The following is a 57671-nucleotide window of genomic DNA, read 5'->3' as shown; positions in this document are numbered from 1 at the left end:
TAGTTTGCCCATTTGCTAAGGGTGGTAAAGTTGGTTTATTCGGTGGTGCTGGTGTTGGTAAAACCGTTAACATGATGGAACTTATTCGTAACATCGCGATCGAGCATAGCGGCTACTCAGTATTTGCTGGTGTAGGTGAGCGTACTCGTGAAGGTAACGATTTCTACCATGAAATGAACGATTCAAATGTACTTGATAAAGTATCACTTGTTTACGGTCAAATGAACGAGCCTCCAGGAAACCGTTTACGTGTTGCCTTTACTGGTTTGACAATGGCTGAAAAATTCCGTGATGAAGGTCGTGACGTATTATTCTTTGTTGATAATATTTACCGTTACACCTTAGCTGGTACTGAAGTATCTGCACTTCTTGGTCGTATGCCATCAGCAGTTGGTTATCAACCAACACTTGCTGAAGAAATGGGTGTACTTCAAGAACGTATTACTTCAACGAAGAAAGGTTCAATCACTTCAATCCAAGCGGTATACGTACCAGCAGATGATTTGACCGATCCTTCTCCAGCTACTACTTTTGCTCACTTAGATGCAACAGTTGTATTGAGTCGTGATATCGCTTCGCAAGGTATTTACCCTGCCATTGACCCACTAGATTCTACTTCTCGTCAACTTGATCCATTAGTGGTCGGTGTCGAGCATTATGAAACTGCCCGTGGTGTTCAATCGACATTACAACGTTACAAAGAACTTAAAGACATTATCGCCATACTTGGTATGGATGAGTTGTCTGAAGAAGATAAATTATCGGTGAATCGTGCACGTAAGATTCAACGTTTCTTATCTCAACCGTTCTTCGTTGCTGAAGTATTCACAGGTTCTCCTGGTAAGTACGTTTCACTTAAAGACACTATCAGTGGCTTTAAAGGATTACTTGCAGGTGAATATGATGATTTACCTGAGCAAGCTTTCTACATGGTTGGTTCTATTGAAGAAGCAGCTGAAAAAGCGAAAAACATGTAATGACGGCTGGTGACTATTTACTGAATAAGTAGATTAGTCACCAATTAGGAGGTCAAAATGGCAATACCAACTGTAAATCTTAATGTTGTAAGTGCAGAAGAGGAATTATTCTCTGGTAGCATTGAATCATTACAGATAACAGGTAGTGAAGGTGAACTAGGCATTATGCCAGGGCATGCTCCTTTACTGACCTCACTAAAACCTGGTATGGCAAGAATCGTTAAGCAAGATGGCGTAGAAGAAATTATCTATCTTTCTGGCGGTATGCTCGAAGTACAACCAAACAATGTGACCGTTTTAGCCGATGTTGCTATACGTGTTGCTGATTTGGATGAACAAAAAGCACTAGAAGCAAAAGAGCGAGCAGAGAAGCACTTAAATGATCATGGCGGTGACGTCGATTATGCTGAAGCTGCTTCTGAATTAGCTCGCGCTGTCGCACAATTACGTGTCATACAGGCTTCAAGCAAAAACTAGCTAACACTAAGTTTTAGTGATCAAAAAAAGCGACTTTTACTTCGGTAACAGTCGCTTTTTTATTGTGCTTAATTTTTAAAATATTCAATCACTTTTTGTTCAACACCTACTGGATTTTCGGGACACTTTTGGAAATAACAATAATCCGTAGGCTAGTAAAAGGCGCTAATAATAATAAGTGACGGGAAGGTAATAAAATAGAGCCGCATTAAAAATCGTAAATTTTTATTTGCTTGCTTTAGTTCCATAAAATGATCGATAACAGTAAAACCTTTGTACGTTACCGTAAGGGCAATTAGGCAATTGACTAAAGTGGTTGATGCAAATTGTTCACCCAAAAAAGTATTAAATAGTGTGATAGCAATCAGCGCAGTTAAATAAATTTCGAGTTTTCCAAAAACTTTCATTAATTGTCCTATCTGAGTACGTATAATAATGGAAAAATGAGTATCCACATTAAATCTATCATGTGCCAATAGACGGCTAATGCTTCTAGTCCTGAATTTTCTTTAGCACAATATGCGCCGTTTCTTAATCGATATATTACCCATAAAATCGCGCAAGATGCCCATCCAACATGTAAAAAGTGATTAAATGTCATATAGTAGTAAACAGTAAAAAATTCACTGGTATTACTAGTAAATCCTTGCAGGTCGTTCCAATGGAATTCCCATGTTTTTATCAATAAATACAAACATCCACAACTTAAAGCAAGCCACAAATAGCGTTCGCATTTTGCTTTATTATCAACACGAATAAAGCACATGGCCTTGGCCATAAAATAACTACTAAATAATAATATGACGGTATTTGTCACCCCTAAAGCAGTGTTGAGACTTTGTTGTCCTGAAATAAATTCATTAGGGTAATAAAATTTTGCAATAAAATATGCAACGAAAAAAATCCCAAACTCAGTGAGCTCTGACAGTATGCCCACCCAAATTGGGATATTGCCTGGCACTCGTCCTGCGCTTTCTTCACTCCAAGACTTTGGAAAAATATTAAGAGAACTAGTTAAGTGTTGATTTTTCATATTATTGGTTAGGTATCGTGCGCTAGGGTTAGAAGTATAACAACCACATAATGACTGCTTATTAAGCGTTTTTTTTACATCATTTATAGCAAAAAAATATAAAGCATTAAATGAAGAAGGTTTGTTTAACTATTAATAATAGACTCTACTACTTCTTTGATGCTGTTGTTTGATACACATCAATATTACTAATATTAACTGCATGTATATTATGTTTAGTGGAACTATCATTGACTAAAAGTAGCGGCAATTAATACTTCAAATGAAAGTAAGCGTTATTTATTTTCTATTGGATACTTTAATTAACCTCCTAACATTAGGCGCTTTTAAAGAAAAAAAGGTTAAATAAACATGAATATTAAAAATATAAGTACATCGCTATTGATTGTTGGCTGTTTGATTGGTCTTTCAATTTCTACGCAAGCAAAAGCACAAACAGATATCAGTAAATTACCTCGAGTGACGCAAAAATTAGTTAACCCACCGATGTTACCAGAGCATGATCAAGTGTCAAAAGGACAGAAAGTTGTTCAAGTTCGTATGGTCGTGGAAGAAAAGAAAATGGTTATCGATGACCAAGGGACTGAGATCTGGGCATTTACCTATAATGGCAGTATGCCAGGTCCCATGATTGTAGCCCACCAAGACGACTACATAGAGCTTACCCTAGTTAATGCAACAAGTAGTTCTATGCCACACAATATTGACTTTCATGCGGCAACTGGTGCGTTAGGTGGCGGAGCATTAACGGACGTAGCCCCAGGTGAAGAAGTTGTACTTAGGTTTAAAGCGACAAAACCTGGTGTCTTTGTGTATCACTGTGCTCCTGGTGGCATTATGATCCCTTGGCATGTGGTGCACGGCATGAATGGTGCCATTATGGTATTACCAAAAGAAGGCTTATCTGACGGTAAAGGCAAAAAATTAACTTATGACCGTTCATATTATGTTGGAGAACAAGACTTCTACATCCCACAAGATGAAAACGGTCAATACAAAAAATATTCTTCACCAGCGGCTGGCATGGCAGATGAATTAGAAGTGATGAAAGGCTTAATCCCAACACACATTGTCTTCAACGGTAAGGTTGGCGCACTGACAGGTGAAAATGCGATGAAGGCAAACGTAGGCGAGACCGTGCTTATCGTTCACTCTCAAGCTAATTATGATACTAGACCTCATTTAATTGGCGGCCATGGCGATTATGTATGGGAGAGAGGATCATTTAATAATCCACCACAACTAGATTTAGAAACTTGGTTTATTGCAGGCGGCAGCGCTGGAGCAGCACTCTATACATTCAAGCAGCCAGGCACCTATGCCTATGTGAACCATAATTTAATTGAAGCGGTATTAAAAGGCGCTACTGCTCACTTTAAAGTGCAAGGTGAATGGGATAATGATCTGATGGAGCAATTAGTAAAACCTCGTCCGATTCAGAAATAGCCGATGGGCTTTAAAAAAGCAATTACTTTTTTAATCGCGCTATTTATGGCGTTACACACATCCGTGTCTAACGCCACGTTAGCAGATAAAAGCGCTGCACCAATGCTCTATCAAACTATTAAAGTGCCTAAAGGGCGCTATACCTTGTACATTCCAGATAATAACTTTTTCAAACTAGGATATTATGAAAAGGAAGTCGTATTTGAGTCAGCAGTTTATATTGGTAAATTCGAAGTCAGCAACAGTCTTTGGAACCTATGTTTCACATTGAAAGGCTGCAATAGGCCTGCAACAATCCGCGCGGGAGAAACACTTGATTCGCCTGTTGTTAGAGTTAATTGGCATGATGCTTATCAATTTTCTAAATGGTATTCATCATATACCGGAAAAGCTTATCGGCTGCCTACAGAAGAAGAGTGGGTTTATGCGGCATATATGGGTAAAGATCATCGTAATTTAGAAATTCTATATGATTACTCATCGCTAGAAAAAATACGTAGAATTTCTAAAAAGACTATGCCATTAGGTTCATTTAAGGAAAATTATTGGGGCCTTGCTGACTTTCAAGGTAATGTCTGGGAATGGACATTAACTTGTTGGTATGCATCAAAAGCGAATAAATTAAAACCTCAGACTGTAGCGGCGATAAATTCTCCTGATGCGTGTACAACAAGAATAGTGCAAGGTGAAAACAGAGCACATATTCCTGATTTTATTAATGATACCTACAATGGCGGGTGTGCAACGTTACAGCCAGCTGCAAATTTAGGTTTTAGGCTGGTACTGGAAGAGAAAAAATGAAGTCAATTTGTTTAATCCTGTGTTTCGTATATTCAATGTCTGCTGTAGCTGTCGTTTTCGATGGAACTGAAACTACTGGCGGATCGCTTATCGGTGGCAATTTTAATCTAATAGATCATCGCGGCAATGCGGTCACTGAAAAAAACTATCTAGGGAAATATTCATTAGTGTTTTTTGGTTTTACCCATTGCCCGAATGTTTGCCCTTTAGGTTTACAAAGAATGATTGCTGCGCTTCAAAAGATTGATAACTTTGAGTTGAAAATAACGCCTATATTTATTAGCGTGGATCCTGAGCGAGATTCGCCACAGAGGTTGCAGACTTATCTGCAAAACTTTCACCCTAGTATCGTCGGGCTAACAGGAACAGAGCTTCAGCTTGAAAATGTTGCTCGCGCCTATAGAGCATATTTTAGTAAATCAACAGACCCTAATTCAGAAAACTACACCTACGACCATAGTGCCGTTATTTATTTGATGGATGCGCAGAGTAAATATGTTACCCACTTTTCTGACACCACCCCAATAGATGAAATGGCGGCATTGATCGCTATTAATTTAAATAAAAAGTAATTCATACTCTCGTTTAGTCAAATGTCAGTGAATCGCTTTTAATTTCGCAAAAAAAGTATACAGAGGATAATAATATAAATACTCAACGCACAAAATTACCGCTGTTTTATCAAGAGCAATCGAATGAAACTTCACTATTTGAATACGCTTTTGAGCATAAACTACCTGTACTTATTAAGGGGCCTACAGGGTGTGGTAAAACACGTTTTGTTGCTCATATGGCTGAAAAGTTAAATAAACCCTTATATACAGTGGCTTGCCATGATGATTTAACAGCAGCAGATCTTGTTGGTCGGCACTTAATTGGGCCTGAGGGTACTTATTGGCAAGATGGCCCGCTGACAAAAGCGGTTAGAGAAGGTGGTATATGCTATTTAGATGAAGTCGTTGAAGCTCGTAAAGACACCACGGTTGTTTTGCACCCATTAGCAGATGACCGCAGAGTGCTACCTTTAGAGCGAACAGGCGAAATTATTGAGGCGGCACCAGGATTTATGTTAGTCGTTTCGTACAATCCAGGTTATCAAAATTTATTAAAAGGAATGAAACCAAGTACCCGTCAGCGTTTTGTTGCATTAAGGTTTGGCTACCCAACAGCGGAGTTAGAACAAGAAATTTTAATAAAAGAAGCTGGGGTCGACCCTCACTTAGCCTTTAAGTTGATTGAATTAGCGCAATCTTTACGTCGATTAGAAAAAAATGATTTAGATGAGGTGGTATCAACACGTTTACTTATTTATGCGGCAAAAATGATGACAAGTGGCATGAATCCGATTGATGTATGTCGTTGTTGTTTAGCAGAGCCATTATCTGATGATCCTGATACGGTTAAAGCATTAATGGATGTTGCAAAAATATATTTTGATGAATGATTAATGTCTAACTTATCGTTGGTGGTTAGCCCTAAAAGTATCAATAAAAGACTGCCTGGCGACTTAGCCATGTGGTTTTTTATTTTGGCTGAGCTGACTGTATTTTCACTGTTTTTTATCGCTTTTGCCGTTACTGAACAATTCAATGGTGAAATGTTTCACGCAGGTAAGAGTATGCTTCATACGGTTGCCGGCTTGATCAACACACTAGCATTGATCACCAGTAGCTTTTTGGTTGTTTTGTCTTTGAAATTTGTTTCTTTAGGGAAAAATCAGCTGACAGTATACTTACTGATATTAAGTATAGTAGCCGCATGCGTGTATATGGCCACTAAGCTATGGGAATATAACCAGTTGTTTGTTATGGGGATTGATATTGAAACCAATACATTTTTTACTTTGTATTTTCTTATTACCGGGTTTCATTTTCTGCACGTAATATTGGGTATCGTTATACTGATATGTATTGCTGTTAACGTTAAAAAAGGTGGCTATAAAGAGTCTATTACGGGGTTTGAAGCTGGAGCAAGTTATTGGCATATGGTTGATTTGGTCTGGATTATTTTATTTCCCTTAATCTATATTCTTTAATTTACGTTAAGCAATTTTAAGAAAAACCATGATTACAATAAAAAAAATCACCTTAAGTTGGTTGTTACTAATAAGTTTAACACTTGTATCTATACGCATATCAAGTGTGATTGATGAACCTAGGTTACTTACTTTTATCGCGTTGTTTATTGTTTTTCTAAAAGCCCAGCAAATTATAGATAACTTTATGGAGCTTAAACATGCACCTCGTAAGTGGCGTTTTATATTATTGAGTTATATATTTTTTACCCCGGGTATTATCTTTTTAATTTATATTATTTAGTCAGAAACTTTCGGCTAAACAAATAGATAGATATTTGTTAATAAGGAGATTTAATAGTGAATAAGCACAAGTTGCATCAGCGATCTGCCATTTTTTATCAGTCACTATATTTAATGAATTTACTGCTATTACCGGGCCTTGCTTTTATTATCTTACTTTGGTTCTTTTACAAAAATAGTAAGAAACTTGGTTGGCAACGAATACACCTATATCGTGCCACACAATTATCACTTCTAGCGGGTTTATTAGTCATAATAATTCCTTTAATCATTATTTTTACAGCAAAACAATATGAAGCATATCTACTTGCGATGATTCTCTATTGTATATCAGTACATACTGCGTTTGTAATGATTGGAATGTTAAATATTGCAAGAGCAATGGCGAGGAAAGTCCCTTTCTTTTGATCTGAAACAATATATTAATTTCGCAAGGCTATATTATATTGCGACTTAAACAAGTAACAGCTAGCTCTCTATTGAAATTTGGTTAAGTAAGTATGATACATCACAGCCAATTTTTATTTCTTAATAAGGGAAAACATTATGTCTGAGAGTTTTACCAAAGGGATGGCTCGAAATATTTATTATGGCGGAAGTGTTTTCTTCTTCCTGATATTTTTAGCATTAACCTTTCATACAACCAAAGTCATGCCCGAAAGGGATCACCGTGAAAACTTGACAGAGGCAGTCGCGCGAGGAAAAGCACTTTGGGAAGAAAATAACTGCATTGGTTGTCATTCATTAATTGGTGAAGGAGCTTATTTTGCCCCAGAGCTTGGTAATGTATACCAACGTCGTGGCGGAGATGCAGGCTTTAAAGGTTTTTTTAATGGCTGGATGAAGGCTCAGCCTTTAAATATCCCAGGTCGTCGTCAAATGCCTAACTTTCATCTTAACGATGAAGAAATTGATGATTTAGCTGAGTTTTTGAAGTGGACTTCAGAAATGGATACTAATGCTTGGCCACCAAACATTGAAGGGTAGTGCAATGAATACATTAAAATATCAATCACAAGCGGTCGCAAAACCCTATTTCGTTTTCGCAATGATTCTTTTCGCAGGTCAAATTCTATTTGGCTTATTAATGGGCTTACAGTATGTTGTTGGTGATTTTTTAGCTGGCCCTATACCATTCAATGTTGCTCGTATGGTCCACACTAACCTACTTATTGTATGGTTATTGTTTGGCTTTATGGGGGCTGCATATTACTTGGTGCCCGAAGAAGCCGAAACCGAGCTTTATAGCCCTAAATTAGCCATCGTACTATTTTGGGTTTTTGCTGCAGCGGGTACATTAACCATTTTAGGTTATTTATTTGTTCCATATTCTACATTGGCCCATATTACGGGTAATGACATTTTACCTACCATGGGGCGAGAGTTTTTAGAACAACCAACAATCACAAAAATAGGGATTGTTTTGGTTTGTTTAGGTTTTCTATTTAACTTAGGTATGACCATCCTTAAAGGTCGTAAAACAGTTATTAACTTAGTATTAATAACGGGATTAATCGGTCTTGCTGTATTCTTTTTATTCGCTTTTTACAACCCAACAAATTTAGCGTTAGATAAATATTTTTGGTGGTTTGTTGTACATTTATGGGTAGAAGGTGTTTGGGAATTGATCATGGGCGCAATTCTAGCTTATGTATTAATTAAAATTACCGGCGTTGACCGTGAAGTAATAGAGAAATGGTTATATGTCATTATTGCTATGGCGTTAATTACCGGTATCTTAGGCACGGGTCATCATTTTTACTGGTTAACTACACCGGTATACTGGCAATGGGTAGGTTCAATATTCTCAGCTTTAGAACCACTGCCTTTCTTTGCGATGGTGTTATACGCGTTTAATATGGTCAACCGTCGTCGCCGTGAACATCCTAATAAAGCCGCGACATTGTGGGCATTAGGCACGTCGGTTATGGCATTTTTAGGCGCGGGTGTTTGGGGGTTTTTACATACTTTAGCGCCAGTGAATTACTATACACATGGTACTCAAATTACGGCGGCTCATGGGCATATGGCGTTCTATGGTGCTTATGCCATGATTGTAATGACAATGATTTCATATTGTATGCCTAAAATTCGTGGTATTGGCGAAGCTAACTGTAACCGCGCTCAAGTATGGGAAATGTGGGGCTTTTGGTTAATGACGGTGGCTATGGTCTTTATCACCTTATTCTTGACCGGGGCTGGCATACTACAAGTTTGGCTGCAGCGTTTACCAGAATCAGGTGAAGCACTGAGCTTTATGGCAACACAAGATAAACTATCAATTTTCTACTGGTTACGTGAAATCGCTGGTGTATTCTTCTTTATAGGATTAATAGCGTATTTTAGGAGTTTTTTCATTAAAGAAAAAGTTGAAGCACAAACCTAGTTAAATTTAATTCAGTTAAAAAAGCCCCAATAAAGCCGTGATAGTGATATCTCGGCTTTTATTTAACGAATAAAAGGATAAAAAATATTGGATTCAGACAATGAAATAATGCCAAGAAAAGAAGGTCCCAAGCGGCTATTACAAAAAATAGCGAAAGTAATTAGTATTATTTCGATATTTTTAGGTGTGGTAAGTGCGATATATCTTCTGACAATAAATAGCGAAGATGAAAAAGTATTGAAAGCTAGCATGGGAGCAGTGGCTTTTTTCTGTTTTACCTTGGGCATAGTATTAAATGCTATCGCCAATACTAACTTACCCGATTTACGAATTAACAAAAATAACAAAACTAAGTAGTTTAACTGAAATTACAAAACTATAGTCGCTTGGATTATTGGCATGTCAATATTAATCATTAGCGTTTAATCGTCTTTATGTATGCAACTTAAAATTAGTCATTAAAAATGGAAGAGTGGATTGGTGGGATCTGGCACAAGTACATTATACGTAAAGCCAGTAGAAACTTTGAAGAGGCAAAAGTTGATTTTACTGACATAAGTAAATCGGTGGGTATTGTTTATCGAGCCCTTGGTGGTGATGCAGCAAAACGCATGGAGTCAGCCAGTGTCCGTGATTACTTGATCCGAAAATCTTTTTTGCAAAAAATTGCAGCAGACAACACCCCAATAAGTTTGGCATGGCAAGATGAAGAAAGCTTACGTTTACCTGAAAGTCTTGCGGTATTTCCATCTATTGAACTTAATCGCGATTTATATATTTGGTTGGCAATATTAGCTGCTCATCATCAAGGTTCGTTCAGACACTGGGCGATAGATAATCAACAAATAGTTGTTGATGTACTGAAAAAACACCCATCCTTAAGGCCTAGATATAAAAAGCTTGCCACAGCATTTATTGAAACTAGGGTTGATCAAACCAAACGGCCTGTAAATGAACAATTAATGGAAAAAGCTATTTGCCAAGCAATTTTATCGCCTGGGACTGTTAATGAGTTTCCTGCAGTGAATTATGCTCCGCAAGCCGTATATTTATGGCTATATCCGTCTGCACATCTAGATCCTCAATTACTCCCTGAATATGGCGACTTTGAAGAAACAGATAGCCAAAAAAGCAAGAATAAGACCAAGAAAAGTCAAAGTAGTCGCAAAAAAGCGGAACGTGTTGATACGGGCGATGGTAAAGACGGCATGATGATCTTTCGGCTGGAAAGTATGTTCTCATGGAGTGAGTTTATTAAATTAGATCGCGGCAGTGATGATACCGATGAGGATGATGAAGAAAATCAACGAGTCATTGAAGATTTAGATACTATTACTTTGTCACAACAGCAAGAGCAAAAAAGTGCACGGGTAAAAATAGATTTAGATTTACCTTCAGCATCTGAAGACGATATTCCCATTGGGGAAGGCATTAAACTACCTGAATGGCACTATAAAAAACAGTTGTTAGAGGCAGACCGTTGTATCTTACAGCCTATGCTGCCTAAAGACAGCTCTGCTAAAAAGTTGCCGCTGAAATTACAAAAAACGGCGAAAGTTATTCAAGCACAGTTCGAACAGCTGCGAAGTGCAAAGTATTGGCTTAAATCACAACCTCAAGGTGAAGAAATTGACTTAGCTGCATGGCTGGACTTTCATGTGGAAAGTAAGATATCGCCCACGCAAGAAAAAGGCCTATTTAAAAGTTTCCGGGGTAATAATCGTGATATTTCCACCTTATTATTGGCGGACCTTTCTATGTCTACAGACTCATATCTAGATAGTAACAATCGTGTGATAGATGTTGTTCAAGACAGTATGATGTTGTTTGGTGAAGCATTAAATAGCGTGGGCGATAATTTTGCCATGTACGGGTTTTCGTCAGTAAAGCGCACCAATGTGCGCTTTACTATGTTGAAGAATTTCAATGAACCATATACCGATCATGTGAGGGGACGTATTCAGTCCCTTCGTCCGGGATTTTATACGCGAATGGGTGCTGCCATTAGACAGGCAACTAAGGTGTTGTCAGAGCAAAAAAATAGCCAAAAATTACTACTTATCTTAACGGACGGTAAGCCAAATGATATTGATCATTATGAAGGCCGTTTTGGTATTGAAGACACTCATCAAGCGATTATTGAAGCTGTTAATTTAGGCATAAAACCATTCTGTATTACCATAGATCAGGAAGCTGAGGAGTATCTTCCTTATTTATTTGGCAGCGACGGTTACACGGTTATATTGCGTCCATCTCAGCTGCCCATGCGCTTACCGCAACTATATCATCAATTGACGAGCCATTAATCATGTCTGTAGAAAAGGTAAAATGTCTGTATTGCCAAACAGAAAATAAGACTACGGAACAGTCTTGTATAAATTGTGGAATGCCGGTGTCAAAAAAACCACCTGAAGGCGCTAACAGTCGCAGAATATTTTTCAAAAAATGGTTTTGGATGGTATTTATATTTTGTATTTTCATGATGTATTATTTACCTCGGTAATGTTAATAAAAATGGTAAAATTATGATTTAAATTAAAATAGATTTTTACCGAAACGAAGCGAAGATTTTTTATTTACCTAGGGCAATACAGCTTATTTGATTTATTGGACAGTGCAAATGAAGTACAAGTTGGTCGTATTTTAATATAAGAAGTGTTAATAGCTTTAGTTCACGGTAGACCATAAGATTCGAAGCCGTTTTTACCTGTATTTTAGTGTTTTATTCGCATAAATAAGGTCTTATACAAAAGGTATGATATAAAAAATATAACTCAGATACTGGCCTACATTTGGCAAATTTAAATTCACTTTACCGGACGGTCACAGCTCATTTATTATAAGCTTTAAATAAACGATTTTTAAGTGACAAATTTCCTGCTCAAACGCTGAAAACTCATGGTGTAAATCGTATTTTTATCTCATTAAGATGACAGCTATTTAGCACAATTACTACAAGTATCGATATAAGGTAATATGCGTAAGCGATCGGGGTTTATCGCTTGATTACATTGGCTACAAAAACCGTATTCACTATTTTCATTACGCGTTATTGCTTGTTCGACAAGCGTAAGCTCAAGCTTTGCCTGATGATAAATCTCATTAAGCACTTCATTATTTTCATTTTCACTAGTTTGTTCTGAAAAGTCTTGAGAGCGACCTTTTCTAAAATCATCTTCGACAGCACTGATACGTTGTTGTAGTTCAATTCTTTTATTAAATAAATTGTTTAGATTTTCTTTGTTCATTAGCATCACTCCTTAAGTAATATAACGATTCTATGCCTTTAATTGATAAATGTTTTGATCTAGCGCAATAATTTTTTCAAGTTTTGCTTATTTTCTCACTACCTAAACTTACGTGAGATAATTGCGACCAGCTTCAGTGATTTTTAACTAATGACTAGGTATATCGTAAGTGAGTCGCTACACTAAATAAAACTGTCATCATTAAGAGATAAAATGATACGCAATAAATTATTGTGGAAAAACAATCCTCAACAATATGGCATACTGAGTAAATTGCTCCACTGGCTTTCAGCATTAGCGATATTTGCATTATTTGCTTCAGGTTATTGGATGGTGGATTTAGATTACAGTAGCCGATGGTATCAGCTTGTACCTCATTGGCATGAAAGCGTTGGTATACTTTTATTAGGGTTTACGCTTTTTAGGTTATTTTGGCGTCGTATTGCTGGTTCTCCTTCGGGGATCGTAAGTCATAGTGCTATTGAGAAAAAAGCATCAGCTTCAATGATATTTATATTGTACGTTACGCTATTCATTGTTTTGATTTCAGGCTTTTTAATCACCAGTGCAAATGAAAAAACCATTGCTGTTTTTGACTGGTTTAACGTGACACCCGTTGTACTAGCGATAAAAAATCAAGAGGATATTGCTGGTGAAGTGCACTATTACGTAGCATACGCTATGATTATTTTCGCATTGGTGCATGCCCTAGCTGCCTTGAAACATCACTTTTTTGACAAAGATAACACCCTCAAACGAATGACTAAGACATAGTATTTAGATAAATAAACCTTTAAAGGAATAGATATGAAAAAATTATTACTGGCTAGCGCTCTATTAACTTCTACAGTATTAATACCAGTATCAGCAGCAGATTATATTATTGATACTAAGGGCGCACATGCCTCTATTAATTTTGAAGCAAGCCATCTAGGCTTTAGTGTACTTGCTGGCCGATTCAATGAATTTTCAGGTAACTTTTCTTATGACAAAGATAATATATCAGCGTCTAAAGTTAACGTAACGATTGATACCTCAAGTTTTGACTCAAATCATGCTAAACGTGATAAACATGTACGTTCAGATGACTTTCTGGATGTCAGTAAATTTGCAGAAGCAACATTCGTTAGTAACAAAGTTGAAGATAAAGGTGAAGGTAAGCTGACCATTACAGGAACGTTTACCATGCATGGAGTTACTAAATCTTTGGTAATCGACGCTATAACAATAGGTGAAGGTAAAGACCCTTGGGGCGGTTACCGTGCAGGCTTTAGCGGCACATCAACTATAACCATGGGTGAGTTTGGCTTTAAAAAAGATTTTGGCAAAGTAGATTTGATATTACATATTGAAGGCATTCGCCAATAGAAAATCATCAGTATTATAAAAAGGGCTTTATGTCCTTTTTTTATGTCTAACAATAGATCATAAGTTATGTATGAAGAAGTATTGTATTAATGTATCAATATATTGATTTATAGGTATTTTATTTGTATTATGCTTTGGCTTAAAGAGTCTCTTTTATAATAAAATATGGATATAACGTGAATAAAATAAAAATATTAATTAGTTCTGTAACTTTAGCTGTTTGTGCATCTTCTTTAAATGTATCTGCCTTTGATAAAACTCCAGGTTCTGGTCCAAATCCATTTTCCGATTGTGGCATTGGTGCGGCTTTATTTAAAGATACTAAATGGGCTGCAGTTACTTCTAATGTAATTTGGGATATTGGTACTACTGCGGTTACATCTGCTACAGCTAGTCCTCAAACATGTACAGGCGCAAACATTATAGCTGCGAAATTTATAATTGATAATTATGATAATATCGTAGAAGAAATTGCAGAAGGTACAGGTGATCACTTAGCTTCTATGTATGGTGTACTTGGTTGTGACAACAATGTACAAACTGAAATTACTGCTAATATCCGTAACGATATGGTACAAGTTATCAGCCAAGCTAATTATCAAGATCAAAGTTTAGTACAAAAATCATCAACTCTATACACCATGGTTAACAACTCTTCTGTTGTTGGAAACTGCGCAGCAATTTAATTCAATTTTGCTCTCAATAAATAGCTGCTTATTAAGTAGCTATTTTTATATCTGACTAAAAATCCTATGCAACTAAGACTTTTATTACTAGTAGTTACTAGCTTTTTATATATTTTTAAATCTTATGCTCATGTAATAGAGGATATACCCTATTCCAACGAACTTATTACGGCGGTTTCAAAATCAATAAAATGGCAAAAGTTAATTAAATTAAAACAAAGTCCAGTCAGTCAAAACGGAACTTTTGCTATTCATTCTCAGCGTTTTTATTTTAGTGAAATATCAACACTAACCGCTAAGGAAGAGTTAATTAACACCCTAGGCGCTTTTATGTCTACTGAGCGCGTTAGTAATATTGCAGAAAACCCACAATGTAGATTCCCTGCAAGATATCATTGGCTAAAGAAGCAGTTCGATTTATCCACAGTTAAGGCTGTTATTTGTCAGGATTTCCTAGATTGGTCAAAACTGTCATCTACACAATCATTAAGTCTTATATTTGCTACCGGCTATTTGGGGAATCCAGCTTCTTATTATGGCCATACATTATTAAAATTAAATTCCAGCAATACCGAAAAACTTAACTTATTAGAAACCAGTGTAAATTTTGGCGCTAAAGTACCTGAAAATGAAGATCCAATAACTTATATGTTGAAAGGTGTTGTGGGCGGATACGATGCGAGTTTTTCGCATTCAAATTTTTACTATCATACTCAAAATTATCTCGAAAATGAATTACGAGACTTGTGGGAATACCAATTAAACTTATCTCAAGACGATTATTACTTTTTAGTCGCACATATTTGGGAGCTAATTGAACAAGATTATATTTATTATTTTTTTGATGAAAACTGTGTTTATAGAATGTATGAACTCTTTACTTTATTTGAAGATATAAACTTGCCATCAATAAAGGCACCTTGGGTTATTCCGCAAGAGGTTGTTAGAGCTATTAACTCAGCAACTTACAAAAACGGACCTCTGGTTAGAAAAATTAAGTATATTCCATCCAGACAATCAAATTTCTATAATAAATACTGGCAATTAAAATCGAATGAAAAAGTGTTTATTGAAAAAATAGTCGCAAATACTGGGCAGTTAAGTTTATTGGATTCAGAAAACTTAACTATTGCAGTCAAACTTAGAGTACTCAGTACTTTGTTAGACTACTATCAATACTTAATAGCGGTGGATAAAGATAATACAAAACATAATAAGCGATCATATACGCAAATTCTGGCCTATAGATATAAGTTAGCTATAGGAAAGGCTAGCTTTGTTTATAAGGAGGCTAAATCACCACATTTAGCGCGCCCATCAAGTTATTCACAAATAAGTTTTATTCATAATAGAAAACTTGGCAATGGCATGACTCTAAAGCTAAGGCCCGCTTATTATGATCAGTTAGATGCTGAAAGTGGTCACGTCAGAAATGGCGCATTAAAAATGGCTGAACTCGATCTTGAATATATAGCATCAAAGTTAGCTATTAGAAGTTTATCTATATTTGAAGTGGTAAGCGTGTCTAATCAAGCAACTGGTTTGCCTTATGATGGCTATGATTCATGGAAGCTATATTTGGGCTTACAAAAACAAGATAACGAATGTACTAGCTGCGCGAATTTTATCTTTAAGGCCAATAAGGGGTTATCGTTTCCACTCCTTGAAAATACCACTTTAGGTGGATATTTAGGTGGGGCAATTGTAGAAAATTATTTAGATAGAGGTAGAGTCTATATATCAAGTAATTTAACATTAAATCAATCAATTAATGAAGATTGGAATTTTTTTATTGACCTTGAAGCCAGAAAATATCTTGAAAATAAGCAAGTAACAAAGTTTAACTTTAAAGCAGAGGCACGTTATCGGTTTAGATTTAATGATGAACACTTAGATTTTCGCCTAGCATTAACGGATAACGAAACGATGTTGAGTTTAGGGTATTATTGGTAAATTGATGAGAAATTACATTCTATTTACAGGCCTATTTATGAGTTCATAGGTGTCAAAGGCATTTTTATGCTTTCTAAGTAAAAAAACCGATATTATTACAATACCGGTTTTTCAAGCGTTATAGAATATGCTGAGTTATTTACTAAAAGTAAACTCTTTTGGTGGTGTTAACGCCATTAAGTGTTGTACAAAGTAGTCCCAGCGTTTACGCATCATGTAAGGCTTTCTAGCAAAGCCATGACCGCGGTTTGGTAGCATTAGCATATCAAAGTCTTTATTCGCGGCAATTAATGCTTCTACGACGATTAAGGTGTTATATGGCGGTACGTTAGTATCCGTTGTGCCATGAGCGATAAGTAACTTACCTTTTAGGTTATCAACGATTAATTGATTTGCTTGGCTATCGTAGTTGGTGCTGCCATCTTCATTTTTTACTAACACACCATGATACTTCTCGCCCCATTCATCGGCATAATTTCTATTATCGTGGTTACCCGCTTGAGAAACAGCGACCGAATAAAAATCTGGATAAGTTAACAAAGCGCGTGTTGAAGCAAAACCACCACCTGAATGTCCCCATATGCCAACGCGCGTGCTATCAATCCAGTTATGTTTATTGGCTAACTGTTTAATCGCGGCGACTTGATCAGGAATACCACTATCGCCCATGTTTTGATAATAAAATTCGTGGAAGCTTTTTGAACGCCCAGGTGTACCTAAAGCGTCTATTTCGATAACAATAAAACCAAGCTCAGCAATAGCTTGGTTATCGCCTCTTGCTGTTCTGAAATGGCGGCCACGAATGCTGCCAACTTGCGGACCTGGGTATAAGTAATTTACTACAGGATAAGATTTGCTAGCGTTAAAATCGCTAGGCTTATACATCAATCCGTAAATGTCATGCTCGTTATTACGGTCTTTAACAATAAATGGTGTCGGTGGTTGCCATCCTGTAGCAGTAAGCTTAGTAATATCCATTTGTTCGACGATAAAACTGGTTTTACTGCTAGTACTGCGAATAGAACTGGTTTCTGGCTGGTTTGGTGTCGACACGCGGTCTAAGAAATATTTAGCATTTTTATTTAAGGTAATACGATGATGCTTTTTCTCAGGGGTTAGTAAGGTTAAATCTGAACCGTCTTTGCTGATGCTGTAAAGATAATGAAAATAGGGGTCTCCACCTTCTTTCCCTGAGCCTGAAAAAATAAGTTTTCCCGTTTCTTGATTAACATTGAGCAATTCTAATACAGTCCAATCGCCTTTAGTTATCTGATTTTTAATGTTGCCGGTTTCAGCATCGACTAAGTATAAATGTCCCCAGTTTGAACGCTGTGAAAACCAAATAAATTCATTAGTTTTATCTAGGTATTTCCAGCTAATGCCACTAACACCTGATTCGAAAAAACTTTGTGCCGTTTCAGTAAAAACTGTGCGGACTTTACCGGTAATAGCATCGGCTATTTTTAGTGTTGCAGTTTTGTGATCACGTGTTGAAGAAACAAAGGCAAAGTTGCTGCTATCGCTCGACCAATCAACATCTAACAAGCTACCATCGCGACCGGCAACATGATCTGTGATGGTAGATCTGTGGTCATCTGCAGGCATATCGAGCACAACAACACTCGCTTGAGCAATATTAATTACTACACGCTGAATTTTGAAAATATTTTCATCACCTGGCAGTGGATATTTCCAAACATCTATTTTTGGATGTCCTACTGCCGTTGACACTATGCCCATTTCACCAACGTTGCGACCGTCATGTTTGAAAGTTGTCAGCTTCTTTGAGTCTGGAGACCATTTTACTACCGGCTTTTTACCACGGACCCAACCCGCATTATTTGTTGCATAACCAAAGTTCTCTATACCGTCAGTCGTTAACTGCTTTTCGCTATTATCAATTAGGTTACGTAACCATAAATTATGTTTGCGAATAAAAACTGCCTGCTCGCCATTTGGAGCGACTAGTTCATCATTTTTGACGGCATTTTTACTTAGCTTACACAAATAGTTATCAATATTGCATTGGTATGACTCGTCGTCGATTTTAAGTAAAATAAGCTGCTCAGCGATAAAATCAAAACGACTAAAAGGTAACTTTTTTTGATTAACTTCTTGGTCAGTAATACGTGCTAATGCGCTGGCAAGTTTCTGATGGTTGAAGGCTAACCTCTTAACTTTTGTTACGGCATCAATTAAAAAGAATTGCTTACCTTGCTCAGTATTACTTTGGTAAATAAGCGTATTGTTTTCGGTCCAACTTGGTCGTTCAACAGTGCCAAAAACCAAATTCTCTGTGTGTTTGCCGAGTTTACGCTCAGCTTGCTGGTATTTTTCAATATTTAGTGACTCGGCGTTAGCATTAAAAGCTAAGCACGCTAAAACTGCACTAGTTGATATAGATTTTATTTTTGAAACCATGAATAACCTTGTATTGAATAGCTATAAAAATAGGATTTTCAATATGCTAACATTTCTTATAACTTAGCTGGCAAAATTATCGACCAGCAGAATATTGCTCACGACAACTAACGGTAAGTATTTCCTTACGTCATTAATTTTAGCTCGTATAGACTAAAGTCTAGCGTGTTTTTTGACCAATTTAGACTTAGGTCTAATTTATAAATCAGTCCTGATTCTCTAGTGTTAATAACATCATAAATATCTTTGATTAATATTGTATCAAAGATATTAAATAGAGAGTGATATGCCAAATTTGAATAATCATAGTGTAGAACAAGCGCAATTATCTTGGTTGCAGTCTAACAGTGGCGAATGGTCGTATTTTGTTGATGACAATTTAGCTGATTCAGATGCTTTTTCTGTACCTGAACAAGACTACATTTGGTTAGTGTCTCAGGCTACAGCCACGCATAAAGTTAGTGGTTATCGTATTACTCATCAAACAATTGAAAACTACATTGAGCAATTAGCCGGCACTGAGCAGGCGATTGTATTTGGTGTTCCTGACGAAAACAAAGGCAATGCGATACATGCCTACGTTGAATTAAGTAGCACCAATATTGAACTTTCAACATTTTCAAAAGTAATTAATGCAAAGCTTGCTGGCTGTTTGGGTGAATTTGCCCGAACAGACGTCATAACATTCGTCGATGAATTTCCAGTGGCTAAAAATAAAGAAATTTCGAGAAAAATACTAAAATCTCAAAACATAAAAATAAATATGCTCAATAATAATAACGAATTAGTTAATTGCAGTTAAAAATAATAAATACGTTATTAAAAACTAAAACGATAAAAACAAGCCAGAGCATAGCTGTTGTTGCTCTAAGGTTAATAACACATGGGGAAAGTAAAAATGTTTAACAAGAAAAAGCTTTTATTAGCAACAGGACTTTTAGCTATGGCTGGCAGTGTACATGCTGGTTATGAAATTAAATTATCTGATGATGACACCATTACCTTTGGCGGCTATATCAAATTAGATACACGCTATGTTAACGGTAACATTAATAGTATTACTAACGACTATTGGGTTGGTGCCGGCAGCGTTGGCGATATTTCTCGCACTAGTTTTCGTGCAACAGAGTCTCGTTTTAACACTAAATACGTTCATGGTGATATAACCGGCTTTATTGAAATGGATTTTCATGGCGGTGGTGGTAATGAAATAGTATCTAACTCGTCAAATCCAAGATTACGTCACGCATTTATCAAATATAAAAATATTTTGGTTGGTCAAACATGGTCAACCTTCGTCAATACCAGCGCTTTAGCTGAAGCCGCTGATTTTGCTGGCCCTTTAAATGCTGCCGCGTTTATTCGACAAGGTCAAGTTCGTTATACCCAAGGTAACTTTCAAGTAGCAATAGAAAACCCTGAGTCTGACAAAGGTGATCCAACCCAAGACAAAATACCTGATGTTATTGCTAAATATACCTTTAAAGGTGATTGGGGTAATGTTTCTGTTGCCGGTTTAGCTCGTCAACTGAATACGGTTGGTGGTAACTCTGAGTCAGCATTTGGTTATGGTATTGCTGGTAAAGTTAACACCTTTGGTAAAGATGATATTCGTTTTCAATTACATGGTGGTGAAACCGGACGTTATGTTGGTGTTGTCGCTGCACGTGATTTAGTGGGTGAAGTAGTAGAAGAAACTACGTCATACATGGTTGCTTATCGCCATTTCTGGAGCGACGATATTCGCAGTACAGCATTTTTCGGTAAAACCACGACAGAAGTTGCAGATGCCGATAGAAGACATTGGGGCGTTAACATTTTCAAAAATTATACCAAAGACTTATCATTTGGTTTGGAAGTAGGAAACTTTGAATCTGCAGATCAAGATGCCGATTCTGATTATGTACAATTTTCAGCTAAATACGTGCTTTAGTTTACAATCTTGCGTTAGTTGACCTCCCAACCGGGGTTTTTTCGGGGAAGCTTTTAGTTTCCCCTTTTTTATGTTTAGGATTAACGGTATGTCACGATCACATGGATGTGAAAGAGTGGGACCGTTCTTAACCATCTCGTTAATTGCTCCTGCATTACTCTACTCACTTACATACATGTAAGAACAAGGCTTGACGACATTAGTGCATCCGTGCCGGTAGATGAACTGGCAATTTTCCCCAGACAAAAACTAAGTTATAGCTACTTCTTTAACTTAGCAAAAGCATCTGCAAAGGCATTGCCCATCGCGGCATTATTGTCTGCTTTGGGTTGCTGAGTTCTAGTTTTATTTTTGTTATGTTGTGGCTTAACGTTCTTGTCATTATGTTGCGCTTTCTGCGCTTTCTGCGCTTTCTGCGGTTTTTCTGACGGCTGGCTTTTAACTTGTGGTATCGATTCATCTAAACGCATGGTTAAACTGATGCGCTTACGCTGTGGATCAACTTCTGTTACTTTAACTTTAACTACTTCACCGGCTTTGACAATTTCATGCGGATCACTAACAAATTTATCGGTCAGTGAAGAAATATGCACTAAACCGTCTTGATGAACACCAACATCGACAAAAGCACCAAAATTCGCCACGTTAGAAATAACGCCTTCGAGTATCATGCCAACTTTAAGGTCGTTAATGGTATTAACACCTTCTTGAAAAGTTGCAGTTTTGAACTCTGGGCGCGGATCACGACCGGGCTTTTCTAACTCACTAATAATGTCTTTAACCGTTAGTTCACCAAAAGCATCGCTCATTAAGGCTTCAACATTAATTTTTTCAAGCGCTGTTTTATTACCAATGACACTACTGATGTCAGTGTTAAGTTGTTTTAACAGTTGTTCTACTAGACTGTAGGTTTCAGGATGAACACCGGAGAAATCTAATGGATTATTACCATTATGTATCCGCAAAAATCCAGCGGCTTGTTCGAAGGCTTTTGGCCCTAAACGCGCGACTTTTTTTAATTCATTACGGTTGTTAAATCGGCCGTGTTCATCGCGAAAACTCACCACGTTATTTGCCATGGTTTTGTTTAAACCTGAAACTCGCGATAATAAAGCTGCAGAAGCACTATTTAAGTCAACACCGACCGCGTTTACACAATCCTCAATAACATTGTCTAAGGTTTGGCTAAGCTGGCTTTGGCTTACATCGTGTTGATACTGCCCAACACCAATGGCTTTTGGGTCTATCTTAACTAACTCTGCTAGTGGGTCTTGTAAGCGGCGAGCAATCGATACCGCACCACGAATCGATACGTCTAAATCGGGAAACTCTTTTGCGGCAAACTCTGACGCTGAATATACCGACGCGCCGGCTTCACTAACAATAACTTTTGTAGGCTTATTTGTTTCTAATTTAGCAATAACATCAGCAATAAGTTTGTCACTTTCGCGTGAAGCCGTGCCGTTGCCAATCGCCACCAACTCTACTTTATGTTGTTGACATAAATTAACTAAAGTACGTACTGACTTATCCCAATGGTTTTGCGGTGCATGTGGGAATATAGTCGCGGTTTGTAATAATTTACCTGTCGCGTCGACAATGGCTAATTTACAACCGGTTCTAAGGCCGGGATCTAAACCTAAAGTAGTTTTAGCGCCGGCTGGCGCTGCCATCATTAAGTCGCTTAAATTGCGTGAAAAAACTTTAATCGCTTCAACTTCGGCTTGTTCTCGTAATTGGCCTAATAATTCTGTTTCTAAACTTTGGCTGAGTTTTATTTTCCACGTTGTTTGCACCACTTTAGTTAAAAATTCTGCGGCGGCTTGGCCAGTTAACCGTAAATTAAAGTGTTCTGTGATCAGCTGTTGTGCGCTAGAAAAAGCCCCTTCTTGCCCAGGGTCTGTATCAATACTTAACGATAATAGTTTTTCATTTCGACCACGTAACATAGCTAACATACGGTGTGACGGCACAGATTTTAATAATTCTGAATGCTCAAAATAATCGCGGTATTTTGCCGCTTCTTTTTCTTTGCCCTTCATTAACTTACTGCACAAGTGAGCTTGTTTAAGTAAGTGACGACGTAACTTTTGAATCAAATTAGCGTCTTCAGCAAAACGCTCAACCAGAATATAAAGTGCGCCTTCAAGTACCGCACTTTCATCACTAAAACCTTGTTCTGCATTAATAAAGGCTTTTGCTTCTAGCGCAGGGTTGAGTTGCCAATTATTATAAATTTTATTGGCTAAAGGCTCTAAGCCGGCGGTAATGGCAATTTGCCCTTTGGTTTTTCTTTTTGGTTTATAGGGTAAATAGAGATCTTCTAAACGGGTTTTATTGTCGGCATTATTAAGCTCGGCGGCTAGCGCAGGGGTTAATTTTCCTTGCTGGTCAATATTGCTAATAATAACTTTTCGACGATCGGCTAAATCGCGTAAATAAACTAAGCGTTGCGCAAGGTGGCGTAGATGATTGTCATCAAGCCCTTGGGTAACTTCTTTTCTATAACGGGCAATAAAAGGAACCGTTGCACCTTCATCTAATAAGTTTATAGCAGCATTTATTTGGCTGGTTTTTACATCGATTTCTTTGGCTATTTGCTCAGCAATGGGCGTCATTTATACGGGATCCTAGATCAATCAAAAGTCTTGTTTTTGTTGGCCTTATTATACACCCAATTATTGATGAGGTGCGATATACCCGCAAAGGTTTTTTCTTGTGGGTAAGAAAGTAATAACTCGTGGTGATTTGTTCATATAATTTTAATAGAGAAGCGTTTAATTTAACGTTACAATGCACCCATACGTTATCACCAGTTGATGAGTTTATGCTTATTCATCAAGTTGATATAAGTAATCTTATAAATAAAACCGGAAATATTATGGCTCTCTCTGTTGTTATCTTAGCTGCGGGTAAAGGCACTCGCATGCGTTCTGCTTTACCTAAAGTTCTTCATCCTGTTGCTGAAAAGCCAATGGTGTCTCATGTAATTGACGCAGCACGCCAAGTAGATAGCGAAAATATCTACTTAGTTTACGGTTTTGGTGGTGAAGTACTTAAAGCTAAAGTTACCGGTGATGATTTAACTTTTGTTGAACAAAAAGAGCAATTAGGCACAGGTCATGCGGTTGATATGGCATCACCATTTTTATCTGACGATGAAGACGTGCTAGTGCTTTATGGTGATGTACCTTTAACTAAAGTAAGTACATTACAACGTTTAATCGTCGCTAAACCTGACAATGGCATGGCACTATTAACCGTGCACTTAGCTAACCCTGCTGGCTATGGTCGTATTATGCGCGATAGTTTCGGCATAGTGGTTGGCATTGTTGAACAAAAAGATGCCACGGCTGAACAACTATTAGTAAATGAAGCGAACACAGGTATTTTATTGGCCAACGGTGGTGACTTAAAACGCTGGCTAGCTAATTTATCAAGTGATAATGCCCAAGGTGAATATTACTTAACTGACATTATTGCTGCCTGTCATCAAGAAGGTAAATTAATTGCTACGGCTCATCCTGATAGTGAAATTGAAGTAGAAGGTGCTAACAATCGCGTGCAACTTGCCGGTTTAGAACGTGCTTATCAAATAAGAAAAGCAGAAGAATTAATGATTGCTGGCGCAAGTTTACGTGACCCTAGCCGTATTGATATTCGCGGTAACGTTACTGTTGGCCAAGAAGTGGTGATTGACGTTAACTGTATTTTCGAAGGCAATGTTGATATTGCTGACAATGCCACTATTGGCGCCAATTGTATTTTGAAAAACTGTAGTATCGGCCAAGGTGCAGAAATTAAGCCTAATACTATGATCGAAGGTGCCATTATTGGCGAATTAGCTTCGGTTGGTCCATTTGCCCGTATTCGCCCTGGGTCAGAGTTAATGCGTAATGCACATATTGGCAATTTTGTTGAAATGAAAAAATCTATCTTAGGTGAAGGAGCAAAAGCCGGACATTTAAGTTATTTAGGTGATGCTGAAATAGGCGCTAATGCTAACATTGGTGCCGGTACTATTACCTGTAACTACGATGGTGTGAATAAAGCTAAAACTATTATTGGTGCTGGCGCATTTATCGGCTCAAATGCCTCGTTAGTCGCACCTGTTACTATTGGTGCAATGGCAACAACAGGCGCTGGCTCGGTTATCGTGAAAAATGTTGATGATCATGAATTAAGTGTTGCTCGCGCTAAGCAGCGAAATATCGCCGGTTGGAAACGCCCAAGTAAAAAATAGCCGGCACAAAAATCATACTTAAATAAATGCACTAGCTTATAAACTAGTGCATTTTATTTTGTGTCGACAAGTAGGTAATAAACTTACAATAAGAACAAAAATATCGTTCACCCTGATAATTACCGTAAACTTAAACAATATTTAAATGAATTGATGACCGATCTTTAGATAAATATTGTTTTTATTTTCAGCTTTTGTTTTAATAGCTAAGTTTTAAATCGAAACTTTTAAGAGTAAAAACGAAAGCAATGTCAAAACGAAATACCCAGCAGCGTCGCCACACCATAATCGCAGAGTTAAGTAATTTAGGTGAAGTAAGTGTTGATAGCCTTGCAAAAATGTTTGAAACCTCAGAAGTTACTATCCGTAAAGACTTGGCGGTATTAGAAAACAGTGGTTTGCTACTGCGCAGATATGGCGGTGCAGTGCCTTTACCACATGAAATTACCGAGCCAAAAACTGAAAAAGTTTCGAAACGAAAGATAATGATCGCAAAAACAGCGGCATCGCTTATTCGTGATCACAATCGTATTATTTTAGACAGTGGTAGCACAACGTCGGCCTTAGTGCGTGAGTTGAGTGCGAAACAAGGCTTAGTGGTGATGACAAACTCACTCGCTATAGCGTCTGATTTACATGCATTAGAAAATGAGCCAACATTATTGATGACCGGTGGTACTTGGGACCCTCATTCAGAGTCATTCCAAGGCCAAGTGGCAGAAAGTGTATTACGCTCTTATGATTTTGATCAGCTATTTATTGGCGCTGACGGTCTTGATTTAGCGCGCGGTACTACAACATTCAATGAACTTTTAGGCTTAAGCCGAGTAATGGCTGAAGTATCTCGTGAAGTTATTGTTATGTTAGATTCAGAAAAACTTAATCGAAAAATTCCTAATTTAGAATTACCTTGGGGAAAAATTCACACGTTGATAACAGATGCAGATATGCCTGAAAATGTGCGAAGTGAAATAATTAAACAAGGCGTTAACCTCGTTATCGCAAGTTAAAAAAAGGACAGAGAATATGTGTGGAATTGTAGGTGCTGTCGCACAGCGTGATGTAGCAGACATTTTAGTAGAAGGCTTAAAGCGATTAGAATATCGTGGTTATGACTCTGCTGGTGTTGCAATTGTTGATAATAATAACCAACTTAAACGTGCGCGTCGTTTAGGTAAAGTGCAAGAACTTGCAGATGCATTGCATGCTAATCCAATATCTGGTGGTACCGGTATTGCCCACACACGTTGGGCAACCCATGGCGCGCCAAGTGAAGCGAATGCTCATCCACATATATCGTCAGAAACCATTGCCGTTGTGCACAATGGTATTATTGAAAACCATGATGCATTGCGCACACGCTTACAAGGTTTAGGCTATACCTTTACCTCTGAAACTGACACCGAAGTTATCGCACACTTAGTTCATCATGAACTAGAATCATCTGATAGCTTGCTTAGTGCTGTTCAAAAGAGCGTAAAACAATTAGAAGGTGCTTATGGCACTGTGGTTGTTGATACGCGTGATAAAGACCGTGTTGTAGTTGCACGTTCTGGCAGCCCATTAGTGATAGGTTACGGCGTTGGTGAAAACTTTATCGCCTCAGACATGCTGGCATTATTACCGGTTACGCGTAAGTTTTCATTTTTAGAAGAAGGTGATGTGGCCGAAGTTACCCGCTTTGAAGTGAATATTTTTGATACTGACGGTAACCCAGTTGAACGTGAAGCGAAAGAGTCTGAAGTTAGCCATGATGTTGGCGACAAAGGTGAATACCGTCACTACATGCTTAAAGAAACGTATGAACAGCCTACAGCCATTCGTAACACCTTAGAAGGTCGTTTATTGGGTAATGTGTTAGATATCCAAACCTTTGGTGAAGGCGCTGATGCTATTTTTCAAGAAATTGAGCATGTACAAATTATTGCCTGTGGTACCAGTTACCATTCAGGCATGGTTGCACGGTACTGGTTAGAAGCCTTAGCCGGCGTTTCATGTAATATCGAAATTGCTAGTGAGTTTAGATACCGTCAATCACATGTCCCGAAAAATGCCCTGTTAGTAACTATTTCACAATCAGGCGAAACCGCAGATACTCTAGCAGCACTGCGTTTAGCTAAACAAATAGGCTATCGAGCAAGTTTAACTATTTGTAATGTTGCTGGTTCTTCATTAGTACGCGAATCTGATTTAGCCTTTATGACTAAAGCAGGCGCCGAAATAGGCGTGGCTTCTACTAAAGCCTTTACTACACAATTGGTTGGTTTATTAATGATGACCTTAGCCATTGGTCAGCATCACGGTATGACACAAGAAAAGCAAAACGAAATTGCTCAATCGTTAATGACCTTGCCTAATAAATTGGAAGAAGTATTAGCATTAGCCAGTTCAATTGAAGAATTAGCCGAAGATTTTGCAGATAAGCAACATGCCTTATTTTTAGGTCGTGGCGACCAATACCCGATCGCGATGGAAGGTGCATTGAAGCTGAAAGAAATTTCATACATTCATGCGGAAGCTTATGCCGCAGGCGAACTTAAACATGGACCACTAGCGTTAATTGATGCGGAAATGCCAGTGATTGTCGTTGCGCCTAAAAACGATTTAATTGAAAAGCTAAAATCTAATGTAGAAGAAGTTCGAGCGCGTGGCGGTTTAATGTATGTATTTGCCGATGCTAGTGCTAACTTTAGCAGCGACGACACCATGAAAGTAATTAACGTACCTGTATGCGATGACTTAATTGCACCTATTGTTTATACCTTACCGCTACAGTTATTGTCTTACTATGTCGCCATTATTAAAGGTACAGATGTTGACCAACCTCGCAATTTGGCAAAATCTGTAACAGTAGAATAATTTCATATATTTGATTTATAAAAGTGTGGGTTTCCATCTAAGTTGGACAGTGGTCAACTTAGTTGCAAACAGATTGAAAAATACTAAACTTAATAAAGCGACTTACTCTTAGAGTAGTCGCTTTTTATTTTATATATGCTATGGGTAGTTTGTAATAAAATAAACTGAGGAGCGCATTATGTTAAGCTGGCACTTACTTTTTTAGTTGTTGCAATTATTGCTGCAATATTCGGTTTTGGTGGTATCGCTGGCGCAGCAGTTGGTATTGCAAAAACTATATTTTTTATTATCTTTGTGCTGTTGATTATCTCATTAATCGCCAATGCAATTCGTGGTAAACCACCAAAAATTTAGGGAAAAACACATGACTTTTATTAAAAAATTATCAACCTCACTTATTTTCTTTGTCGCAATGTTTGGCTTAACAGCTTGTAGTGAAAAAGATGCAGAAAAAGCGGGTGACAAAGTTGAAGAAGCAGTTAAAGGTGCTGGCAATATGGCTAAAGATGCTGGTGATAAAATAAGTGAAATGAAAAAAGATGCCGGTAACGCACTTGAAGCCGCTGGCGAAAAAGCAAGTGAAATGAAAGACGATGCCGGTGAAGCAATTGAAGGTGCTGGCGAAAAAGTAAGTGAAATGGCAAGCGATGCGGGTCACAAGTTAGATGAAATGAAAACCAGTGTTAGTGATAAACTTGGTGGAATGAAAAAAGACGCAGGTAACGCCATTGAAGATGCTTGTGAAGAAGCAAAAGAAGGCGTAGACGCTGAAGATGACGATTGTTAATTATAGTTTGACCCGTCCTAGTATGGGTTGACAGTAATTGAATTAAAAAAGGCCTATATAGGCCTTTTTTTCGTTCAGTAATAATAGTTTTACTCGATTAACTGGTCGTTCCTAACCATCTTGGTAATTGCTCCTGCGTTACTTTTAAGATTGTTATTCAATCCATTTAAGAATATAGCTTCTGATATCAACAAACCCTCAATGTCAGCTGAAAGAGTGACAATTGCGTTTTCATCGATGAAAACGCCACACATCACCCCTTGTTGGTTAAATTTTCTAACTAGCAACCAAAGCTTAAAAAGACTGATTAAATGTTGAATACTTTCTGGTACTGATTTCTTAAATCTTAATAGTTTATTTTTTACTTTTAGTTATTGAAATATATTAATAAAAAATTAAGTTGAAATATTTTTAAATTAATTTGGAATAAATATCACACGTTAGCCGTTATCTCAGTGTCATTAACATAAACAGACATTAGAGGAAGCAAACATGACTAAATTAAATAAAATTGCACAAGTATTGGTATTAAGTGGTATGAGTTGTTGGGTAAGTATCGCGCAAGCCGCTGATATTGAAATTAGCCAAAACACCCAAATTAATCATGAAACTAAAGTTTCTCAGCAAGTAGATAGTTCTGATAAATCAACTCAAATGTCGACACAATCTGATACTTCAGTTGAAAGCGATACTAAAGTTAAGGCTAATAGTGAAGACGCGAATGCTTCAGAGTCTGTGCCTAGCGAAACTGAAGAACAGCCGTCGAGTAACGCAAAGAATATCGGTACTGCAAGCGTTTTAGATAACAATAGTGAGTTGAACACTAGCCTATCAAATAATGTTGGCGAGAGTATCAGTGTTATCTCTGGAGCGACAGTAACCTTAGCTCAGTCACTTAATCAAGTAACAAGCATAGCACTTCCAACGTTACCCGAAAGTGAAACACCAGAAGAGTCTGGTGAAATCGCGCCAAACGAAGCGTTAGCAACACCTGAACTTGCCGCATTAAATCCAAATATTGAAAGCGCTACTTCTTTTGTTAACACCTCAGCAGTAGCCACTCAACTTTCAGGAAGTTCCGGAAACAATACCTTAGTAGATACAGCATCAAACTCGAGTCAGTCACTTACCCAAACAACAAGTGCAAATTTGTTAGTATTACCAGAAAATAGCACAGCAGAAGAAACTGAAGAAGTTGTCCCTAGTGAAACGATGACAACACCTGAAAATTTGGCCCTAAATCCTAGTGTTGATAGCGCCAATTCATTTGCTAACACGTCGCAAGTATCTCAGCAAATATCAAGTAATGTGCACAACATCGTATCGTTAGATGCTACAGGTCAAACTACGCAGGTCATTGAGCAAACGGTGAACGCTAATGTTACCGATGCCATCACTTCAAATGCTCAAACGGCAATCACTGAAAACGTTAATAGCCAGATCAACAATGTTGTTACTGAGCAAATTAACACCGAGCTTGCCGCAGCAACGGCTGCTGAAGTCACTAATAGCTTGGTAAATAACTTAGATATTGGATTATAAATTTAAAAAAAATGCTTTAAGCGCGCCAGCAGCCCTGGCGCTTTTTTATTTGAGGTGATTAATATGAAATATATTTTAAGTAGTTTAGCGTGTGCGATAAGTATGCAACTATCGGCGGCAACGTCAGAGGAAGTAAGTGTTAAAGGTGAGGTTTCTTTAGGTATTATCAGTAACTCTGCACTGAGTGTTGATGAGCTTGATGAGGTTTCTTCACAAGGCGATAGCGGCCTGGAAAAAACCGCAGCGGTTACCGGGCTTTGGAAAATCAATGATAAAGCGAAATTAGCGGCTTCATATCGTTATAATGAGCAAGATTACCAAGAGTTTGATGCTTTTGACTTAGCCTTACATCAAATTAGTGTTGATGCGAGTTATCAATGGCGTAAAAAAGATCTAGGTTTACGCTATGATGGCGCAAAAGCCAAACTAGATGGAGAGACGTTTTTAACTTTTCAACAAGCCAGCATCTACTTAGGTACTTTTCTTCAACCACAAACGTTTTTGCGTACTAGCGCAAAAGTCAAAAGTAAAAAGTTTGCGGTTATGTCTAACCGTAATGCCGACGCTTATGGTGCTAGTGCTGAATTGTTCCACTTTATTAACGACGGTCAAATTATGTTTATGCTCGGCGTTAGTGCGGACAAGGAAACCGCTACTGATGCGCAATTTAATTATAGCGGTTATGGGGCGAACATTAAGCTTTCGCGAAAGTTTGAATTATTTGGCTTAGCGCAAAAAGCTGCAATAGGCTGGCGTTTTCAATCGAAAGACTTTCAAGCATATAGCAATGATGATATGCCAAGTCAGCTTGAATCGAAGGCAGATGAACATAGAAATATTTTTCAAGCGCAATGGCAATTAGAATTTAACAAGCATCTAGCGCTGGTTAGTAAGCTTGAATATGGTGATTACCGTTCGCAACTTGATAGCCAAACCTACAGTCAAACAACCTCTTCATTGTCTATTAAAGCGCAATTTTAGCGGCGTAATATCGCGCCCATACCGTAAATAGGGTCCTTGCCTTTAGGGCCCAAATCTACGGCTAATACATTTAGCTTATCTAATATTTTTTTCTTATCTTTACCATACGTTGCGGTTAAACAGGCTATCGCGGCTGTAACCTGTGGTGCGGCTATTGATGTACCAGACTCCCGACCAATACGTTGGCCGCTTTTGGCGGTTAATACATTAACGCCTAATGCCGAGTAATCAACATAATCCCCCCGATTTGACCAACGATAAGCTTGCTGGTTTTTGTCTATTGCACTAACCGCAATAACATCTTGATAAGCAGCGGGGTACATAGGCGGAGCCGCAGGACCTTCATTGCCTGCAGCGGCAATTACTATGGCGCCTTTTGCGATAGCGGCGTTGAGTACACTATGCAAAATTTGATTGTCAGGCCCAGCCAAACTCATATTAATCACAGGCACATTTTGCTCAAGCAGCCAATTTATGCCAGAGATTATGGCCGATAACGTCGCGCCCTGGGCGTAATCTGATTGTTGATAAAATACTTGCGCGGAATATACTTTACCTCTCGGCAAAAGTGGTGCTAATTGTTTACTTTCCCCCACCAATAAACTGGCGATTACGGTACCGTGTTGCACTGATGCATTTAAGTCATTAGGTAAAAAGGATTTTGCAGTAATATCAGCGCTTTTAAAGGCGCTATGTTTTGTGTCAATAGCACTATCAACTATGCCAACCTTTACGTCGAAATCACATGCTGGAAGAGTGTTCATTAGTGATTTAATACTCTTGTTGGCTAGGTTTACTGCAGGTAGGCTCGCTTGATTTTGTACTTGATAAATATGGTTTCTCGCTAAACTAAGCGCTGCTTGGTCTGAGAGGATATTACTTAGCGCTTGTTTAGAGTCTAAGGTGGCGGGCACGCTAAAGCGCAGCAATGCCAGGCCCAACCCAGTATATCGAGATTCTGAAATAATTTGTGCACCATGTTCAATTAGGCGCTTTTTGCTTATATCGTCAGCTAAAAGTAGCCATTGTCCTTGAACAGCCCGCCAACCATCTTCTACTTCAACATCAAACCAAAGGCTTTTACCTGCGGTGGTTGTTATTGCTAATGTGGCTGGCAAAGCATTAAGAGGCTCTGTAAAGACTTTATCAATGTCGGGTAAAGCACTTAGCGCAAAAGGTGCTAATACTGGCGGCCTATCAAATGGCCGGGTAATATCGTTTGCTGTGCGCTCTATAGCACTAACTTGTCCAATAACATTACCTGTAGACAATTGTTGTGCAGGGATAAATGTACTAAAAGCAGTAAGAAATATGGCGGTAATGGCTAAGGTTTTCATGTTAATCTTGAACCTCAAAAATAAGTGTGGTGTTAATAAAACGTTTCAACTGAAAATATATTTCCTTTTATGGAATAAAAAACTTTTACACACGTCTTCTTAAGTAAGAGGAGTAAAAACATGCATAAAACCATTGAAAACATACTACCAATGCTAAGACGCTTTGCCTACTCATTAACGGGGAATGCTGCTGATGCAGACGATTTAGTGCAAACTACGTTGGAAAAAATACTAACAAAAGGCGTGCCTGCTGAAGTTGATGTCACTAAATGGGCATTTAAAGTTTGTCGTAATGTATGGATTGATGAATACCGTGCTCGTAAAGTTAGGCAAAATGCTGTGCTTAAGCCTGAATTACAAGAATCACAAAGCATGGATGAACAGCAAGTATTCGACAGCAAAGAAATGCTAGGCCATGTTAATGTAGCGATGAATACTTTACCTGACGATCAGCGTGCTATTTTATCCTTAGTAGCGGTACAAGGTATGTCATATAAAGAGGTGGCAGCATCAATGGAAATCCCGGTTGGTACTGTGATGAGTCGGTTATCGCGAGCGCGTGCCGCATTAGTGGATATGATGAAACCTTATCGAGTAGGAGTAGACGCATGAAAATAAGCGATGAAATGTTAAGTGCTTTTTTAGATGCTGAACTTAGCGAAGAGATGATGGAAGCAGTACGCTGTGCGCTGGAAACCGATGACGATTTAGTGATGCGTTTAGCTGAATTAGCACAGGTAGATCACTGGGTGGTAGAAAATGCGGCCATTATGGATACAACACCTGTTGCTGATGATTTGTTGCAACTAGCTAAAAAAATTGATAAAAAAATAGCGCATGATGAACCTTCAGTAACAGGGGAAAATGTTGTTAGTTTATCACATTGGAAAAGTATCAATAAAAGCATAAAAAAACATTATGCTTTAGCGGCCGGCGTTGCCATGCTATTTGGTGTTGGTACCGTAACTCTAATGCAATCACAGCAACAATCGTCAGTAATTACCGCAGGGGTAGCGCAAGCCTTAGATCAGATGCCGAGCGGTGAAATGTCAATAACAACACAAGGCGATGCAATAACGGCAAATTTAAGTTTTACCAACCATGCAGGCGATTACTGTCGTCAGTTTCAACACGCAAACGAGCAAAAAACTAGCGTTAATATTGCCTGTAAAGAAAACAAGCAATGGCAGCTTAAGCTCACAGAAAAAGTAAACTTGACAGAAAATTTGCAAGATTATCGTACGGCGTCCAACAATGCTCAACTTGATAGCGTTATTGACGATATGATCAAAGGACCTGCTATGGATAGAGCTCAAGAACAACGAGCTATTACGAATAATTGGCAAACAACTAAAAATAACTGAGGTGAAAAATGAAAACACTTATTACTTTTATATTAATGACTTTATTAGTTACAGCTTGTACTTCTAAACCTGATTATCGCCCCGCGAATAAAGGTTCAGTCGGCTATAGTGAGCAAAAAATTACTAACGACAGGTTTCGTGTGCAGTTTAAAAGTGTCTCAACTAGTGTTGCCGACGCCGCAGATTATGCTTTATTAAGATCTGCTGAACTCACCCAAGATCAAGGCTTTGATTGGTTTGTTATCACCAGTAAAGAGACCTTTGTTGAGTCTGAAAAAGTAGAGCCAGCTTCAGCGATAGGTTTATCACACCAGCAGCGTGTTGAACGTCGTTGTGGTTTATTAACCTGTGAAACTCATCACCGCCCTATGAATGAAGTTGGCGTTTCATTTAGTAATGCTAGTAGTCGCAAAGAAGTGCACAGTATTTTAGAAATTCGCATGGGCAAAGGCGTTATGACTAACGAGTCGAGCTATAATGCCGCTGATGTGATTGAAAACTTATCTAAAAAACTAACAACGAACGCTAAGTAGTTCATTGCTTAAATGAGTAAAAAACTGAAGAAATATCTTCATAAAAGCTAAAATTTTAAAAGGCCTATTTGGGCCTATTTGGGCCTTTTTTACTTTTATTTATTAATGTTGAAACAGTTCTTGTTTTGAAAATAGGCTACCGTGTTCAGAACTTTATCGAGCGAATGTCACTTGTTATATTCTGATTAACAGAAAATATGTTGCCAACGTACGGAAAGAAAAATGCTTTAGGCTCATTGAGTATGGTACCCATTGATATAATGAAACGGTCAACTCAGCATTTTTTAATCGAACATAGACACAGTAATCTGAACTATAACTACTCTTAGAAAGGGTAAATATCCTTGCGCCGAATTACCGTCGACACAGGGATATATTAGGCTAAGATATTAGAAAAATTACGCTAAATCGAAACGATCAGCGTTCATCACTTTAGTCCATGCAGCGACAAAGTCGTGAACAAATTTTTCTTTATTATCATCCTGCGCATATACTTCGCTATAAGCACGAAGAATCGAGTTAGAGCCAAATATTAGATCAACGCGTGTCGCTGTCCATTTGACCTTATCTGATATACGTTCACGAATTTCATATAAATTATCAGCCACTGGTTGCCATTTATAGTTCATATCTGTGAGGTTAACGAAATAATCGTTCGACAATACACCTTCATGTTCGGTAAATACCCCATGCTTAGTACCACCGTAGTTAGTGCCTAGCATACGCATGCCACCAATTAAAACGGTCATTTCATGAGCGGTTAAGCCCATTAATTGTGAACGGTCAAGCATTAGCTCTTCGGCGCTAACACTGTAGTCACCTTTGAGCCAATTGCGATAAGCGTCATGTAGAGGCTCTAGTACTTCGAACGACTCTACATCAGTCATTTCATCGGTTGTATCACCACGTCCAGGTGTAAATGGTACTGTAATATCAATGCCTGCGGCTTTTGCTGATTGTTCAACACCTAGGTTACCGGCTAGCACAATAACATCAGCGATACTTACACCACTCTCTTTAGCAATATCTTCAAGTATCGTTAGTACTTTACTCAAACGTGCAGGCTCGTTACCTTGCCAATTGTTTTGTGGTTCAAGGCGAATACGTGCACCATTAGCGCCACCACGCTTGTCAGAGTCACGGTAGGTTCTTGCGCTGTCCCAAGCAGTGGATACCATTTCACTGATATTTAAGCCACTGGCAGCTATTTTGTCTTTCACCGACTCAACATCATAATCGGTCATACCTGCAGGTACTGGGTCTTGCCAGATAAGATCTTCTTGTGGAATATCACAGCCGATATAGCGACCTTTTGGCCCCATATCTCGATGCGTTAATTTGAACCATGCACGTGCGAAAACGTCAGAAAAATAGTCAGGGTCATTAGCAAAACGCTCTGAAATTTCACGATAGGCTGGATCCATCTTCATCGCCATATCTGCATCTGTCATAATCGGATTTTGGCGAATAGACGGGTCTTCAACATCAACAGGTTTGTCTTCTTCTTTAATGTTCACAGGTTGCCATTGCCAAGCGCCAGCAGGGCTTTTTTTCAGTTCCCATTCGTGTTTAAGAAGCATTGAGAAATAACCGTTATCCCACTGGGTAGGATGAGTTGTCCACGCGCCTTCTATACCACTAGTCACTGTATCGCGACCTATACCGCGTTTGGTTTTATTGTTCCAGCCTGTTCCTTGCTCTGAAATATCGGCGGCTTCTGGTTCTCTGCCAAGTATTGACGCATCGCCGTTACCGTGACATTTACCTACTGTGTGACCCCCAGCGGTTAGCGCAACGGTTTCTTCATCGTTCATTGCCATACGTTCAAAAGTTACGCGTATGTCATGAGCCGTTTTAAGTGGATCTGGCTTGCCGTCAACCCCTTCAGGATTAACGTAAATCAATCCCATCATTACTGAGGCTAATGGATTTTCTAAATCGCGCTCACCGGAATAACGACTGTTTTCACTGCCGCTTGGCGCAAGCCATTCTTTTTCAGCACCCCAGTAAGTGTCTTTTTCTGGATGCCAAATATCTACGCGACCAAAAGAAAAACCGAAGGTTTTTAAGCCCATAGATTCATAAGCAATGGTGCCGGCATAAGCGATTAAATCTGCCCAGCTAAGCTGATTACCGTATTTCTTTTTAATTGGCCAAAGTAGGCGGCGTGCTTTATCTAAATTGGCATTGTCGGGCCAAGAGTTGATCGGTGTAAAGCGTTGATTACCGGTAGCTGCACCACCTCGACCATCTGCGATACGATAAGTGCCTGCGGCATGCCATGTTAGACGGATCATTAAGCCACCATAGTGTCCCCAATCTGCAGGCCACCAGTCTTGACTGTCAGTCATTAGTGCGTGCATATCTTTATTGAGCGCAGCTATGTCTAGGTCTTTAACTGTTTCACGATAATTAAAGTTTACACCCATAGGATTGGTTTTTTTGTCATGTTGATGAAGAATGTCGAGGTTAAGCGCCTTCGGCCACCATTCCATGTTTGTCATCGAGCTTTCTGTCGCGGCACCGTGCATAACAGGGCATTTTCCACTGACTGTTTTCTTATCATTCATATTAAATTTCCTTGGGTGAATTGCTAGTAATAGCTTAGGTCATAGAGCGGTTCGGTAAAGTGACTCAACACGATCACACAGCTACAAAAGCTATTGTTGAAAGACCTAATCAAGTAGACCTGTATAGAGGGTGAAAGTTTCAGATAAACCTGATACTTATAAACTTAAAATAACTGAAAGCGCCAGTTGTTAAGTGCCACTTTAATATCAGTTAAGTCGTGGTGTTCAGTTTAACTTTAGCCATCAGCAGCATCTTGAACGGCTTCACCTGCACTTTCGATATCTTTCCCTGCGCCTTCTATTGTGGCGCAAGCACCTAAGGCACTGCCGAGTAACAATACCGTTAATATTGATTTTATGTTTGCATAGTATGTTTTAGCTTTCATTGTGTATTCCTTTTTGGCTATTAGCTTATTGTGCTTAAAAAATATTATCTTAAGCGTTATTGCATCTTCAATAGAGTATGGCGCAATTAAGCGCTTTTGCTTGTAGTATTGTTATCTGTTGAGAGGTCAGAGCTACAATCGTTAGTCGCTTTATTGTTGCTTTTTTCTTCATTATTTTTTACTGAGCATAGTATTTGATTTTTCGCCGCCCTTAGCACTAATGTCCAGTGTTCTAATCGGAAATGGTATTAATATAATCAGCTTGTTCTAACGACTATTTAATTTTTATTATCGCTTCATGCCGAGCTTTCATAAAGCCGGTTTCTCCTAGGTAATATATCCAGAACCAAACTAATAAGTCGATACTACTATCGCCAAAACTTTCAGCAAATATAGCGATTTTTTCTTTTTTAATAATAAAGTCACATTGGTTTAACTCTTCAACAATAACGTCAGCGGTTGTTTGGCAATAACAAGGTTCGAAATATGAAAAAAGCTATACTTAAATTACGTCGAAAAAGTAAATTCACACTATTGTAAAGCATTGATAATTTTTAAGGATTCACTTTATATAATACAAAAGTTGATACATAATACTTCTTTTTAAAGGAGTAAATCATTATGGAATCAATCAAAATAAAGTCGTTTAGCCTATTTTTAGTGATGGCAGCATTAATTTCAGGCTGTGCGACAGAATCCCACCAAAAAGTTACTATTGTCCCCGTAGAAACTAATAAAACCGTTTACAACGGTCCAAAATCAACACTTGTATTAGGTGAATTTAATAATCGTTCAAATTACATGCAGGGCTTGTTCTCATCGAATATAGATAAGCTGGGCAATCAAGGTAAAACAATTCTTAATACCCATTTGCAACAAACTAATCGCTTCAAGGTGGTTGATAGAGAAAACTTAGCTAATTTACAAAAAGAAGCAGCGTTATTAGGTATTAAACAAGAAATTAAAGGTGCTCGTTACGTTATAAGTGGTGGAGTTACTGAATTTGGTCGCAAAGTTGTTGGTGATAAGCAGTTGTTTGGCATATTAGGTTCAGGAAAGAGTCAAATTGCCTATGCTAAAGTTTCATTAAATATTATTGATGTTTTGACGTCTGAAATAATTTACTCAACGCAAGGCGCAGGTGAATTTCAACTGAGCGAAAGGCAAGTTATCGGTTTTGGTTCTAAAGCGGGTTATGACGCGACACTTAACGGTAAGGTTTTAGATTTTGCTATTAAAGAAAGTGTTAATAATATGACTAGAGATCTTGAAAACGGTACGCTGAATTTCGCTTTATAATAAGAGAGACTTATGAAAAATAAAATTTTAACTATTTGTACTGCCGTTTTGTTGTTTTCTGGCTGTGCATCAAATGACACTCAGTATTATTGGGGAGAATATGAAAACTTAGTGTATAAAACACATCATACACCAGGCGAAGTGCCACCAAGTGTTCAAATTGAGCAATTACAAACAGATATAGAAAAAGCTGAAGCAGCAGGTAAGCCAATTCCTCCTGGTGTATATGCGCATCTAGGTTTGATGTACGCAGCGAATGGCAATAAAGAACTTGCTTTAGCATCCCTTACTAAAGAAAAAGAATTATTCCCTGAATCTACAAGATTTATTGATGGCTTAATTAAACGTTCATTAACTAACAGCTAAGGAGTTAAAAATGAAGACGAATATTTTTAAAGTTGCTCTTGTATCAGTCCTTATTTTATCTGGTTGTGCTGCAGTTGAACCATATAATTATACTGCCTTACAACAAGCTGCTCCTCGTTCTATTTTAGTACTTCCGCCAATGAATAGCTCAGTGGAAGTAAACGCACCATACTCATATTTATCAACTGTATCTCAACCACTTGCGGAAAAAGGCTATTATGTTTTTCCTGTTTCAGTGATTGATACTTTTTTAAAAGAAAATGGATTGCCTACGCCAGCTGAAATGAATGGTATTGCATTAGATAAAATTGATGAAGTTATTGGTGCTGATGCCGTACTTTACGTTGATATTCAAGATTGGGGACAAAAATTTCAAGTATTGTCATCAGTAACCGTAGTGCAAGGTCACGTAAAGCTTGTTTCTGTTAAAACGGGTGAGCTATTATGGGATTCAGTGATTAGCGCGCAATATAATCCGAACAACAATAGTGGTGGCGGTTTAGTGGGTGCATTAGTCGGTGCTGTTGTGTCACAGATCGTAGGTGAAATTTCTGATAATTCACCGCTAGTTGCTCGAATGGCCAATGCTGCTGCATTTAATTCACCTAAGCGTGGTTTACTTAATGGTCCTTATAAAATAGAAAAGAAGAAAAACTAAATCTATTTTAAATGAAACAATTTACCGTGGCTTATTTTATTCACGTGCTCAAATAAAGCAGTATTTTCGACTATATAAAAGCTTCTGAATAATTTCAGGAGCTTTTTTTTATGTTTAAATTAAGCGGAAAGTTAGTCTGAGATGAAGTCGTTACAAGTAAGCCGGAAATGCTAGCCGTTTTACCAAAGTGAGTTCTTATTTTTCAAGCGTTTTTGATTGTTAAAATCAGTAATAAAGTCTAGTAAACTTGATAGACTCTATATTTAGGATGAACTTCTAGATAATCACACCAAGTACTAAAGTTTTGGTAGTTAAAACGTTGGTCTGTAGCGGTGATCCAACGTGATGTCGACTTAACTTGTAGCTGAAATTTTACTTTATGTCCGTCAATGGCGACATAACAGGCTAAAGGCTCAAATGTTTCGTTTTTAATTTTTACCCGAGCAAAACCATTAGATGATTCACCAAAGGTTAGGGTTATTTTCGGCGAAGCCCAAATAACTGGACTAATAATAATCACCGCTGCACAAAAATATTTTGTAATTTTCATATGTTAACTTTCTGTTTTTAAATGTATTTAATTCATTATTATTAATAAACAGCTTAAGTTTAATTAAAGTTTTCTTAAGATAATTTCAATTATACCATTGAAAGCATCAATACGTGTCTCCATTACTATTATCACAACAAAACATGTGTCGAAAACGATAACGATTAAAAGACGCAGTAAAAAGAGACCCTATTCATGGCTAACATTACCCCAATTAAAAAAGAAACTCATCAGAATATTAAAATCGCCGCGAAACGTGATTTATCAAATGTATCTACTCAACATATTGCACCGATCAGTGCGCCTGAGTATTCTCAAGCAGCAACAAGTTACCCTATTGTCATTGTTAAAGATCAAGGCACAGAGCGCTACCGCAGTGTTGTAATGCTAGGTTTAGAAGCGGGTGAAAATTTATATCACAAAGAAGATTCTTGGAATGCGGTTTATGTTCCACAAAGTATTTCAATGTCACCATTTTCTCTGGGTTTAGATCCTGAAAAAGAAAAAACCCTGACTGCTTGTGTTGATTTAGATAGCAAGTTTGTCGGAGAAGATAAAGAACATGAATTGTTTGACGCCGAAGGCAATGACACTGAATTCTTTAAAGGTGTGCAAGATTCACTAGGTCGCTTATACGATAATGAAGTGATGAATGAAAAATTCCTTAAAGAGTTAGTTGATAACGATTTATTGTTAGAGCTTGAACTTAATGTCAACTTTGCTTCAGGTGAAAGTAAGAAGCTTGTTGGTCTTTACAATATTGACGAGAAGAAAATTCAAGCACTAAGTGACGAGCAAGTATTAGATTTCCATAAGCGTGGTTTATTCATTCCAATTCACGCGATGTTAGGCTCTGTAGGTCAAGTTAATCGTCTAGCACAATTGCGTAATCAAAGTGAATCACCAGCAAAAGTTAACGCTATTCGCTTTACACCAGTAACGGCTGAAGCCGAAAAATAGTGGCTATGTAATTTACCGATAAAAAAGGACCGTTAGGTCCTTTTTTTTCGATTTGTAATTAGTTTTTTGAATCTTTGTGGTTAATATTTAGCCTGATGGGGATTAATTGATGATTATAAATTAAACGTCTGCTAGGATGATTTTTAGCTGACGTTGTTTAATTGATGTAGGGTTAGGGATTTATACCGTATGACTGTCCAGAAAAAATTACCAAGTGATATTGAAGAAAACATCCAAAATTTAGCGGGTGATATTTATTTGCAGATTGAAGATAAAATCACCGCGCTTTTGAGTAGTTACAGCGACAATATTGAAATTAGCCCTGAAGCAATTACCACACATCCACTTTTTACGGCACTTGAAGAGCAACATCAAGCTCAGCAGCAGCAGGCTAAGCAAAGCCTCGAAGATAACAATGCTGAACTTTCCACATTAAAGGCAGAGCAAGCAAGTCAGCAAAGCCAATTAGCACAACTTCAAGAAAATTTAACCAACGCAGAAAATCTCAATAGTGCAAAACTCACCGATTCAGAACAAGTTTTAAAAGATAAGCTTGCTGAAAATTCACAGTTAGCTAAACAAGTGGCAACTCTTAGCCAAGAAAATACTGAACAACAACAGCGATTAAAAGAACTTGGTTTTGAAACAGAAAATACAAGTAAACAGCTGAAAGCATTAGTAACAGAAAAAGAGGCTTTAGCAAAAAACGACAAGGCAAAAGCCGCAACCTTAGCGGTTCAAAATCAACAATATTCAGATTTACAGCTTAAATTTGATCAAGTGTCGAGTGAGCTTGAGTATTTAAAAGCTGAGCAAGAGCATAAGTTATTATCGAGTAATGAGCAGTTAACGCATGAGCAACAACAAGCGGGGCAATTAACAAAACAAATTGTCGCCTTACAAAAAGAACTTGAAAAGAAACAAGCAGCTTTCGTTCAACAACAAGAATCGATAACAAGCAAAACACACGAAAATAATGATCTAACAATAAAAATTAATACTTTAGAGCAAACTATTGAGCAATTAGAACAAAATGAACAAGTTGTTCAACAGCAATATGAAACTCAAAAACAGCAAATTAACGCCAAGTGGCTTAACGAACAAGAAAAAAATGCCGAAATATTACAGCGCACCTCAGATGATAATGAGCAAATAATTAAACAAATGCACGATGCTGAGCGCAACAAACAAGCGCTTGAAAATGAGCTTGCCAATGTTAAAGGCGAACTAACATCGGTTACCAAACAGCAGTTGCAGGTACTTGATACGGTTAAGTCATTAGAAGTACAAGTTCAAAAAGAGCAAGCCGTAACAACATTACTAAGTGAAGAAAAAATTCAGTTAGAAGCATCACTTGTTCAAGCTGAGCATGAAAACAATAATAACAATGAGCAGCAAGCGCAGAAGATTGCTGCATTAACCAAAGAGTTAGCCGCAATCGTTATTGAGGGTAAAAATGCTCAACAAAGCCTGGCTAATCTAGAGCAGAAAAACCAAGCGCAAGTAAAACAAATTACCTCACTTACAGAACAAGTTGATAGTGAACAACTGAAATTTAAACAAACGATTGATAAAAAAGATGAAAATCATCAACAAATAGTGACCGGGCATCAGCAAGAATTAGCAGATAAAAATGCTGCGTTGACTGAATTGCAGCGACAAGCGGATAAAACATCGACTGAGCTCACTCAACTGCTAAATACTCAAGCAGAGCTATTATCGGCGGAGTCAGCTAAATTTGTTGAGTTACAGCAGTCCCATTATCAGTTAGAAGAAAGCAAAGATAAAATCACCCAAGAATTGAGCGAAAAACAACAGCAATTAACTGTTATAGAGGCCGAGTTAGCCGCCGATAGAGCAGCAACGGAAAAATATAGGCTTTTACATCAAGATACTAAAGAAAAACAAGAAGTTGAATATAACAAAGCACGTGAAACAATAAAGTATCTTCGAGATGAAAATACTGAGTTAAATCGAAAACTTGAGCAACAAATTAATGCACTTGAAGATAAATTAACCGAATATCGTTTACGCTTCGACTATGCACAAAAGCAGTTAACGAAACTAACTAAATAAACGGCTAATTTGGTTATACTTAAGCGCCTAAAAAATGGTGGCCTTAGCTGGAAGTAAAAATATAATGAGATAGAGCTCTACCAATCAATAACGCAGTATAAAACCTTTATGACAAAGCCTTTTTTGAGGTTTGTAAATAATATGCTCAGGGCTTTTTCTGTTTGTAAGGCAATAACCATTAATAAAAATTTGTGCTTATAGCATAACGTTTTCAGGTGTATTGAAACTCGCATTTTGAAGTCACTTGGGTATATAATACTTCTCTATTTTTTATCCTTGATAATGAGACTCTCCGTGGCAATTCACCACCCTTTTAACAAATTAAGTCAGTGGCAACAGGTGGCCTTTAGTGCAGCGTTACTTGAGCGCATGTTGCCTAATTATCATATGTTTGCTGAACATGTGGAGTTTGGTGATTTTAAGGTCTTGAGAAATCAACTAGACCTTATTTGGCAATGGTTAGATAAAGCTAATCGTTGCAAGATTAATTACGACGCCCAAATTGCTAAACTTGAAGAGCAAGTACCTGATCCTGATGCTTTTGACTTTTTAGGTGTGTTTCCGGCGCTTGATAGTGCTATGGCATTGATGTCATTGTTTCAAGCGATGCAAGATCCAGAAAGTGATGGTTTTGTTAACGTCAGTAAATTATCTGAAAATAGTGTTAGCTACTATGTTGAGTTGAGCTTAGCTCAGCAAATTGATGAAATAACACCTGAAGAAGATGAAATAACACCTGAAGAAGATGAAATAGTGATCTCTCCTCAACAAATTGCAGAGCATCCCTTAATGCAATGGGAAATTGCCACGCAAAATGAACTCTTCGAATTTTTAACTACCGCCAGTGAAAACAAAGCCAGTTGTGTACAGGCAAAAGCTATGGTGTTAGAGGAAGGTTTATCAAACTTAGGCATAGAAATTAACGCTTAATATTATTAAATTCAGTATTTTTTGACTGTTTGTTTGGTTAACGTTTTTTAACGTATAAATCTTATTTTCCAGCTTAGTTATCGATTAAGTCTGTTTTATATCGGCGATATTATTGCTGATTATGCTTTATTTAATCACGAGTATTTATTTGTTAAATCATCATCTAGAACATCAGCCTTAAAGTGTATTTAAACGAGGACATATTTATTGTTTTTTGAAGGTTCAGAGAAAAAAGCTAACATTATTATCGATGTAAAGCAGCTTTCATTGTTAGATGATATTGCAGATGATTTTTGGCTGGCACTTGTGCAATGTTGTAATGCAAAAATATTATCGACGATAGAAAATGATGACTGTAAAGCATTTTTACTGTCAGAATCGAGTTTATTTGTTTGGCACGATCGTTTATTAATTCTAACCTGTGGCAATACCCGTTTAGTGCATTCGGTTGAATATTTTATTCAACATATGGGTATGAATAAAATTTTACAGATAACTTATCAAAGAAAAAATGAATATTTTGCTCATGCCCAGTTGAGTAGCTTTGGCGATGACATTGCTCTTTTACGGCAACATGTCGATGGTAAAGCTTTTCGTTTTGGCGAATTAGACGGTCATCATAATTATATATTTCATCAAGACAATAGTTTTCAGGTTAGCGGTGAAGATAAGTCATACGAGCTAATCGCTTACCAAATTTGTCAAAAAGCGTCTAAAAAACTCACCACGGTGGGATTAAAATCACATGAAATTCGAAAATTTTTACAATTAGATCGACTTTTAGCAGGCTTTATATTGGATGATTTCGTCTTCGAACCCTTTGGTTATTCAATTAATGCTATTAAGGGCATGCAATATTTAACTATTCACATTACTCCGCAAGCGAATAGCAGTTATGTCAGTATCCAAGCCAATATTAACTTGATTGCACTTGCACCAGAATTTTTAACTATATTAGCGCCTAAGTCGATTGATATATTAAGCTTTAATGAGTTTGAATTTAGTGAGTTAACCCAACAGTACATTCCGCAAGAATACATTAGCAAGTCACTTTTTCAGCAACATTTAAGCAATAATGATTTAGTGTGTTTCGCGAACTATATACAGCCGCAAACAATTTTTAGTCAAGCTGAATTGCTAGATATTCAAGGGCAGCGGCACGCACTTTAATGTAATTGGTATGAATGAAAATAATAAAATCGATGGATAAAGGAAGTTATATGAAAATTAGATATACCATTTTTACTGTTGGTGTATTAGCCATTTCTATGCTGCATTCAGTAAGCGCACAAGACTTAAATTTAAGTAATAAAATTAAACGCATTGAGCTGTCTGTTCATAAAACCATGGCGGCATTTCAAGTACCTGGCATCGCAGTAGCAATTATTAAAGATGACGAGGTAGTGCTAAGCAAAGGTTTTGGTGTGCTTAAACAGGGCAGTGAAGAAAGGGTAAATGCTGATACTTTGTTCGGTATCGCTTCAAATACTAAAGCTATGACCTCAGCATTATTAGCGAGTTTAGTAGATGAAGGAAAGCTAACTTGGAAAACTAAAGTTATCGATATTATCCCTGAATTCCAGTTGCCCGATGCCTATGTTACTCGAGAATTTACCATTATCGATTTGCTGTCCCATAACAGTGGCTTAGGTTTAGGTGCTGGCGACTTAATGATTTGGCCTGAAACCACACACACCAATCAAGATATTATTAAAGGCTTAAAGTACTTACCCCAAGTGTCGAGTTTTCGTAGTGAATTTGCCTACGACAATTTGATGTACGTTATAGCCGGCGAAGTCATTGCAAAGCTAACCGGTAAGCCTTGGCAAGAAGTTATTCAAACCCGCATATTTGATCCATTAGGGATGAAAAATACCCGAGCAAAATTTTCTTTAATTCCCGTAACTAATAAAAATGTTGCTCGTGCACATGTGCCTTTAGAAGGCGAGTTGCATGTTGTTGGTGGTAACTTTTTAGAGAAGTTTTCATCTGCAGGTTCGGTAGCATCAAGTGTTAATGATATGTCGCTATGGCTTAAAGCTCAGCTTAATCACGGTGAATATGGTGTTGGTGGCGACAAAGCTTTAAGACTTTTTAGTGCACAGCAAAGTCGTGAAATGTGGCAAGCACGAACATTGTTAAAAGTGTCACAAGCTATAACAGAGCAAGATAAAACCCATTTTAACGCTTACGCTCTAGGCTGGTTTGTTAAAGACTACCACGGCGTAAAAGTGGTACGACATACTGGTGGTATATTAGGTATGGTATCAAAAGTGGTGATGGTGCCAGAAAAAAATTTAGCTATGGTGATTTTAACCAACCAGCAATCAGGCTTCGCCTTTAATGCTTTATCTCAACAAATTTTGCATGAATATCTTGAGCTCCCAGCAAAAGATTGGGTTGAGCATTACGCCGCATTACAGCAAAAAAATAACGCTCAGAAAAAAGCACATTTAGTCAAAGAGGCTTCAGTTGTCGATAAAAATTCAACACCTTCTTTGCCTTTGGCAAATTATGCACAAAGCTATGTTGATAATTGGTACGGTGAAATTGCTATTAGTTTAGTGAGTGAAAATTTGGTTATGCGGTTTGCTCACACTCCTGCACTGCATGGCACATTGGAGCATTATCAACACAATACCTTTATTGTCCGTTGGGACGATAGAACCTTGGAAGCCGATGCATATGTGAACTTTAATTTAAACACCGATGGCAGTATTAATTACGCTACTATGAAGGCGGTGTCTAAGGCGACAGATTTTAGTTTTGATTTCCATGATTTGAAGCTACAACCCAAAAAGTAAGCTCATCAGTATTGTTTTAAACAAAAAAGAGGCTAAGGCCTCTTTTTTTGGTATAAATAACAAATTTACAATTAAGTTAAAATCAACTTAAGTGATTAAAGAAAACTGAATTTAAGGGCGCTACACCACACTATTTTGATAGAGTCGATAGATAACTTGTCCTGCTACTTTTTCTTTTAAAAGTTGCCAATGGCTTGGCATAGTTTGTTCGTTATGGTCTGCTTCCATTTCCACATATATCAAGGCATCGTCAGTTAAGCCTTTTTCGCTTAACAACTCGGCGGTTTGTTGAGCTAAGCCCTTTCTAAAAGGCGGATCGATAAACACTAACGAATAATTTTGTTGGTTATTTTTTAGAAAGTCTAAAGCATTTTGCTGCACAACTTGGATGCTATCTGCTTGTAGCAAAGCTTTATTGTCTTTTAGCTGCTGCGCTGCTGGTTTGTTTAACTCGACCAAGGTTACGTAACTTGCACCACGCGACATGGCTTCAAAACCTAACCCGCCAGAGCCGGCAAAGCAATCTAAACAATTTGTGTCTTGAATATAAGGCATCAGCCAATTAAATACCGTTTCTTTGACACGATCTGTGGTTGGGCGCAGACCATCGGCCATTAATACCGGTAATTTTCGACCACGATATTGACCTGAGATAATACGTATTTGGCCTTTAGGGGCACTTTTATCAGAATGTTTTTTGACTTTGCTCATAACTTAAACAGCTTTTGTTTTTTGTCAGCAGGTTAGGTGATACTATATCGATAATTTTATCCTTGTTTACTCATGAATACCAATTGATCTAAAGATTTGTTCAAGTTAGAACGCGCTTTAGTCAGATGATTTTAGTAGTAAACCTATACATCAAATTAATATTATAAATACATTTATGTCAAAGAAAAAAGGTATGTTTGCCTGGTTAGGTCTGGGTAAGAAAGAGCAAGAAGACGCGGCGCCAGTTACTGAGAAAGTTGTTGTTGATAATAGTGTTATTGAAGAGATTGAGCAGCCAAAGACTACTGAATCGCAACCAACAACAGACGCAGTTTGTCACGAAGAAGTTATAGCGGAAAATAGTTCACCACCACTGGCAGAAATGGTTGCAATTGATGGCGCTGTTATTGAACAATTACCTGCAGAGCCAGAGCCAGAGCCAGAGCCAGAAGTTGGCTTTTTTTCGCGTTTAAAGCAAGGCTTAACAAAAACTCGCCAAAATCTTGGTGGTGGGGTTTTCAGTTTATTTAGTGGTAAAAAAATTGATGAAGAGTTATTTGAAGAACTCGAAACTCATTTATTATTAGCGGACGTAGGTGTTGAAACCACCACGAAAATCATTGATTCTTTAACGGAATCAGCATCGCGTCGGCAATTAAAAGATGCTGAAGCTTTATATGATTTATTAAAAGCTGAGCTGAAAAAAATTATCGAACCTGTTAATAAGCCACTTGAGATCCCGTCAGGCGACGGTCCTTTTGTGATTTTAATGGTTGGTGTTAATGGTGTGGGTAAAACCACCACCATTGGTAAATTAGCCAAGCAATTTCAGGCACAAGGTAAGTCGGTTATGTTAGCCGCGGGTGATACCTTCCGTGCTGCGGCCGTTGAACAATTACAAGTATGGGGTGATCGAAATGACATCCCTGTTGTTGCTCAACATACCGGTGCAGATAGTGCTTCAGTTATTTTTGATGCCATAAGTGCTGCTAAAGCACGTGGCGTTGATATATTAATAGCGGATACTGCAGGGCGCTTACAAAATAAAAATCATTTGATGGAAGAACTTAAGAAAGTGGTTCGGGTTATGAAAAAGCTTGATGTTAATGCCCCTCATGAGGTTATGTTAACACTTGATGCTGGCACCGGACAAAACGCTTTAAGCCAAACAAAACTTTTTGATGAAGCTGTTGGTTTAACAGGATTAACCCTGACTAAACTCGATGGTACCGCAAAAGGTGGTGTTGTTTTTGCCGTTGCCGATAAACATGCCATTCCCATTCGCTACTTGGGTGTTGGTGAAGGTATTGATGATTTAAGACCCTTTAATAGCAATGATTTTATTGATGCATTGTTCAACCACGAAGCACATGAATAATAAGATTTGATATGATCCGATTTAATAACGTTAGCAAAACTTACCCAGGAGGCTTTTTAGCACTTAAACAAGTGAGTTTTACCATTGCCCCTGGCGAAATGGCGTTTTTAACGGGTCACTCTGGCGCGGGTAAAAGTACCTTATTGAAACTAATGAGTATGATGGAAAAACCCAGTGTTGGCAGTATTGAAATTAACGGCACTGAATTATCAACCATTAAGTATTCACAAATCCCTTATGTGCGTCGTGGTATTGGTATGATATTCCAGAACCATAATTTATTAGCGGACCGAACCGTATTTGAAAATGTCGCCTTACCACTTATTATTGAAGGTTATAGCCAAAAAGAAACCCGTAAACGTGTTGAAGCTGCGCTTGATAAAGTGCATTTAACTAGCAAATTAAAGTGTTTTCCGAATATGCTTTCCGGCGGAGAGCAGCAACGTGTTGGCATTGCACGAGCTATTGTTAATAAACCGCCAATATTATTAGCAGATGAGCCTACCGGTAATTTAGATCCAAAGTTGTCATTGGATATTATCAGGCTATTTGAAGAATTTAATGATATGGGCATCAGTGTGTTAATTGCGACCCATGATTTAGGGCTTATTGCCCGCATGAAATATCGTACACTGACCTTAAAGCAAGGTCATATGATCACCGACGGTATTGTTGATGGGTTACAAGCAATGAGTGAACGTAATGGCAGCTAATGATATTCGTCACAATAGTCAGCATTTAAACTGGACCGGGCGCTTCACTGCTAGAGTTCTTAGGCACTTGCAACAAGCAATAGGTAGCTTGGGAGATTTGTGGCGCACACCGTTTACGTCTGTGATGACGGTACTTGTTTTAGGTATTAGCTTAACTTTACCTGCTACTTTACATTTGTTTGTCAAAAACACTCAAACGGTTACCGACCAGTGGGACTCCGCCTCAGAAATCACTTTATTTTTAAAGTTATCAACTTCAAACAAAGCGGCACAAAATCTTGTACAACGTATTCAGCTTTATCCTGAAGTAGCGAATGTTGTTTATATTTCTGCAGAACAAGCCTTAACTGAGTTTAAAGTCAGTTCTGGTTTTGGCCAAGCTTTGGAATATTTAGAAGAAAACCCCTTACCGGCAACTTTATTGGTAACACCAACACAGCGATTTAGCCAAGCCCAAGCAGCGCGTGAGTTATTACTTAAATTAGAACAAGAACGTGGTGTTGACCAAGGCAAACTTGATTTGGAATGGTTAACGCGTTTAGAAGCCATGGCAGCCTTGATAGAGGATGTTGTTATCGGCATCGCAATATTATTATGTTTATCTGTGGTGTTAATTATTGGCAACACTATTAGGTTAGCAATACTGAACCAGAAAGATGCGATTGCTGTGATGAAATTAGTGGGTGCTACCGATAGTTTTATTCAACGACCATTTTTATATGCTGGTGTTTGGTACGGGGTGCTTGGTGGTTTTGTGGCGAGTATATGTGTGGCTATTTTAGCGCATTATCTTTCAGGCGCATTATTTGAATTAACCGATCTTTATCAAAGCCAGTTTGTGTTATCGGGCTTATCATTTAATGAATTAGTGATACTACAATTAACAGCAATAGGTTTAGGTTTATTAGGTAGCTTTATTTCTGTAAGGCAACATATTCGCGCTATTGAGCCAACAGCAGATTAATTTATTTGTCGTTCAGTACCTAACATTTCATCAGCCCAAGTTATGGCTGTTTCTTGTGCTTTTAAACAATCGTCATGAGTTAACGCCAAGTGCTTAATTAGCTGATCAATTCTTTGCCAGTTTCCTACTTCAATACATTTAGCTAAATCAAGGTAATCAGCCAAGTGATTTTTATTACTAATTAATGCCTGTTTAATATCTTGGTGGATTGGCAATATTTCTAATATCCCTTCTATAGAATGGTCTAAAATACCATCAATCAATGACAATATACCGGTTAAAAAAGCCTTAGGTGGGTTTACTTGAACTTTTTTTAGCAGTGATATTTGTTCACAAAATTTGGCTCTTATTAGCGATAAACGCATAATTTCTGCCGGCTTATCTTCGCTGAGATTAGTTAGTGCTAACAAGGCGATAAATTTTTTCAACTCTGTATCACCGATATATATTAAAGCATGCTTTAAGGAGGTGATTTCTTGGCTTCTACCGTAGAAAGGGTTGTTGATAAATCGCAGTAATTTATAACTAAGGCCAGGATCTGAGCTAAATATATTACTCATGATTTCGAAGTTTAATGTTTCACAACTTGCATGACCGATTAACTCTAAAATATTTTGTTTTGCCGACGTAATATTCTTTTGTTTCAGCATTTCTGGTTTGGCAAAAAAGTAGCCCTGAAATAAAGTAAAGCCGAGAAGTTTAAACTGCTCAAATTGCTCTAGCGTTTCTATTCTTTCAGCCAATAATATCAATCTTTCATTATTGATTTCACGAATGAATTTACCGATTTCTAATAAGGAGTACTCCGATATATCTATCTTCAATATGGAAATATATGGCAAAAATCGTTGCCATTTTTTGTTAAAATCAATGTCATCTAAGGCCAGTTTGTAACCTTGATTGAATAAGTGCTTACAGGTAGATAATAATTCATCTGTTGGGGCGACATCTTCTAATATTTCTATAACGACTTTGCTTGGATCTAAAAAGCTTGGAAAATTGTTTATTAAGGCATTGGAGTGAAAGTTGATATACGCCGGTAAATCATTAGTAATATTTTCCACACCTAAGGTTAAGTGATTATTGCTTAATATATTGGATGTGGCTTGGTCAGGATCTATATTCGGAAAACAGTTACTCTCTCCATTTCTAAAAAGTAATTCATAGGCAACAACGGTTTTATTTAGGTCTAATATAGGTTGTCTGGCAATAAATGAATACATAACACCTCTAGTGAATGCTGTTTAGCGCAATTTTTTAAACAAAGCTTAATATAGTTATATATGCCAAGGATAATTTATACAACGGCTTTGATATAAAATAGCCGAAATATGAGTATTGAGCCCTCGCTGTTTTAATTTTCATCATGATGTAATTTAAGTAAAATTTAAAGCTGGTGACAAACTTTAACAAATTATTCATGAAAAAATTGAAAGAGGGTGTTGTTTCCCCCTGTCTTCTACGCTAATGTTGTTTTATTAAAGTCGTGATGATCTGTCATACCCTCCTTTTTACATTATTTTTATTTACCACTGAAACGAGTATCTTGAGGTGGTTCGGGTATATATGTTATTATCACGAGCTAGATTAGATAGAGGAGTTATTAAATGAGTGAAGCAATGCAATCAATGGCGTTAACTGTTCCCAAAAGTGGCAGCATTGAAGCATACGTGCAATCAGCATATAGCATTCCTATGCTAACAGCTGAAAAGGAACGTGAGTTAGCAACTCGTTTATATTCAGAAAATGATCTAAAAGCTGCGCAAGAGTTAATTATGTCGCATCTTCGTTTTGTTATTCATGTTGCTAAAGGCTATGCAGGCTACGGTTTACCACAAGCTGATTTAATTCAGGAAGGTAATATTGGTTTAATGAAAGCGGTTAAGCGCTTTAACCCAGAAGTGGGTGTTCGCTTAGTATCATTTGCTGTGCATTGGATCAAAGCTGAAATACATGAGTTTGTGCTAAAAAATTGGCGCATCGTTAAAGTTGCCACAACTAAAGCACAACGAAAATTATTTTTTAACCTACGTAAAAATAAAAAACGTTTAGGTTGGTTTAGTCATGATGAAGTGAAAAATGTTGCTGAAACGTTAGGTGTTACCACCAAAGATGTTTTGGAAATGGAATCTCGCATGAGTAACCAAGACCAAGCATTCGAATTATCAACAGATGATGATGATAATGCTAGCGCCAGTACTTACTCTCCAGCGCAATATTTAGAAGATAAGCAATCCGATCTTGCTACTGAAGTAGAAGATTCGAATTGGGAACAGCACGCTAACAAAAGACTGAGCAATGCTTTAGTCGGTCTTGATGAGCGTAGCCAAGATATTATTCGTACGCGTTGGTTACATGACGACAAGACAACCTTACAAGAGTTAGCGAATAAATATGAAATATCAGCCGAACGCGTTCGTCAATTAGAGAAAAATGCACTGGCAAAGTTAAAAGGTGCAATGGCAACATAGCGCTCACAAAAAATTTAATTTAAACCGGCTTCTGCCGGTTTTTTTATGTCCAGAATAAACCCTATTGGATAGGTGTGAAAAATTGATGATGGTAAATCGACTGTTTTAACGTATGCCAAATTCATTATGAGTAAAAATCAAATAGATAATGTTCACATGAATATAAGTTAAATGTAACGATTTAACCTTAAATAACAAGTTGATAGTGAAATTTACACCAACTATACCAACTACACCGGCACTATTTGGCAATATCGGTGGTTATTCTGACGTTAAGTATAATTTATCAGTTTACGGTGATGTAACTGAAGATTTAACCGTGCTTTATAGTGCTCAGTTTATTCGTGGCATGGACGGTGAATATTACGGTGAAAAATTCTCCACTGACAATGTTATTTATCATAACGTTTCTGCCTCATACCATATAAATGACCAATGGGCTGTTAATGGTGGTGTGAAAAACGTGTTTGATGCTGAACCTGAAGAAGTTTTAGGTGGTAATGACATGGGAACAGTGCCCAGTATCTATGATGTGGTAGGGCGAAACATGTTTATTAGTGCATCATATAACTTTTAAATAACTCAAACCTGAGTTTAATCACATGGGAGAGTTTATAAAAGCGATGGCAATGTCATCGCTTTTTTATGTAAAAATTTTTTGCTAAAACTGAAATTATGCGATGAATGACACTGAATAAGTTGCGCTAAGGTCTAGCTAAACATATATATTTTGTTAGACTAGCCGTACAAAAATAATACTAATAATAAAATGGAATACCCACAATGGAATCGCGGGCGACGGAAACTACTCATGCGGTACGTCAACTTCCTAGGTTAAAGACGTTACTTAAAAAGTATCGACAACTTAAAACCATGCAATCGGGTTTATTGCAACTGTCTGAATTAGCCGGTTCAGTAACCGATATGGCTGAATTTTATCGTGCTCTTGAATCAGTAATTAAAACCTTATTGGTTACTGACAGCTTTCATATAGCCCTGTTAAATTCTTCTGATGAATTACAATTAGCCTATTGCCATAATCTGGCAGATGTAGGGATTAATGAGCATGTTGATTTAGCTAACTGGCGAAAAAGCTTAACTGGCTTAGTTTTGCTAAGCCAACAGACGATGAATTTTTCTAATAAGAAAATAATGAAACTTGCTAACGAGGATAAAATTCTCTTATCTGGCACAGCATGTGTAGATTGGCTAGGTGTGCCGTTAAGGCTAGGTCAACAGGTGATTGGTGTTATTGCTATACAAAGTTTCGATGCCAAACTGAATTTTTCCAAAAGTGACAGCCAAATTTTAGCCTTGATTGCAGAGCATTTAGTCAAGGCAGTCGATCGCGTGCAAAGTAGAGCGTTATTAGAATCTAGTATTTGCCAGCGCACACTTAAACTAACCCAAACAAATCAACAATTACAGCGTGAAATTGCTGAAAGACAGTTAGCTGTTAAAACCCATCAAGTATTATTGAATATTTCTGAGTTAACGGCAAAATCTCAAGCAATTGAAAAATTTTATCAAGCACTGCACCAAGAAGTAAATAAATTACTGCCAGCAAAAAACTTTTATATTGCTTTATTATCTGAGGATAAAAGCCTATTAGAGTTTCCATATTATTGTGACGAAAAAATGCCGCAACCAGAAACGCGGATACTCAGCGACGGCTTGTCTGAAATGACCATAAGCACAGCTAAACCTATATTACTCAGTGATAGAATGGTTTACACGTTAGCGGCGCAAGGTGAAGTAACGCAATGTGCATTTACCAAACATTATCCTGATCACGAATTGCCACGCGCATGGCTGGCAGCACCGTTAACTGACCACGGTGAAGTTTTTGGTGTTATTGCCATTCAGCATTATCAAGACGAAAAGGCTTATCACAGTAAAGATCTCGAGCTTATGCGCTTTGTGAGTCATCATATCGCGATTGAGATTTTACGACAAAAAGTGCAGCAGCAAGTATTGCAAAGCAATGAAGCACTTGAAAAAATTATAAATAAACGCACACAAGAACTGCAAGCAACCAACCTTAACTTGCGTATGCAAATTGAAGAACGTCGAAAAGCAGAAGCGCGCTTATATCATGAAGCTCATCATGATGGTTTAACCCAACTACCTAATAGAGCAATGTTTTCAGACCGTTTAACCTATGCTATTCGGCACTTAAAGCGCCATACTAACCATAGATTCGCGGTTTTATTTATTGATTTAGATCGTTTTAAAATGATTAATGACACCTTAGGGCATCATGCGGGCGATCAATTCTTAATCGAAATTTCGCACCGATTACGCGATTGTGTGCGCGATAATGATATATTAGCCCGACTAGGTGGAGATGAGTTTGTCGTGTTATTAGACTCATTGCAGTCGCTTGATGATATAGAAGAAATAGCATCTCGTATTATTACATCGATTGCCCAGCCCTTTGAGCTTAATGGACATACCTTGTATTCAAATGCCAGTATTGGTATTGCCCAAAGTCGTGTTACTTATAAAGATGCCAACGAAATATTACGAGATGCTGATGCAGCTATGTATCAAGCCAAAAGTTTGGGCCGCGGTCGATATGTTTTCTTTGATGACAGTATGCGTGAAAAAATAATTGCTAGCATGACACTTGAGCAAGAATTAAGGCAAGCCATTAAAAGTAAGCAGTTTGAATTACACTATCAGCAAATTTCAGATTTAACTTCAACTAAAACTCTAGGTTTTGAAGTGCTTTTACGTTGGCAGCACCCCACTAAAGGGTTATTAACACCGAGTGAGTTTCTGTTTATGGCAGAAGAAACCGGTATGATTTTAGACATAGAAACTTGGGTGATTGAAGAAGTTTGTCTGCAATTAAAACTATGGAAGCAATCAAAAGAATATGAACACGCTTATATTGGTGTGAACTTATCGGGCCGTCATTTAATTCAAGCTAATCAATTAGCAAAATTAATGGCGTTAATTAGTGTTAATACAATTGAACCTGAACGACTGATTTTAGAGTTTAATGAGTCAGCTTTTGCTCGCCATACTGATTTAGCCCTTAAAGGCTTACGAAAATTGAAGGAGTTTGGCGTCAAGTTAGCTTTAGATGACTATGGTGCCGGTTTATCGTCTTTTAATTTCTTACATAGCTACCCGTTCGAATTTATTAAACTCGATCGTAGTTTTATTCGCATGCTGAATCACAACGATAAAAATTTATCTTTAGTTAAAGCTTTGCATGAGCTTGGGACAAAATTCGGTTACCGATTAGTGGCCGAAGGAATTGAATCTGAAGCTATGCTTCAAAAACTCCAAAATGTAGGTTGTGAATTCGGTCAGGGTTATCATATTAGCCGGCCAGAAAAAATAGTGAAAACTAAGACTGAAAGTAATGTTGTCGCAATGTATCGGGCATAGTTAGCGTTTGAATTGATTAACGCTAACCTTTGTGAAAAAATCCTTCAACACGTAAGACAATACCCGGTGTTGTGCTGTAGTTCTCTTGTTCAGGAAACTCTAAAAAAGGCTCTATTTCAAAAAATAACCAATCCCTTAAGGCATTAAAGCGGTATCGATAACCTAAAGTGTACTTATCAACGACAAAGCCTCGGGCCCCGTTGCGTTCACCTTCCGCTTGTAAGCTCAGTACTGATGCCGTCGTTTCATTTATTTGATTTAGCTTATAAAAGCCATGCTTCCAACGAATACCACTAAACGCTGCTGAACCTCGAATACTATAATTAATGCGAAATTGTGACTTTTTGCTTAATTGGTAATCGTATTCTAGTAATAATTTAGCGCCAAGGCCATCATCGAGATAGTAATATAATGACGGCTCAAATAAGAACCCCTGTTTTGCGCTAATATTGAAACGTCGTTTATGTTTCGCTCGAGCAAATATATCACCGCCTGAAAAACCCAAACGATAATTCATTAGCCTGTCATCTCTTTTCTCTTGGGTATAGTTTAGTGCTAAAGAAAACTTCTCTTCTTCATTGTTCGACTTTGTATTTGCGGATTCTAACGGTAAATTGTTGAGTTCGTCATCCGTTTCGTCAGACAAGACTAAACTAACTCTATCTTGAAAATGCGGTAATTTAACACGCACTCGAAAACGTGGCTTGATTTCACTCCAGTCACGACTTTTTGGCAACCAAG

Annotated in this window: 54 protein-coding genes and 1 pseudogene (2 of these 55 only partly in view); 42 read left to right on the top strand and 13 right to left on the bottom strand. The window is 37.7% G+C overall.

Annotated elements, in window-relative coordinates:
• Positions 1-977: the 3' portion of a F0F1 ATP synthase subunit beta gene (atpD, locus tag H4J38_RS04870; RefSeq protein WP_182129933.1), read on the top strand. The gene continues 409 nt to the left of window position 1, outside the view; only the last 977 of its 1386 coding nucleotides appear in the window; the start codon falls outside the window, past its left edge; it ends in the stop codon at positions 975-977.
• 57 nt (positions 978-1034) lie between these two features.
• The gene (locus H4J38_RS04865; RefSeq protein WP_182129931.1) at positions 1035-1454 is read left to right on the top strand and encodes a F0F1 ATP synthase subunit epsilon; all 420 of its coding nucleotides are present in this window, start codon (positions 1035-1037) and stop codon (positions 1452-1454) included.
• A gap of 152 nt (positions 1455-1606) precedes the next feature.
• On the opposite strand, the gene H4J38_RS04860 is transcribed toward H4J38_RS04865, so the two are convergent.
• Together H4J38_RS04860 and H4J38_RS04855 are read right to left on the bottom strand one after the other, a co-directional pair.
• Positions 1607-1861 carry a cytochrome C oxidase subunit IV family protein gene (locus H4J38_RS04860; protein WP_182129929.1) on the bottom strand — a complete coding sequence of 85 codons (255 nt, stop codon included), beginning with the start codon at positions 1859-1861 and terminating at the stop codon, positions 1607-1609.
• Positions 1862-1869: 8 nt separating this feature from the next.
• Positions 1870-2487: a cytochrome c oxidase subunit 3 family protein gene (locus H4J38_RS04855; protein ID WP_182129927.1), complete on the bottom strand. Its 618-nt coding sequence runs from the start codon at positions 2485-2487 to the stop codon at positions 1870-1872.
• Between the two features lie 351 nt (positions 2488-2838).
• On the opposite strand from H4J38_RS04855, the gene nirK reads away from it, so the two are divergent.
• The 10 genes from nirK to H4J38_RS04805 all read left to right on the top strand — a co-directional run bounded on the left by nirK (position 2839) and on the right by H4J38_RS04805 (position 11743).
• The gene (gene nirK, locus H4J38_RS04850) at positions 2839-3933 is read left to right on the top strand and encodes a copper-containing nitrite reductase (RefSeq protein WP_182129925.1); all 1095 of its coding nucleotides are present in this window, start codon (positions 2839-2841) and stop codon (positions 3931-3933) included.
• Between the two features lie 63 nt (positions 3934-3996).
• A complete protein-coding gene (locus H4J38_RS04845; RefSeq protein ID WP_220465409.1) occupies positions 3997-4734 on the top strand; it encodes a formylglycine-generating enzyme family protein in 738 nt (245 codons plus the stop codon).
• Positions 4731-5306, top strand: coding sequence for an SCO family protein (locus H4J38_RS04840; RefSeq protein ID WP_182129921.1), 576 nt, complete (start codon positions 4731-4733; stop codon positions 5304-5306). The genes H4J38_RS04845 and H4J38_RS04840 overlap by 4 nt, the downstream gene beginning before the upstream one ends.
• A gap of 41 nt (positions 5307-5347) precedes the next feature.
• Positions 5348-6178, top strand: a complete 831-nt coding sequence (locus H4J38_RS04835; protein WP_310733447.1) for a CbbQ/NirQ/NorQ/GpvN family protein — start codon at positions 5348-5350, stop codon at positions 6176-6178.
• A 3-nt stretch (positions 6179-6181) separates the two neighbouring features.
• Positions 6182-6769, top strand: coding sequence for a cytochrome c oxidase subunit 3 family protein (locus tag H4J38_RS04830; RefSeq protein ID WP_259365384.1), 588 nt, complete (start codon positions 6182-6184; stop codon positions 6767-6769).
• Positions 6770-6797: 28 nt separating this feature from the next.
• Complete coding sequence (locus tag H4J38_RS17430) at positions 6798-7052, top strand: cytochrome C oxidase subunit IV family protein (RefSeq protein ID WP_182129919.1); 255 nt, start codon at positions 6798-6800, stop codon at positions 7050-7052.
• A 545-nt stretch (positions 7053-7597) separates the two neighbouring features.
• Positions 7598-8038, top strand: coding sequence for a cytochrome c (locus tag H4J38_RS04820; protein WP_182129917.1), 441 nt, complete (start codon positions 7598-7600; stop codon positions 8036-8038).
• Positions 8039-8042: 4 nt separating this feature from the next.
• A complete protein-coding gene (locus H4J38_RS04815) occupies positions 8043-9437 on the top strand; it encodes a cbb3-type cytochrome c oxidase subunit I (RefSeq protein WP_182129915.1) in 1395 nt (464 codons plus the stop codon).
• Positions 9438-9524: 87 nt separating this feature from the next.
• Entirely contained in the window at positions 9525-9794 is a 270-nt protein-coding gene (locus H4J38_RS04810; RefSeq protein ID WP_182129913.1) for a hypothetical protein, read from the top strand.
• Positions 9795-9901: 107 nt separating this feature from the next.
• On the top strand, positions 9902-11743 hold the full coding sequence (locus tag H4J38_RS04805; RefSeq protein ID WP_182129911.1) for a nitric oxide reductase activation protein NorD: 1842 nt from the start codon (positions 9902-9904) through the stop codon (positions 11741-11743).
• A gap of 630 nt (positions 11744-12373) precedes the next feature.
• Here the strand turns inward: H4J38_RS04805 and H4J38_RS04800 are convergent.
• Complete coding sequence (locus H4J38_RS04800) at positions 12374-12685, bottom strand: TraR/DksA C4-type zinc finger protein (protein ID WP_182129909.1); 312 nt, start codon at positions 12683-12685, stop codon at positions 12374-12376.
• 213 nt (positions 12686-12898) lie between these two features.
• Between H4J38_RS04800 and H4J38_RS04795 the strand changes: the two genes are divergently transcribed.
• The 4 genes from H4J38_RS04795 to H4J38_RS04780 all read left to right on the top strand — a co-directional run bounded on the left by H4J38_RS04795 (position 12899) and on the right by H4J38_RS04780 (position 16692).
• Entirely contained in the window at positions 12899-13459 is a 561-nt protein-coding gene (locus H4J38_RS04795; protein WP_182129906.1) for a cytochrome b, read from the top strand.
• Between the two features lie 33 nt (positions 13460-13492).
• Entirely contained in the window at positions 13493-14053 is a 561-nt protein-coding gene (locus tag H4J38_RS04790) for a YceI family protein (RefSeq protein ID WP_182129904.1), read from the top strand.
• Between the two features lie 176 nt (positions 14054-14229).
• Complete coding sequence (locus tag H4J38_RS04785) at positions 14230-14739, top strand: DUF3015 family protein (protein WP_182129902.1); 510 nt, start codon at positions 14230-14232, stop codon at positions 14737-14739.
• Between the two features lie 66 nt (positions 14740-14805).
• Positions 14806-16692 (top strand): DUF4105 domain-containing protein, encoded by a 1887-nt coding sequence (locus H4J38_RS04780; RefSeq protein ID WP_182129900.1) that lies wholly within the window; start codon positions 14806-14808, stop codon positions 16690-16692.
• 135 nt (positions 16693-16827) lie between these two features.
• On the opposite strand, the gene H4J38_RS04775 is transcribed toward H4J38_RS04780, so the two are convergent.
• Entirely contained in the window at positions 16828-19113 is a 2286-nt protein-coding gene (locus H4J38_RS04775) for a DPP IV N-terminal domain-containing protein (RefSeq protein ID WP_182129898.1), read from the bottom strand.
• A gap of 286 nt (positions 19114-19399) precedes the next feature.
• On the opposite strand from H4J38_RS04775, the gene H4J38_RS04770 reads away from it, so the two are divergent.
• Positions 19400-19915, top strand: a complete 516-nt coding sequence (locus H4J38_RS04770) for an acyl-CoA synthetase (protein WP_182129896.1) — start codon at positions 19400-19402, stop codon at positions 19913-19915.
• 96 nt (positions 19916-20011) lie between these two features.
• Positions 20012-21046, top strand: a complete 1035-nt coding sequence (locus H4J38_RS04765; RefSeq protein ID WP_182129894.1) for a DcaP family trimeric outer membrane transporter — start codon at positions 20012-20014, stop codon at positions 21044-21046.
• A 260-nt stretch (positions 21047-21306) separates the two neighbouring features.
• Here the strand turns inward: H4J38_RS04765 and H4J38_RS04760 are convergent, their stop codons facing one another.
• Positions 21307-23664 (bottom strand): Tex family protein, encoded by a 2358-nt coding sequence (locus H4J38_RS04760; protein ID WP_182129892.1) that lies wholly within the window; start codon positions 23662-23664, stop codon positions 21307-21309.
• 263 nt (positions 23665-23927) lie between these two features.
• Here H4J38_RS04760 and glmU point away from each other — a divergent pair, with 263 nt between their 5' ends.
• The 7 genes from glmU (at position 23928) to H4J38_RS04725 (ending at position 31458) form a co-directional block, all read left to right on the top strand.
• Entirely contained in the window at positions 23928-25289 is a 1362-nt protein-coding gene (gene glmU / locus H4J38_RS04755; protein ID WP_182129890.1) for a bifunctional UDP-N-acetylglucosamine diphosphorylase/glucosamine-1-phosphate N-acetyltransferase GlmU, read from the top strand.
• Between the two features lie 248 nt (positions 25290-25537).
• On the top strand, positions 25538-26299 hold the full coding sequence (locus tag H4J38_RS04750) for a DeoR/GlpR family DNA-binding transcription regulator (RefSeq protein WP_182129888.1): 762 nt from the start codon (positions 25538-25540) through the stop codon (positions 26297-26299).
• 16 nt (positions 26300-26315) lie between these two features.
• Entirely contained in the window at positions 26316-28148 is a 1833-nt protein-coding gene (gene glmS / locus H4J38_RS04745; RefSeq protein ID WP_182129886.1) for a glutamine--fructose-6-phosphate transaminase (isomerizing), read from the top strand.
• A gap of 186 nt (positions 28149-28334) precedes the next feature.
• Positions 28335-28502: a DUF1328 domain-containing protein gene (locus H4J38_RS04740; protein WP_182130165.1), complete on the top strand. Its 168-nt coding sequence runs from the start codon at positions 28335-28337 to the stop codon at positions 28500-28502.
• Between the two features lie 10 nt (positions 28503-28512).
• Entirely contained in the window at positions 28513-28935 is a 423-nt protein-coding gene (locus H4J38_RS04735; RefSeq protein ID WP_182129884.1) for a hypothetical protein, read from the top strand.
• A gap of 492 nt (positions 28936-29427) precedes the next feature.
• Positions 29428-30477, top strand: a complete 1050-nt coding sequence (locus H4J38_RS04730; RefSeq protein WP_182129882.1) for a hypothetical protein — start codon at positions 29428-29430, stop codon at positions 30475-30477.
• A 63-nt stretch (positions 30478-30540) separates the two neighbouring features.
• Positions 30541-31458, top strand: a complete 918-nt coding sequence (locus H4J38_RS04725) for a hypothetical protein (protein WP_182129880.1) — start codon at positions 30541-30543, stop codon at positions 31456-31458.
• Here the strand turns inward: H4J38_RS04725 and H4J38_RS04720 are convergent.
• Positions 31455-32795, bottom strand: a complete 1341-nt coding sequence (locus H4J38_RS04720) for a S8 family serine peptidase (protein WP_182129878.1) — start codon at positions 32793-32795, stop codon at positions 31455-31457. The two genes, H4J38_RS04725 and H4J38_RS04720, sit on opposite strands and share 4 nt — an antisense overlap.
• 120 nt (positions 32796-32915) lie before the next feature.
• On the opposite strand from H4J38_RS04720, the gene H4J38_RS04715 reads away from it, so the two are divergent.
• Genes H4J38_RS04715 through H4J38_RS04705 form a run of 3 tightly spaced genes read left to right on the top strand, consistent with a single transcriptional unit; the run spans position 32916 to position 34692 of the window.
• The gene (locus H4J38_RS04715; RefSeq protein WP_182129876.1) at positions 32916-33407 is read left to right on the top strand and encodes an RNA polymerase sigma factor; all 492 of its coding nucleotides are present in this window, start codon (positions 32916-32918) and stop codon (positions 33405-33407) included.
• Positions 33404-34159 (top strand): anti-sigma factor, encoded by a 756-nt coding sequence (locus tag H4J38_RS04710; RefSeq protein ID WP_182129874.1) that lies wholly within the window; start codon positions 33404-33406, stop codon positions 34157-34159. The genes H4J38_RS04715 and H4J38_RS04710 overlap by 4 nt, the downstream gene beginning before the upstream one ends.
• An 8-nt stretch (positions 34160-34167) precedes the next feature.
• A complete protein-coding gene (locus tag H4J38_RS04705; protein ID WP_182129872.1) occupies positions 34168-34692 on the top strand; it encodes a CC0125/CC1285 family lipoprotein in 525 nt (174 codons plus the stop codon).
• Positions 34693-35090: 398 nt separating this feature from the next.
• Here the strand turns inward: H4J38_RS04705 and katG are convergent, their stop codons facing one another.
• The 3 genes and pseudogenes from katG to H4J38_RS17140 all read right to left on the bottom strand — a co-directional run.
• The gene (gene katG / locus H4J38_RS04700) at positions 35091-37262 is read right to left on the bottom strand and encodes a catalase/peroxidase HPI (RefSeq protein ID WP_182129870.1); all 2172 of its coding nucleotides are present in this window, start codon (positions 37260-37262) and stop codon (positions 35091-35093) included.
• Positions 37263-37498: 236 nt separating this feature from the next.
• On the bottom strand, positions 37499-37648 hold the full coding sequence (locus H4J38_RS04695) for an entericidin A/B family lipoprotein (protein WP_182129868.1): 150 nt from the start codon (positions 37646-37648) through the stop codon (positions 37499-37501).
• A 171-nt stretch (positions 37649-37819) separates the two neighbouring features.
• Positions 37820-38090, bottom strand: a pseudogene (locus tag H4J38_RS17140) (mechanosensitive ion channel family protein); the annotation flags it as partial.
• Between the two features lie 179 nt (positions 38091-38269).
• On the opposite strand from H4J38_RS17140, the gene H4J38_RS04690 reads away from it, so the two are divergent.
• Genes H4J38_RS04690 through H4J38_RS04680 form a run of 3 tightly spaced genes read left to right on the top strand, consistent with a single transcriptional unit; the run spans position 38270 to position 39971 of the window.
• A complete protein-coding gene (locus H4J38_RS04690; protein WP_182129866.1) occupies positions 38270-38947 on the top strand; it encodes a CsgG/HfaB family protein in 678 nt (225 codons plus the stop codon).
• A 12-nt stretch (positions 38948-38959) separates the two neighbouring features.
• Positions 38960-39313 carry a DUF4810 domain-containing protein gene (locus H4J38_RS04685; RefSeq protein WP_182129864.1) on the top strand — a complete coding sequence of 118 codons (354 nt, stop codon included), beginning with the start codon at positions 38960-38962 and terminating at the stop codon, positions 39311-39313.
• A 10-nt stretch (positions 39314-39323) separates the two neighbouring features.
• Entirely contained in the window at positions 39324-39971 is a 648-nt protein-coding gene (locus tag H4J38_RS04680; RefSeq protein ID WP_182129862.1) for a GNA1162 family protein, read from the top strand.
• A 238-nt stretch (positions 39972-40209) separates the two neighbouring features.
• Here H4J38_RS04680 and H4J38_RS04675 read toward each other — a convergent pair whose 3' ends face one another.
• Complete coding sequence (locus H4J38_RS04675) at positions 40210-40521, bottom strand: hypothetical protein (RefSeq protein ID WP_182129860.1); 312 nt, start codon at positions 40519-40521, stop codon at positions 40210-40212.
• A gap of 195 nt (positions 40522-40716) precedes the next feature.
• On the opposite strand from H4J38_RS04675, the gene H4J38_RS04670 reads away from it, so the two are divergent.
• The 5 genes from H4J38_RS04670 (at position 40717) to H4J38_RS04650 (ending at position 47291) form a co-directional block, all read left to right on the top strand.
• A complete protein-coding gene (locus H4J38_RS04670) occupies positions 40717-41481 on the top strand; it encodes a SapC family protein (protein ID WP_182129858.1) in 765 nt (254 codons plus the stop codon).
• A 189-nt stretch (positions 41482-41670) separates the two neighbouring features.
• Positions 41671-43557 carry a hypothetical protein gene (locus tag H4J38_RS04665; protein ID WP_182129856.1) on the top strand — a complete coding sequence of 629 codons (1887 nt, stop codon included), beginning with the start codon at positions 41671-41673 and terminating at the stop codon, positions 43555-43557.
• A gap of 294 nt (positions 43558-43851) precedes the next feature.
• Positions 43852-44487: a YjaG family protein gene (locus H4J38_RS04660; protein ID WP_182129854.1), complete on the top strand. Its 636-nt coding sequence runs from the start codon at positions 43852-43854 to the stop codon at positions 44485-44487.
• Between the two features lie 207 nt (positions 44488-44694).
• Positions 44695-45657, top strand: a complete 963-nt coding sequence (locus tag H4J38_RS04655; RefSeq protein ID WP_182129852.1) for an adenosylmethionine decarboxylase — start codon at positions 44695-44697, stop codon at positions 45655-45657.
• Positions 45658-45707: 50 nt separating this feature from the next.
• Complete coding sequence (locus H4J38_RS04650) at positions 45708-47291, top strand: serine hydrolase (RefSeq protein WP_182129850.1); 1584 nt, start codon at positions 45708-45710, stop codon at positions 47289-47291.
• 120 nt (positions 47292-47411) lie between these two features.
• Here H4J38_RS04650 and rsmD read toward each other — a convergent pair whose 3' ends face one another.
• Positions 47412-48002, bottom strand: coding sequence for a 16S rRNA (guanine(966)-N(2))-methyltransferase RsmD (gene rsmD / locus H4J38_RS04645; protein WP_182129848.1), 591 nt, complete (start codon positions 48000-48002; stop codon positions 47412-47414).
• 175 nt (positions 48003-48177) lie between these two features.
• Between rsmD and ftsY the strand changes: the two genes are divergently transcribed.
• The 3 genes from ftsY to ftsX are packed head-to-tail and all read left to right on the top strand — an operon-like array spanning position 48178 to position 51057.
• Positions 48178-49380, top strand: coding sequence for a signal recognition particle-docking protein FtsY (gene ftsY, locus H4J38_RS04640; protein WP_182129845.1), 1203 nt, complete (start codon positions 48178-48180; stop codon positions 49378-49380).
• An 11-nt stretch (positions 49381-49391) separates the two neighbouring features.
• Positions 49392-50093, top strand: a complete 702-nt coding sequence (gene ftsE / locus H4J38_RS04635) for a cell division ATP-binding protein FtsE (RefSeq protein ID WP_182129844.1) — start codon at positions 49392-49394, stop codon at positions 50091-50093.
• The gene (ftsX, locus tag H4J38_RS04630; RefSeq protein WP_182129843.1) at positions 50083-51057 is read left to right on the top strand and encodes a permease-like cell division protein FtsX; all 975 of its coding nucleotides are present in this window, start codon (positions 50083-50085) and stop codon (positions 51055-51057) included. Before ftsE ends, ftsX begins: the two co-directional genes overlap by 11 nt.
• Here ftsX and H4J38_RS04625 read toward each other — a convergent pair.
• On the bottom strand, positions 51054-52280 hold the full coding sequence (locus tag H4J38_RS04625; RefSeq protein WP_182129842.1) for an EAL and HDOD domain-containing protein: 1227 nt from the start codon (positions 52278-52280) through the stop codon (positions 51054-51056). The genes ftsX and H4J38_RS04625 overlap by 4 nt on opposite strands.
• Positions 52281-52664: 384 nt before the next feature.
• Here H4J38_RS04625 and rpoH point away from each other — a divergent pair, with 384 nt between their 5' ends.
• The 3 genes from rpoH to H4J38_RS04610 all read left to right on the top strand — a co-directional run bounded on the left by rpoH (position 52665) and on the right by H4J38_RS04610 (position 56930).
• Entirely contained in the window at positions 52665-53528 is an 864-nt protein-coding gene (gene rpoH / locus H4J38_RS04620; protein WP_182129841.1) for an RNA polymerase sigma factor RpoH, read from the top strand.
• Positions 53529-53733: 205 nt separating this feature from the next.
• Positions 53734-54105 (top strand): TonB-dependent receptor, encoded by a 372-nt coding sequence (locus H4J38_RS04615; RefSeq protein ID WP_310733439.1) that lies wholly within the window; start codon positions 53734-53736, stop codon positions 54103-54105.
• Positions 54106-54311: 206 nt separating this feature from the next.
• Positions 54312-56930 carry an EAL domain-containing protein gene (locus H4J38_RS04610; protein WP_182129839.1) on the top strand — a complete coding sequence of 873 codons (2619 nt, stop codon included), beginning with the start codon at positions 54312-54314 and terminating at the stop codon, positions 56928-56930.
• Between the two features lie 22 nt (positions 56931-56952).
• On the opposite strand, the gene H4J38_RS04605 is transcribed toward H4J38_RS04610, so the two are convergent.
• A protein-coding gene (locus H4J38_RS04605; RefSeq protein ID WP_182129838.1) for a hypothetical protein crosses the window boundary here: on the bottom strand, positions 56953-57671 show its 3' portion. It continues 214 nt past the right edge of the window; only the last 719 of its 933 coding nucleotides appear in the window; its start codon lies beyond the right edge, outside the window — the gene reads right to left on this strand; the stop codon is at positions 56953-56955.

It is taken from the genome of Colwellia sp. BRX10-3, from assembly GCF_014077505.1.
GTDB lineage: Bacteria > Pseudomonadota > Gammaproteobacteria > Enterobacterales > Alteromonadaceae > Cognaticolwellia.
Note: the sequence above shows the minus strand (reverse complement) of the source record. Positions and strands in the feature narration are given on the sequence as shown.

What these genes read in the sequence shown, in the direction of transcription:
- rpoH (WP_182129841.1), top strand. Translation starts at nt 52,665, where the DNA reads ATGAGTGAAGCAATGCAATCAATGGCGTTAACTGTTCCCAAAAGTGGC.
- H4J38_RS04790 (WP_182129904.1), top strand. Translation starts at nt 13,493, where the DNA reads ATGAAAAAATTATTACTGGCTAGCGCTCTATTAACTTCTACAGTATTA.
- H4J38_RS04650 (WP_182129850.1), top strand. Translation starts at nt 45,708, where the DNA reads ATGAAAATTAGATATACCATTTTTACTGTTGGTGTATTAGCCATTTCT.
- H4J38_RS04730 (WP_182129882.1), top strand. Translation starts at nt 29,428, where the DNA reads ATGACTAAATTAAATAAAATTGCACAAGTATTGGTATTAAGTGGTATG.
- H4J38_RS04720 (WP_182129878.1), bottom strand. Translation starts at nt 32,795, where the DNA reads ATGAAAACCTTAGCCATTACCGCCATATTTCTTACTGCTTTTAGTACA.
- ftsY (WP_182129845.1), top strand. Translation starts at nt 48,178, where the DNA reads ATGTCAAAGAAAAAAGGTATGTTTGCCTGGTTAGGTCTGGGTAAGAAA.
- H4J38_RS04680 (WP_182129862.1), top strand. Translation starts at nt 39,324, where the DNA reads ATGAAGACGAATATTTTTAAAGTTGCTCTTGTATCAGTCCTTATTTTA.
- H4J38_RS04670 (WP_182129858.1), top strand. Translation starts at nt 40,717, where the DNA reads ATGGCTAACATTACCCCAATTAAAAAAGAAACTCATCAGAATATTAAA.
- H4J38_RS04710 (WP_182129874.1), top strand. Translation starts at nt 33,404, where the DNA reads ATGAAAATAAGCGATGAAATGTTAAGTGCTTTTTTAGATGCTGAACTT.
- ftsX (WP_182129843.1), top strand. Translation starts at nt 50,083, where the DNA reads ATGGCAGCTAATGATATTCGTCACAATAGTCAGCATTTAAACTGGACC.
- H4J38_RS04865 (WP_182129931.1), top strand. Translation starts at nt 1,035, where the DNA reads ATGGCAATACCAACTGTAAATCTTAATGTTGTAAGTGCAGAAGAGGAA.
- H4J38_RS04725 (WP_182129880.1), top strand. Translation starts at nt 30,541, where the DNA reads ATGAAATATATTTTAAGTAGTTTAGCGTGTGCGATAAGTATGCAACTA.
- H4J38_RS04830 (WP_259365384.1), top strand. Translation starts at nt 6,182, where the DNA reads ATGTCTAACTTATCGTTGGTGGTTAGCCCTAAAAGTATCAATAAAAGA.
- katG (WP_182129870.1), bottom strand. Translation starts at nt 37,262, where the DNA reads ATGAATGATAAGAAAACAGTCAGTGGAAAATGCCCTGTTATGCACGGT.
- H4J38_RS04855 (WP_182129927.1), bottom strand. Translation starts at nt 2,487, where the DNA reads ATGAAAAATCAACACTTAACTAGTTCTCTTAATATTTTTCCAAAGTCT.
- H4J38_RS04800 (WP_182129909.1), bottom strand. Translation starts at nt 12,685, where the DNA reads ATGAACAAAGAAAATCTAAACAATTTATTTAATAAAAGAATTGAACTA.
- H4J38_RS04665 (WP_182129856.1), top strand. Translation starts at nt 41,671, where the DNA reads ATGACTGTCCAGAAAAAATTACCAAGTGATATTGAAGAAAACATCCAA.
- H4J38_RS04765 (WP_182129894.1), top strand. Translation starts at nt 20,012, where the DNA reads ATGTTTAACAAGAAAAAGCTTTTATTAGCAACAGGACTTTTAGCTATG.
- H4J38_RS04860 (WP_182129929.1), bottom strand. Translation starts at nt 1,861, where the DNA reads ATGAAAGTTTTTGGAAAACTCGAAATTTATTTAACTGCGCTGATTGCT.
- H4J38_RS17430 (WP_182129919.1), top strand. Translation starts at nt 6,798, where the DNA reads ATGATTACAATAAAAAAAATCACCTTAAGTTGGTTGTTACTAATAAGT.
- H4J38_RS04815 (WP_182129915.1), top strand. Translation starts at nt 8,043, where the DNA reads ATGAATACATTAAAATATCAATCACAAGCGGTCGCAAAACCCTATTTC.
- glmS (WP_182129886.1), top strand. Translation starts at nt 26,316, where the DNA reads ATGTGTGGAATTGTAGGTGCTGTCGCACAGCGTGATGTAGCAGACATT.
- H4J38_RS04795 (WP_182129906.1), top strand. Translation starts at nt 12,899, where the DNA reads ATGATACGCAATAAATTATTGTGGAAAAACAATCCTCAACAATATGGC.
- H4J38_RS04690 (WP_182129866.1), top strand. Translation starts at nt 38,270, where the DNA reads ATGGAATCAATCAAAATAAAGTCGTTTAGCCTATTTTTAGTGATGGCA.
- H4J38_RS04625 (WP_182129842.1), bottom strand. Translation starts at nt 52,280, where the DNA reads ATGTATTCATTTATTGCCAGACAACCTATATTAGACCTAAATAAAACC.
- H4J38_RS04685 (WP_182129864.1), top strand. Translation starts at nt 38,960, where the DNA reads ATGAAAAATAAAATTTTAACTATTTGTACTGCCGTTTTGTTGTTTTCT.
- H4J38_RS04820 (WP_182129917.1), top strand. Translation starts at nt 7,598, where the DNA reads ATGTCTGAGAGTTTTACCAAAGGGATGGCTCGAAATATTTATTATGGC.
- H4J38_RS04840 (WP_182129921.1), top strand. Translation starts at nt 4,731, where the DNA reads ATGAAGTCAATTTGTTTAATCCTGTGTTTCGTATATTCAATGTCTGCT.
- H4J38_RS04780 (WP_182129900.1), top strand. Translation starts at nt 14,806, where the DNA reads ATGCAACTAAGACTTTTATTACTAGTAGTTACTAGCTTTTTATATATT.
- H4J38_RS04695 (WP_182129868.1), bottom strand. Translation starts at nt 37,648, where the DNA reads ATGAAAGCTAAAACATACTATGCAAACATAAAATCAATATTAACGGTA.
- H4J38_RS04760 (WP_182129892.1), bottom strand. Translation starts at nt 23,664, where the DNA reads ATGACGCCCATTGCTGAGCAAATAGCCAAAGAAATCGATGTAAAAACC.
- rsmD (WP_182129848.1), bottom strand. Translation starts at nt 48,002, where the DNA reads ATGAGCAAAGTCAAAAAACATTCTGATAAAAGTGCCCCTAAAGGCCAA.
- H4J38_RS04610 (WP_182129839.1), top strand. Translation starts at nt 54,312, where the DNA reads ATGGAATCGCGGGCGACGGAAACTACTCATGCGGTACGTCAACTTCCT.
- H4J38_RS04715 (WP_182129876.1), top strand. Translation starts at nt 32,916, where the DNA reads ATGCATAAAACCATTGAAAACATACTACCAATGCTAAGACGCTTTGCC.
- H4J38_RS04750 (WP_182129888.1), top strand. Translation starts at nt 25,538, where the DNA reads ATGTCAAAACGAAATACCCAGCAGCGTCGCCACACCATAATCGCAGAG.
- nirK (WP_182129925.1), top strand. Translation starts at nt 2,839, where the DNA reads ATGAATATTAAAAATATAAGTACATCGCTATTGATTGTTGGCTGTTTG.
- H4J38_RS04705 (WP_182129872.1), top strand. Translation starts at nt 34,168, where the DNA reads ATGAAAACACTTATTACTTTTATATTAATGACTTTATTAGTTACAGCT.
- H4J38_RS04735 (WP_182129884.1), top strand. Translation starts at nt 28,513, where the DNA reads ATGACTTTTATTAAAAAATTATCAACCTCACTTATTTTCTTTGTCGCA.
- H4J38_RS04770 (WP_182129896.1), top strand. Translation starts at nt 19,400, where the DNA reads ATGCCAAATTTGAATAATCATAGTGTAGAACAAGCGCAATTATCTTGG.
- H4J38_RS04805 (WP_182129911.1), top strand. Translation starts at nt 9,902, where the DNA reads ATGGAAGAGTGGATTGGTGGGATCTGGCACAAGTACATTATACGTAAA.
- glmU (WP_182129890.1), top strand. Translation starts at nt 23,928, where the DNA reads ATGGCTCTCTCTGTTGTTATCTTAGCTGCGGGTAAAGGCACTCGCATG.
- ftsE (WP_182129844.1), top strand. Translation starts at nt 49,392, where the DNA reads ATGATCCGATTTAATAACGTTAGCAAAACTTACCCAGGAGGCTTTTTA.
- H4J38_RS04775 (WP_182129898.1), bottom strand. Translation starts at nt 19,113, where the DNA reads ATGGTTTCAAAAATAAAATCTATATCAACTAGTGCAGTTTTAGCGTGC.
- H4J38_RS04675 (WP_182129860.1), bottom strand. Translation starts at nt 40,521, where the DNA reads ATGAAAATTACAAAATATTTTTGTGCAGCGGTGATTATTATTAGTCCA.